Below are 57,671 nucleotides of genomic sequence, written 5' to 3'. Positions count from 1 at the left end.
TTCAGACAATCCACTCAACCCGATACTTTGTATCTGAGAGTTCAAGGGCTCGACATTGGGGAACAAATATACAGGGTTAATTCCGCCGGCTAATCCGAAACGTGCTACCCATCCGATTTCAGCATTTTCCTGAGCCGACAGAAGTGTATACGATACTATCAATAAAAATAAAATTCTCTTCATATTAATACTTTCCGAATTGTTTATGTCAAAATAAGAAATTATTAATCAAACTTAAAAACGAGGAATTGATAACCTGGAGATTACTCACAATTCCCTCATGAGATTTTTTATCAAGAATATTCTGTGTTGATAGGTAATCGAAAATTGCAAACTTCCCTCGTCGTAAATGAAAAATGGCTGCTTAAATATCCGAAGCTTGCTTTCTTTATTAATGATGTACCAATATCTTCATTTGCTAAAATTACTGAATAAGGAAGTAGATAATAAAAATTATAGCTTTATATCTAAACACCCGATAAATCGTACTTTTTTAATCAAACAGTTGTAGTAAAGAATTACTTCAGTAATTGGAAAGATTTTCCTGAATAGGATTAATAAGGCCGGACTGATTAATTGGATCACTCTCGTCACCACAACAAGGATAATCAAATCCGGCCATATTATTCTTTTTTAATCCATTATTTTTCTTAAGAACGAAGAGGAATCTTCGTCGTCATTATTTTTTCTTTCGTCGTAGTAATCCTTATTTTTTGTTTTGAATCCGGATTGAATTTCATCGATATCATTTTCTGGAAAGAGTTTCATATCGCCACGAACACGAGAAATTGTTGGAATATTAAGATCCTGTTCATTGATGTTAGCTTCGTTTAAAATGATTTTTTCTTTTGAAAATCCTCCGAAAGATGGAACGGACTTTTTGTCTTTTCCGGAGTTTTTACCATCCCTTCTAAAACTTCCTATTCCGTTCGTTTCGAGGTCGTCGCCAAATCCAGTAGCGATTACAGTATAAGAAATATAATCGTTCATATCTTCTTTATTGACGATGCCGAAAATAACATTTGCTTCTTCACCCGCTGCTTCAAAGATAATGTTATTTCCCGCTTCTACCTCCTGCATGGTCATATTTGACGAGCCTGAAACGTTCAGGAGAATGTTTTTAGCTCCTTTAATCGAAACTCCTTCGAGCAGAGGCGACGAAATAGCTTTTTGTGCAGCTTCGATTGCTCTGTTTTCACCGCTTGCAATTCCGCATCCCATTAATGCATGACCGCTATCGCGCATGACTGTTCTCACGTCTGCAAAGTCGACATTGATAATACCGGTCATTGTGATAATGTCTGCAATTCCACGTGTAGCTTCGTAGAGTATTTCATTAGGCTTATCGAATGCAGCTCTTGCTGCCGTGGCAGTGTCAATTATACTGAGGATTCGGCTGTTTGGAATTACAATAAGGCTGTCTACATATTGCTTAAGTTCCTTAATTCCATCTTCTGCATTTTTCATTCTCTTTTTGCCTTCCCAGTTGAAAGGCTTTGTAACGATACCTACTACCAGTGCGCCAAGACTCTTAGCAATCGAAGCAACAATTGGAGCTCCTCCTGTACCGGTTCCACCGCCCATTCCTGCCGTTACGAACACCATATCGCTGCCATCGAGAATGCGTGTAATTTTTTCTCGGTCTTCTTCGGCTGCTTTTTTACCTACGTTAGGGTCGGCTCCAGCACCGAGTCCACGCGTAACGTTTGTACCAATCTGGATTTTATGATGAGCCAGGCTGTTCTTAAGTACCTGGGCGTCTGTATTGATAGCCACGAATTCGACGCCGGTTAATCCGCGGTGAATCATGCTGTCGATTGCATTGCACCCACCACCGCCAATACCAACCACTTTCAGAACGGCAGACAAATTTTGTGAATCTTCCCTGTCGAGAGTTACAAATTTGAGTCGTTCTTTTTTTCCGTCAGTATAATCGGTCATAATTCCTCCTTGTTGTGGTATATTTATAAATTTTCAAAAAATTCCTGTATCTTTTTGAACAGATTTATTTTAATAGGATTCTTTTCTTTTCGTAGATCTCTGGAATCGGAGAATTCGGTAACCGACTTACCAGGCATACCTTTAATCAATCCAGCGGCAGTGGCAAATTCCGGACTTTCAATTTCGCCGGATAGGCCTGTGCCCAAATCAAGCGGCACACCAATTCTCGCAGGCAATCCAAAAACCTCTTCAGCCAGCTCTGTTGTTCCTCTGAGAAGTGAACCACCGCCTGTTAATACCACTCCAGCTTTAATTTTATTTTTCAATCCAGTCTGGCGTAATTCATTATCGATCAGCATGAATAGTTCACGCATTCTAACGCTGATAATTTGTGTCAGAAGAGTTAATGGAATTTTGATATTGCCACGCGCTCCGACACCTTTTATATAAATATCCTCATCTTTAATTATTGCACTTTCCAGAGCGTAGCCGTATTCTTTTTTCAATTTTTCGGCGTCTGCCGTTACAATACCGAGTGTTTCTCTTATATCATTTGTGACCTGATTTCCCGCCACGCCAATAACTTTAGTATGTTTAATAGCTTTGCGATGAAAAACAGCCAGGTCGGTTGTACCGCCACCAATATCGATTAACAAGACACCGAGATCTTTCTCGTTTTCTTCCAGCACCGATAAGCTTGAAGCAATCGGCTGTAGAATTAACTCTTTAATTTTATAACCGGCACGTTCTACTGACTTTTTAATATTTTGAATAGCCGGCACTGAAGCCAACACTACATGATTAACTGCCTCGAGCCTCGAGCCACACATTCCAATTGGGTCTTCGATTCCACCCTGATAATCGACAAAGAATTCTTCAGGAATAATGTGCAGTATTTGTCTGTCCGAAGGAATTCTTATTGTGTGTACATCGGATTTAAGACGATTCAAATCTTCTTCGGTAATTTCCCTCTCAGGATTGTTAATTGTCACATAGTTACGATGCCTTAAACTTGTTACGTGTTCGCCTGCAACTCCAACGTTAATCTCTTCAACGCTCAAGCCAGCCCTGTTAATGGCAATGTTCATCGCCTCGCTAATTGCTTCGGCGGTCTTAGAGATGTTTGCAACCAGCCCGCGATTCAATCCTTCTGATGGAGCAACACCGAATCCGAGTATGTTAATGTTATCTTCTGCATGCTCGGCAATAACTGCACATACTTTCGTAGTACCCAGATCGAGTCCAGCTATAATATTTCTTTTCATGTTTGATCTTCTCCCGATATTATACTATCTGCGGCAAAGCCGAAATAAATATGATTATGATATCTCAAATCGATGTATTCAATTAAATTATTTGCTTCATTCCCTTTCAGATAATTCCAGAGTGCGTTGAAATAAACTATCTTTCTCGCTTCGTCATCCCTGCCGAATATAACGGGATAATCGAACAACGAAAAAGTCATTACCACATCTCCCCCTTTTCTCATGTCGACAACCGATAGATTGCTATATAATTCGGGGTTGATGAGCTTTATCCCGCTCAATATTTTTGAAGCGGTCAGTACATCATAATTTCTTTTCAAATTAAGAAACGGCTTTATTTTACTTTCGAGATAAGGATTTGTAATAACAGGATAATCGACGCGTTCTGTACCTTCCAGCAAAGGTACCGCTTCAAGGTTATCCGTAATCAAATATTGCTTTTGATTTTCAATCAATATCGCATCGAAATTCTTTTCATGCAAAACTATATTAACTTTTCCGTTGCTTATAAAACTGACGTCCGCATATTTTACATAAGGATGTTTTTCAATCCGATCTTTAATTATTTGCAATGTAAGTTCTCTAAAATTCCTTCTGATCAGTAGATTCGCAAATTTCAAGTACATTTCTTTAGAAAGGTGATTGTTTCCTTCAATAGTAATCAAATCAATTTTGTAATTTTCTTTCCGGATAGTCACTGCGAAATATCCGATAATTGAAATTAGCAGCAATAAGAATACTAATCCCGCTATGTATTCTTTTGTTTTCATTTACTTTTTGATTTTAAGTATTCCACAAATTTTTCACCGTATTTCCAGATGTCGCCGGCACCGAGTGTAATAATTATGTCGCCTTTTTTATAAATCGATTTTAGAATTTCTGGTATCTTGTTTTTATCGGCTTCGTAAATCACATTTTTATGACCGAACTTTTTAGCAGCTTCGGCAATCAGAAGACCGGAAACTCCTTCGATCGGTTCTTCCCTGGCAGGATAAACATCGGTACAAATAAAAACATCGGAATTCAAAAAGGACCTGCCGAATTCCAGATAAAAATCTCGCGTTCTCGAATAAAGATGAGGCTGAAATACAGCAACCACTCTTCTTTTCCAGCCTTTACGAATACCGTCGAGAGTAACATTTATTTCAGTCGGATGATGCCCATAATCGTCAATAACCATAACATCATTGTCGTACTTTTTCTCGAAGCGGCGATAAACTCCCGTGAAATCACTTAAGGCTTTTTTAATTGTATCGAAAGGCACTCCAAGTTCTTTTGCAATTGTAATTGCCACAAGAGAATTCTTGATATTGTGAACGCCGGGGACATTTAATTTAACCCTGCCTAAGGTTTCCCCTTTGTAAACAACGGTGTATTCAGAGGAACTCTCTTTATGTGTAATATCTATCGCCTGTACATCGGCTTGAGGCGAAAGCCCGTAGGTAAATATTTTTTTCTTTATTAATGGTATTATATCTTGCAGGGCTGGTTCGTCAAGGCAGAGCACAACAAAGCCGAAGAACGGAACTTTATTGGCGAACTCGACAAATGCCGATTTAATGTCGTCCAGATCTTTGTATGTATCGAGATGTTCTTTTTCGAGCGTGGTGATTGCAGCTATAACAGGTGTCAACATCAAAAAAGTTCTATCAAATTCGTCGGCTTCAACTACAATGAATTCACCATTACCCAGTCGTGCATTTGTGCCTCCGAGACTGCTTAATTTCCCGCCGACAATAATTGTCGGGTCGATTCCGGCTTCCGTCAATGTAAGTCCGACCATCGATGTTGTTGTAGTCTTGCCGTGTGTACCGGCAATACCAATTCCATACTTCATTCTCATGCATTCGGCAAGCATTTCAGAGCGTTTTATAACTGGAATCTTCTTTTCAATAGCCGCACTTACTTCTGGATTATCTTTATTGACCGCCGAGGAATAGACTACTACATCAGCTCCTTCAATATTTGAGGGGTGATGGCCTTCATAAATTTTTATTCCCAGTGCTTCCAGCCTATCGGTAATTTCAGTCTTATTCAAATCCGAGCCAGTTATATTAAATCCCTGATTCAACAATATTTCTGCTATGCCACTCATTCCAATTCCGCCGATGCCTACAAAGTGTATGTTTTTTACTGTTTTCATCATCATAAAGTCTGCTCCTTAATTAATCTGTTCTGCCATACTGATTGCCTTTTGAGCTATCACTAAGGCAGCTTCGGGTTTTGAAAATGTTTTTATGGTGTCGGATAATTTTTCCAATTTTTTTTCGTCGTTGATTAATTCAATAATTTTATTTTTCAATTCTGCTAATAAATTTTTGTCCTCAATAAGAACTGCGGCATTTGATTCAGCCAACGTAAGAGCGTTAAAATACTGGTGATTGGCAGCCACATTGGGAGAGGGCACAAGAATAGCAGCTTTTCCTAATGCAGAAAGCTCAGCAATCGTGGTTGCACCCGCCCTTGTAATTACCAAATCGGAAGCCGAATAAGCTGCCTGCATATCATCAATAAATGGTAAAACTATTATTTGTTTTGTGTTATATTTTTTGTACTCGTCATAGTAAAGTTTTCCTGTCTGCCATATTACCTGCAGGTCATTTTTTTCAATTAAATCAGCAATCTGTGCAATTGAATCATTGATCGATTTTGCGCCCAGACTACCTCCGATTATCAACACTGTTTTTTTAGCAGGATTCAAACCAAATTTTTTTGCCGCTTCGTATTTATCAATTTCTTTCAAATCAATTCGTATGGGATTTCCCGTTACATAAATTTTCTCATTACGACGGAAATATTTTCTACTTTCCTCGAACGCCACATGAATTTCATCTGCCATTCTTTCGAGCAATCGATTCGTAATGCCCGGATAGCTATTTTGTTCGAGCAAAATAATTTTCGAACCAATTACAGAAGCTGCCCAGATAACAGGTCCAGATACATAAGCACCACATCCAATTGTAACGCGTGGTTTAAATTGCATCATAATCAGAAGAGATTGTAAAGACGAAATTGCAAGTTTTACAGGGAACATTAAATTTCTTAAATCAAATTTTCGATAAAATCCGCTTATCCAGATATCCCTGAATTCGAAACCGTATTGGGGAACGACTTTCGATTCTATTTTATTTTTGTTACCAAAGAAAAGGATTTCAGACTCTGGCAGGATTTTTTTTATATGCTGAGCAACGGCGATGGCTGGATAAAGATGCCCGCCTGTGCCGCCAGCTGCAAATGCAAAACGATATGGATTCGATTTCTTCATCCTACTTGAGCCAGTTTTAATTTTTCCGTTTGCATCGTTTGATATGCAATGTTAATTATGATTCCTATCGATATACCCATAAAAACCACAGAGGTGCCTCCAAAGCTAACGAAAGGAAGCGTAATGCCAGTAGTCGGAAACAATCCGGTAACAACCGCAGCATTAATAAAAGCGCTAATTAGAATATTGAATCCCAATCCGAACACGAGCAACTGCCCAAATTTATCCTGCGCTTTCTTGGCTATGACCAGACAGATGATAAAAAGTGTGAAGTATGTGAACAATATTAAAGCTGTCCCGATGAATCCTGTTTCCTCACCTATGATTGAAAAGATAAAATCGCCATAAGATTCAGGTAAAAAGAGGTCGCTCTGGCGACTGCGTCCGAATCCCAAACCCTTCAATCCACCGCTGCCAAGTGCAATCTTAGCTTGCATAACCTGAATATTTATATCGCTGCCTGTCATAAGACTATTCACATAATCAAAAAGGCGCTCGCGAGAATGTTTGTACAATATCACCGCCGAACCCACAAAGAAGATCCCTATCGACAAGATTCCCGCAATATGTCTGAAACTCGCACCACCTACATATAGCAACACGAAAGAAGTAAAGGCAATTATCAAACTAGTACTTACGTTTGGCTGAAGAATAATCAATCCGCATACAAGCCCAATCCAGATTAGAGCATAAACAAAACCTCTTCTGAAATTAGCAATCAATTCTCCTTTTCTTTCTATCAAGACCGATAAGTGAATTATCAACAAAATTTTTACTGCTTCCGAAGGCTGGAAACTAAAAAAGCCGAGGTCGAGCCATCTTGCTGCACCTTTGACTTTAGGAGCAAATATTAATGTGGCAATCAATAAAATAAGCCCGGACAACATCATTTGTTTGCTGTACTTACGATATAGATCATAGGGTATAAATGAAAATAAAACAATTGCAAAGAGAGCCAGTATTACCTTTATAATATGGGACTTGAACATCGAGTAATAATTGTTATACTTAGTCATGCTGTAGGTGTCGCTTGAAGTAAAAACCATAATTGCACCAAGCAATACCAGAGCTACGACAAGAATTATCAATATTCTTATGAGTGTTTTCATTTATTTTAAATTGTTTACTGCTTCTTTAAAAACTTTGCCTCTGTGTTCATAATTGTCGAACATATCGAAGCTTGCACACGCCGGCGATAAAAGGACGACTGAGCCTGGACTGGCTTCTTTTCGAGCAGAAAGAACACAACTTTCCAGCGATTGTTTATAATCAACGGGAACAGTTTCTTTAAAAAATTCATAAACTTTGTTCGCTGATGAACCGATTGCATATATTTTTTTAACTTTCCTTGCAACAAGCTCTTTTATTTTATTGTAGTCGTTACCTTTGTCTTTCCCTCCCAATATTAAATAGATTGGTTTATCGAAGCTGTTGAGCGCATACCAGACCGAATCAACGTTTGTTGCTTTTGAATCGTTGTAGTATTCCACGCCTTCAAATTCACGCACGAACTCGATACGATGTTCTACCCCCTGAAACGATGAAAATGCACTTTTGATCTTTTTGTTTTCAATACCAACTTTTTTTGCTACAGTCATGACCGCCAGCGCGTTTGATACATTGTGTGGACCTTTAATAAACAAGTCAGACACCGCGCATACCGTTTCTCTGATTTCATCAGAATAAATCATATTTCCTTCTTTTACATATGAACCCTTGAATAATTCTTTCTGGAGCGAGAAGCCGTATTTATTCACATCCGTAGCTGGCATAAAATTGATAGTATTTGGATCATCGGCATTGTAAATCAAAAAATCGTCTGAAGTTTGATTTCTGGTAATATTCATTTTCGAGCGTGCGTAGAGATTAAAATCATTATTATATCTGTCAAGATGATCGGGCGTAATATTTAATATCACAGAAAATTTTGGTCTAAAATATTTTATGTAATCAAGTTGAAAGCTGGATACTTCTACAACTACGAAATCATCTTCTCCAATCTCCGTAACGACATCCGAAAAAGGAACGCCAATATTGCCAACGCAATATGTCTTGAAGCCATTTTGACGTAAAGTGTATTCCATTAGCGACGTCGTAGTAGTTTTTCCGTTTGTACCGGTAATCGCAATTGTTTTGCCTTTATTGAACCAACTTGCGAATTCGAGTTCGCTAAATATTTCGATGCCTCTGCTTTTTGCCTCGGCTAAGATGCCCGAGTACGAAGGGACGCCTGGACTCGTTACGATAAAATCGCAATCGAAAATTCGTTCCGAATGTTTTTCAGTTTCGTAAGGAATATTTTCAGATTCCAAAACTGAAATCGACTTAAGAATGGATTGCTTGCTTGCTGAGTCGCTAACAAAGGGAAAAGCGCCCATTTTTTTTGCAAGCTTTGCCGCGGCTGTTCCGCTCCGTACTGCACCGATTATCGATATTTTTTTTCCCTTAATTTCCATTACCTGATCTTGAATGATGTTAAACTTATTATTGCCAGTATTATTGTTGCTATATAAAAGCGTACTACAATTTTTGGTTCAGCCCAGTTAAGTTGCTCAAAATGATGATGTATCGGAGCCATTTTGAAAACCCGTCTCCCTTCGCCGTACTTTCTTTTAGTGTATTTGAAATAGAGTCTTTGAATAATAACCGATATAGTCTCTATGAAATAGACACCACCGAGTATTGGAATCAAAAGGTCTTTCTTAATTATTATCATAAGTACGCCGAACGCACCTCCAAGTGCCAGTGAACCTGTATCGCCCATAAAAATGTCCGCGGGGTAAAAATTGTACCATAAGAATCCCAGCCCGGCTCCAATTAATGCTGCAATAAATACGGTCAACTCTCCACTACCGGGTAGATAGATAATATTGAGATAATCGGCATAAATTACATTACCTGTTACATATGTAATTATTGCCAGTGCAAGCATAACAATAGTCATAGTGCCGATAGCCAGCCCGTCGAGTCCGTCGGTTAAATTAACTGCGTTCGAAGTAGCTGTAATAATAAAGATAACCCATGGTATATACAGATAAGAAAAATCCCAATTTAGATTTTTAAAGAACGGCAAAGTAGTTTGAGTATTATACTGTGCAAATTCTGGCAGATAGTAAACCGTCACGCCTACAATCAAACCAACAAAAATTTGTCCCATTAGTTTGTATCGTGCTATCAATCCAGTCGGCAGTTTTCTCACCACTTTAAGATAGTCATCAAGAAATCCGATTAAGCCGAGAATAATAGTGGCAAATAGCGCGAGCAATATAAAGTGGCTTTTGATATCGCTCCATAATAAGACAGGTACAACAACAGAAAGCAGAATAATAATTCCGCCCATTGTAGGTGTTCCTGCTTTCTTTTTGTGCGTCTTCGGTCCATCGTCTCGTATCGGCTGGTCAATCTGACTTTCTTTCAGTTTCCTGATTATTTTCGGGGCAATCAAAAACGACATCAAAAGCGCCGTTATTGCCGACAAAGCCGACCTGAACGATAAGAACCGGAATACGTCGAATCCCGGTGGACTGAATATTTCGTTTATATAATCGAATAAGTAATAAAACATTATTCAAATCTCTCTTTTATTATTTTAACAAATTCTTCCATCTCCATACCCCGTGAACCTTTTACGAGAATCACGGAATTTTTGAGTTCTTCGTACTTCAAGTAAATCGACAATTCTTCTCGATTTTTGAAGTGGATGGTTTTTATTCCTCTTTTCTTTAACTCGTCGCTCATGTATTTCATATAATGACCGAGTGTAAGGACATAAAGATTTTTTTCTGGTTTAAATAACGCAGCAAGTTCTTTATGAATTTTTGCCGACTTTTCCCCGAGTTCATAAATGTCGCCAAGAACAAAAATCTTATTATTGTATCCCTTAATTTTCTTTACAAGTTTATAAGCAGCTTCAACAGAAGCAGGACTTGAGTTATAAGTGTCGTCTATTAAAAATAAGTCACGCATTTTTACGACGTTTAATCTGCCTTTTGCTGGTACGAGTTTTTGTGAAGCTATTTCAAGTTCTCTTTCACCAACGCCAACATTCAATGCAACTGTCGCAGCAGAAAGAAAATTGATAGCGTTTGCTTCACCGTACAAAGAAAGTTTAAACTCTTTTTCCATCTCTTTGTAATTAATTTTTAGATTAGTCCTGCCGTCTTTTTCATAACCATTAATTTTACCTTTAACAATCGGTCTATTCCGAAAACCGTAAGTAATCACATTCTTGAAATTTTTTTTATTCTTATTAAGTAAGGGGTCGTCATTATTAATAAAAACCAGACCACCATTTTTGTCAGCGATATACAGTAGAGCAGCTTTTTCTAGGTAAACCATGTCTCTGTTTTGTAAAAATTCGATATGAGAATCGCCAATATTTGTAATTAATGCAAAATTGGGTTCGGCAATTTTGGCGGTATATTCAATTTCACCGAAATGATTCGTGCCGTGCTCTAAGACGATAAAATCGGTTTTTTCATTGGCCGACAAAAGAGTAAGCGGCACACCGATATGGTTGTTGTTATTTGCTTCGGTTTTTACCGTAATAAATTTCTCAGAAAGAATCGATGCCAGAATATCTTTAGTAGTAGTTTTTCCATTGCTCCCGGTAATTGAAATTACTCGTGCACCAATTTTTTTTCGCCACTTATTGGCTATTTCACCCAGTGCTATTACTGTATCGGGTACTGAAACAATTGTGGTACGATATGTATCAAAAGTGTTCGATTCGAAAATCTTTTTAAGTTTTCTTTTATTAACAATGAGCGCACTGGCACCTTTTTTTACTGCTTCGCCTACAAAATCGTGTCCGTCAAATCGCTCGCCTTTAATTGCAACATAAACGCATTTGTTTTCTATTTTTCGGGTGTCAATCGAAACTGTGCTTACTGGTTTATAATAGTCCGGATTAAAAATTTCAGCGCCTTTAAGTTCGAACAGGTCTTCCAGCGATATTTTTATTTTACCACTCATAAATTCAAGTATTTAATTGCAGTTTCTTTATCTGAAAAATGTTTTCTTACTCCGTTTATTTCCTGATAATTCTCGTGTCCTTTGCCAGCGATCAGAATAACGGCATTTTTTTCGGATTGTTGTATTGCTTCTTTAATTGCCTCTTCTCGGTTTTCTATAACTGAATAATTACTCTTCGTTATGCCGTGTATAATTTCATTAATAATAGCAGAAGGGTTTTCGGTACGTGGATTATCCGAAGTAACAAAAACCTTAGTGCTCATTTCGGAAGCAATTCTGCCCATTATCGGTCGTTTGGAACGGTCGCGGTCGCCGCCGCATCCGAATACTGTATAGACCGGTCGACTGTAACCCACGATATTTCTTATAGCTTTTAATGCCTGCATCAAAGAATCAGCTGTATGAGCGTAATCGATGATCACCTTCTTTTCTCCTTCAGAAACCACTTCAAATCTTCCCGGAACTTGAGGAGAATTTTCGATTGCACTGACAACTTTTTCGATTTCGATCGATTCCAGAACTCCAACTGCAAAGGCTGCTGCAGCGTTGTAAGCGTTAAAATGGCCAATCAATTTTGTGTGTAATCTATGTTCTTTATTTTTATATACAATTACAAAATCAGTCCCATCCAGTGAATATCTTATATCCTTAATTCTGAAATCAGCTTTTTCGGATGTGCCATAACTAACTACTTTAGCTTTTGTATTTCGCACAATTTCATTTGCACTCGGATCGTCCGCATTTATAACAGCCGATGCTTTCTGTGGAAGCATATCAAACAAAATTTTTTTTGCTTTGAGATAGTTATCAAAAGTCAAATGATAATCCATATGGTCGGAAGTAATATTTGTAAAAATGGCGTAATCGAAATCGAGAAAATCTACACGGTGTAAGTCCAGTGCATGTGAAGAAACTTCCATCGAACAATATTTACAATCTGCTTTCACCATTCTATCGAGTAAATAATTAATTTCGTGAGATTGTGGAGTTGTTAGCATTGTTTTGAATTCTTCATCGCCTATATAATTCGCAATTGTTCCTATTAAGCCGGCATTATAACCAGCAAACTTAAAAAGTGATTTAAGATAAAATGCAGTCGTGGTCTTACCCTTAGTGCCTGTTACTCCGATTAATTTTATTTTTTTTGAAGGGCTATTGTAAAATCTGTCGGAGAATTCGGCCAGTGCTTTTCTGCTGTCTTCAACCAATATTCTAACTGCATTGCAGTGTTCGAAAATCATGTCGGGCACAACTTCGGGATCCTGCAATACAACCGCCTGTACACCTTTATTCAATGCATCTTGAATAAATTTATGTCCGTCGGTTTTAAAACCTTTGATTGCAAAGAAGAGCGTATATTTGTCCACATTCCGGGAATCGATAGAGAGATTATTAATTTCCTTCTCTTCGGCATTACCCGTTACCTGTTTAACGTGGACGTTATTTAAGAGCTCGCTTAGTTTCATTTCAATTTAGATTCAGAACTTTACTGTTGATATTTAGTTGACATTTAATATTGCATATTGAGCTGGAGGAAAGTTTTTCACCTGGCTCAATACTTTGCGAAACTACATATCCACTACCATTAATTTTATATTTTATTCCGAGTCTATTCAGTATCACTATGGCATCGCGCAAATTCATTTTTCTTAAATCGGGCATCACACCTTTTTGAATATTTTTTTTGATCGATTTATCAGGTAGCATCTTTTTTTCGTTAGTTGGATTAAAAAATTTATCATAATAACTTTCATTTGTATTTACATCTTCGGCAATCAACTGTTCAATTAATTTCTTTTTCCTTACAATTTTTTTTCTTATTGGTGCAAGTGATAAATCGTATTCAAGAAGACGATTGGCAACGTTTTTAAAAACCGGAGCAGCTACCAGACCGCCGTACTTTGCGATTTCAGGCGAATCGATCAAAATCAGGCAGACAATTTGAGGATTTTCGGCCGGCAAATAACCTATGAAAGACGAATTATACTTGCCTTTTACATATTTGCCGTCGACCAGCTTCTGCGAAGTGCCAGTCTTGCCGCCTACATAAACATAATCAAGTTGAGCGGCCGTAGCAGTGCCGTTTTCTACAACACCAATCATCATATCCCTAATTTTATGGGACACTTCTTCATCAATTACCCTTCTTATTTTTTTCGGTTCACTAATGCTGACGACTTCTCCATTTGAATTCGTAATTTTTTCAACCACATAAGGTTTATAGAGGACTCCACCGTTTATTAGAGCACTGAATGCTGTAATCATTTGCAAAGGAGTTACCGAGAATTCATAACCGAACGACATAAATGCTTTGGAGAGCTTTGAAAAGCTTTTTGGCTTTTTCAAATAGCCTTCAGCTTCGCCCGAAATTTCGATATACGTAGGATTACCAAAACCGAAATTTCGCAGATAGCGATAAAAAAGTTCGTCCGATATGCGAGTCGACAATTTTGCTACTCCAACATTACTCGATTGTTCAAGAACTTCTCTTACAGTAAGAATATCATGAGGATGAGTGTCCGTTATACTGGTTTTATAAAAAGTGATTTTTCCTCCTTCGACGTCAATTAATTCATTTTCTTTTGCAAGTTTTTCATTAAATAAAATTGAGAGAACAAAAGGTTTTATTGTCGAACCAGGCTCATACGTGTCGGTAAGGGCTCGGTTTCTTCTTTCTTCAGCTGAGAAAAGATTATAATTGGCTGGGTCGAAGTCAGGAACGTTTGCCAATGCAAGGATTGCACCGTTATTCGGATTCATTATTATACCGACGCCTGAATGGCCGTTATATTTTTTTATTCCTGCAATAAGTTCTTCCTGCAGTATTTTTTGATAAGTTTTATTAATTGTCAACACCACATTATTACCTGGGACTGGGGGAATGGAATGATTCTCATCAACTGAAATTATTTTACCCAGCACATCTCGTTCAAATAAATACCTGCCGTCTTTACCTGCAAGAAACTCGTCGTAAACTTTTTCGATGCCTTCAACGCCCTTCAATTCTCTATTAACGTATCCAATAATGTGAGCCGCTAAATTTCCATAAGGATAAACTCGCGTGAAATCTTCTTCATAAAAGAAACCATCTATAACAAGCTTTTTCAGATTGAGTGCTTTTGACATTGGTACTTTTCTTTCGATACAAACGTTGCGCTTCCCGTTACGAATAATTTTTTTGTAGTAAGAGACAGGCTTGCCGAACGTTTTCGAAAAAGCCTTAGATATAGTATCTATCTGAGATTCGTTAATCATTCTCGTATCGACAAAGAAAGAAACGTTGTCGCGCGTAAAGGATAGAACTTCGCCATTACAGTCCTTAATAGTACCTCTCTCGGCCCGAATAATTCTGGGTTTGTTCTGCTGGCGTTCGGCAACGAGGGTGTAGTATTCGTTTTTGAGTATCTGGATCGAAAAAAGTTTTGCCAGTAAAAGCAGAAAAAAGAGAAAAACAAATCCAGTAACAATCAAAGCTCTTGAATTAATCATATTTTTCTTGCAATATTTTTTCAAGCTGTTCTATCTGGTATTTATCCACATGTATTGTTTTAAGATTTTCAATTGGGCCTTGCATTCCAAGTGAATCTTTTGCGATTTTTATAATTTTTTCTTCGGAAGTTAACTTTTGAATTTCCACTGTGCTCATCTCGATGCTATTTAATTTTTCGTTGAGCAATTCAGTCTTGTTAATTTTTTCACGTTTCATATTTTTGATTTCGTTTACCGTGGCGACGTGGAGAAAAATCAAAAATGCTAAAGCAAATACAATAAAAAGGAAGCGTACTGTCGACGATTTGCTCATACTAAATTCTCTCGGCTGCTCTTAATTTTGCACTTCTTGCCCTGCGATTTTTTTTAATCTCCTCTTCGGAGGGTACGATCGGTTTGGTATTAATCAATTTTAACCGTGCTTCTTTATCACAAACACAAATTGGACTTTGAGGCGGACAGACACACTCGAGAGTTTCATATTTAAACTTTTCTTTTACAATTCTATCCTCGAGTGAATGAAAGCTAATTACGACAATTCTGCCTCCCTTCTTCATAAGATCAATCGATTTGTTGAGGAATATTTCGAGTTCTTCCAGCTCGTTATTGACATAAATACGTAGAGCCTGAAATACACGCGCAAGAGTTTTGTTCAAAAATCTTTGTGGGATGATATCAGCAATTATGTTTCTCAACTGGCTCGAAGATTCAAACTTATTTTTATTTCTGTACTCGACAATTTTTCTGGCAATTTGTCGCGATTTTCTTTCCTCGCCGTACTTAAAAATAATACTGGCTAATTCTTCTTCTGAAGCGGTATTCAGGAATTCAGCGGCTGTAATGCCTTCCGATTTATTCATCCTCAGATCAAGGGGTGAATCCTCTCTGAACGTAAAACCTTTGTCGGGATCGTCGAGTTGTAGAGAAGATACCCCCAGATCTAAAAAGATGCCGTCAAACATTTCAATGAACTCGATCTTTGCTATAATATCAATATTTGTAAACGATGTATTGTATACGATGTATCTTGACTCGTTTTCGAACAATTTTTTGCAATGGTTAAACGCATCAAAATCTTTGTCGGTGGCAACGAGTCTACCTTTTTCGCTCAATGAGCTCAAAATTTTTTCTGCATGTCCACTGTAGCCAGCCGTCCCTTCGAAATAAGCGCCGTCTCTGTTCCATACTAATAACTCCACGCTCTCCTTCAGGAGAACCGGTTCGTGTCGATTCATTTTTTCTTATTCGACATTACCTGTTTTGCAATTTCAGCAAACGATAATCTATTTTCTTTCTTATGCGCTTCGTAGATAGAAGGATTCCAGATTTCGATTTTTTTATTCTGTCCGAGTATGAGCACGTCCTTTTCGATTTCGGCGAACTCAATTAGTTTTTTTGGAATCAGCAGACGAGCCTGCGAATCGAGCTTGTCTTCCGATGCATACTCAAACAATAGTCTTTTGAAGACAGATTCTTCTGGATCGAAATCGTCGAGTTGATTTATACGCGGCAATACTTCTTCGCGCCAATAGTCGAGTGGATATAAATCGATACATTGCACAATTCCTCTTGTCATCACAAATGTATCATTGGCAGCTTCGTTTATATACTTCCGATACTTGGATGGTATACTTACCCTTCCCTTTGCATCCATCGAATATGTGAAGCTACCTATAAACATATTTCTCCACTTTTATACACTTTTTACCACTTGGGTGCAAAATAACTGTTTTTATATGGGATTGTCAAGACATTTTTCGAAAAAAAATAGATTATCCACTTTTGTGTGATTGCGGATAATCCAGATTAACTATTGGAAAAGCAGGGGTGTAGTTAAATAGAAAGATAAATGAGGGAATAAAGATTGGAGCCATCTGGGGGACTTGAACCCCCGACCCGCGCATTACGAATGCGCTGCTCTACCAGCTGAGCTAAGATGGCTTATAAAAAATACTATCTTAATTTCTTTTTGTGACGATTTTTACGTAGTCTTTTTTTACGTTTATGCGTCGCCATTTTATGACGTTTTCTTTTTCTACCGCAAGGCATTTATATATTCTCCTTTTTAATGTGAATTAATCAATTCCTGGGCTCTTTTACCGATATTATTATTTGGATCTATTTCGACAGCTTTTTTCCACCATTCAATTGCTTCGTCGTGCTTTCCAGTTGACAAACTGACGATACCAAGATTGAGATGTGCTATCTGGTGATCGGGTTGGTATTTAAGAGCTTCTTTCATCCATTTTTCAGCTTCTGTATAATTCTGCATCTCGTAATAACAAACTCCCATATCAACCAGCACATCGGCATCCGACGAATCGTATTTCAAATATTCTTGATACCAGTCGATTGCTTTTTGTTTAAATCCCGAATCATTGAGCATGTGTGCTAAGGTTAGAATTTTTTCCTTGTCGCCGGGATTTGCTTTAAGTTCATTTTCAAGAGCATTAATTTGTTGTAAATTCGATAAGTCAACACCATTATGAACATCTTCAAAATCTTGAGATGCACTCTCTTTAATCTCAGGTTCGTCGAATACTCCGGAAGAATAAAGTATTACTCCTCCAACAACAATCAGCAAAAGAACAAGATAGATTATTTTTTTAAAACTGAGTACTTTTTCATTAGACGAATTAATATCATTACTTATTACGTTTTTAGACTTTCCCGTTTTAGTCCCACAATAAGGGCAATAAACAAAATCCTTTTCCAGCTTTTTGCCGCACGATATACATTTCAAATCGTCATTCATTCGAATTAGCTTTTTGTTTTTCTTTCATGCCTCTGTCAACTGCTTCTTTAAAATCCTTCGAGAACTTGAATACCGGAACATAATGTTCGTCTACAAATACCTGTTCGCCTGTTCGGGGATTACGGGCGTAACGGGATTTTTTCTTTTTAACCTTGTAACTTCCGAATCCTCTGATTTCAATGCCGTTTCCTTCCTGAAGCGCCTGTATTACAGTATTAAGAAAACCTTCAATTATTGCTTCAGTCTCGAGTTTCGTCAATCCAGTACCGTTTGCAACCCGTTCTACAATGTCTGCTTTAGTCATCTCAACACCTTTAATGCTATTTTTTAGCACAGAAAAATATTAAATAATCCGATAAATTCCAATTCTAAAATGATTTACAGATATTACTTAACCCCATTTGTTTCATTGTGACACACAAGTCTTAAACTAAGTCTCAATTTCTACTGGAAATCAGTTTTTTTTACGCTTTTTTATATGGCACGGGAATTGTTCATTGAATTGCAAAACAAACAGAGAATGAAAGGAATTCGAAATGACCCTCTTACCGATTATTTATACAAGCTTGATCTTCTTTTTCAGTCTGATGTTACTGGTGCTACTGGTCTCTTATATCACATTTAAATTGAGAAAACAAGAAAATCCTGCTATCGTTGAGGAAAGGGATAGATTAATTCAAAAACAATACAATTTCCAGAACCCATCTATAGAAAAGCCGTACTATCAACAATACTATGAAAGGCCACGTACCGCAGTCCGTCTGGATGAGATAAAAAAGCCAGAAAAGAAAAGGAGCACTTTCCCCCCACGTCCTCGTGCTACTTCAACAAAAAAGCGTATTGAAATTATTAATGAAAAATTTATCGATAAGAGCGCTTCCTATAACAATGTTTTCTTTAACAACTACGCTGACTAAAAATAATCCGCTTTAATTTAAGAAGTAATTTGTATATTTTGGGTTATGGAATTAATACCTATTATATACAAATTACTTCTGGTAGTTTTATTTCTCTCCCTTTTAAGTATCGGGATATCATACCTAAAAAACAGACGTACAAAAACCGAAGAGCCTAAAGAAACAAAAACCTATACAGTAAAAAAGATTCTCCCTCACCCACCTCCGAATCCAGCGCCAAAGAGCGACCCAATCAAAAAAGAAGAAAAGTTTTATAAGCCGCTTGTAACCAATTCGGGTATAAAAGATAAGAATATGGAAAATCCCCGCATTGAGATTATTAAGGACCTTAAATCAAAAGGGAAAAAATAATTTAATTTTCCCACTTTCATTTACTATCTCGTTCCAAGAAAAAGAACAAAATTAATTAAAAAACTGTTAATGCATAAAAATGGAGAAAATAATGCAGAGCAAAGAATTCAAGATTGAAGGGATGAGCTGCCAGCATTGTGTAATGGCAGTAAAGAAAGAACTATCTTCGCTTAATCTGGAATCGGCGGAGGTAGAAATCGGCAAAGCAAAAGTAATTTTTGACGAGACAAAAGTAACTGAAGAACAAATTATTAATGCGATCGAAGAAGCTGGATATAAAGTAATTGAAAACTGAGATGAAAAACTATAAACTCCCCGTCGAGGGGATGACATGCGCAAGTTGCGTTACGCGTGTAGAGAAAATAATCGGAAAATTCGATGGCGTAAAAAATGTCAACGTTAATCTTGCAACCGAATCCGTTTCGTTTGAAACGGAAAAAGAAGTCGACCTAATTAAAATTGCTGAAGCAGTAAAAGAATATGGCTATCAATTACGAATTGATGCTCTGAAAAATGAAAACAATTCTGCAGAACAGGAAACGGATAGATACTATTTGGAACTAAAGAAGGAATTTTATTTTGCCCTTGCTTTTACAATCCCGATTTTCATAATTAGTATGATAATGGAGTACGACTTTTTTTATAAGTCATTCCCGTTGAACAAAACTCAAACCGAGAAGATTCTTTTTCTTTTGACCACTCCAGTTATTTTCATATCAGGGAAACGCTTTTATTACTCTTTCTGGAATAATCTCAAGCATTTTGCGTTCGATATGAATTCTTTAGTTGCTATTGGAACCGGCGCTGCTTACAGTTACAGTACAATCGCAATATTATTTCCCGAATTTTTCCATAGGCAACCACACGTCTATTTCGATACGTCGGTTGTAATCATTACGTTGATTTTAATGGGAAAATTACTCGAGCACAACTCTAAACGAAAAACTAATACGGCTATTCGTAAATTACTCGAGTTACAACCCAAGACCGCAAGAATTCTGATTGACGGAGAAGAAAAAGAAGTTAATATAACGGATTTGAAGTCGGGCGATATTGTCGTAATCCGCCCGGGCGAAAAAATTCCTGCCGACGGAATAATTATCACCGGCACTTCATCGGTTGACGAATCAATGATTACCGGCGAAAGCCTTCCAGTTGAAAAAACTGCAGGTTCTAAAGTTGTTGGAGGCACAATCAATAAATACGGAACGTTCAATTTCAAAGTCACTCAAACTGGAGAGAACAGCATACTGGGCAAAATTATACAAATGGTGGAAAGTGCCCAGGCAAGCAAACCGCCAATACAAAAGCTCGTCGATAAGATTGCGGCTGTTTTTGTGCCTGCAGTAATAATCGCCGCTGTATTGACTTTCTTGGGATGGTATATCTTCTCAAACGGCCATTCGATCAGTAGAGCTATGATTAACTTCGTCGCTGTACTGATTGTCGCCTGTCCCTGTGCTCTTGGCCTGGCAACTCCCACGGCAATCATTGTAAGTTTGGGAAAAGGTGCCTCGAATGGAATATTAATTAAAGACAGCGAAAGCATTGAACTGGCACATAAATTATCCGTAATTATTTTCGACAAAACCGGCACAATTACAGAGGGCAAACCTTCGGTCAAAGAAATTATTACTCTGAATAATTACGACAAAGAAGAACTTCTTCTTTATACAGCATCTCTCGAAAGGAAGTCAGAACACCCAATTGCAAAAGCAATTACAGAATACACGAATAATAAAAACCTCTATGAACCACAAACTTTCAAAAGTCTAACAGGTTTTGGAATTTCGGGCATAGTTAACGACAAACCAGTAATTGTTGGTAATCTTAAACTATTGAAAGAATTTTCCATAATTACAAACAATGACGAAAATATTTATAATGAACTTTCCCAAAAAGGGAATACAATTATATGTGCTGCAATTGATGGAAAACTTGCGGGTTTTATAATTATAGAAGACAAAATAAAACCCGAAGCTCCAGAAGTGATTGCGGCTCTAAAAAAAATGAATATTAAAACAGTTTTGTTAACCGGAGATAACAAAGCCACAGCCGAAAACATTGGCGGGATGATCGGATTTGATGCTATACATGCTGAAGTGTTACCCGATCAGAAAGTAGAAATTGTGAAGAAATATCAGAACAAAGGCGACAATAAAATCGTGGCTATGATAGGCGACGGCATTAACGACGCCCCAGCACTGGCTCGGGCAAATTTAAGTATTGCAATCGGTACAGGTACAGATATTGCAATCGAAACGGCTCAAATTACACTCACCGGAGGAAAACTAACGGGTGTCATCAAAGCAATTAACCTGTCGCGCGCTACGATTAAAACAATTAAACAAAATCTCTTCTGGGCATTTATTTATAACACTCTACTGATTCCGCTGGCAGCATTGGGTATGCTTAATCCGATGATTGCAGCTCTTGCAATGTCATTTAGTTCTGTCTCAGTCGTTACCAATTCACTCCGTTTGAAAAACAGTAAACTTGATTAACACCCCACGAAAAAATTTATACCTTACAGAATTGAGTTTCATAATTAGTTCAAATTCTATAAATTAGTTTTTCCCTTATAACCAAGTGAGGAATGTTGATGGAAAAGAATAGCAAAACAGTTACTGCTGGACAAAGCTGGAAATTTCCAAAAGAATTCTGGCTTGCTAATTTTATGGAATTATGTGAACGCGCAGCTTACTACGGTTTTTTTATTGTTCTAACACTTTACCTGACAGATATTGTCGGTTTTTCAGATACAGAAACTGGAATTGTGGCAGGTGTATTTTATGCATTGCTTTATTTCCTGCCTCCTTTCGCAGGTGCAATATCTGATAAAATTGGTTTTAAGAAAGGTTTAATTCTCGCTTTTGCCCTTCTTACAATTGGCTATTCCCTGTTGGGAGTTTATCATGAAAAAATTCCAGTACTTTTTTTTCTATTTATTGTTCTCGTTGGTGGTTCATTTATAAAACCTCTGATCACAGGTACTGTAGCAAAGACGACTTCCGAAGAAACCCGGGCACGTGGCTATGCCCTCTTTTATTGGATAGTTAATATAGGCGCATTTAGCGGAAAAACTTTTGTTCCGTATGTAAGACAGGGAATTGGTCTGGAATATGTCAATTTCTTTTCCGCAGGGATGTCGTTTCTTGCTATGCTCTTTGCTATTTTCTTTTATAATCAAAACGACGCATCCTACACTACGAAAACTATTAAAGACGTAATAAATTCGTTAAAAAAAATAATGACCTCACCGAGGTTATTATTATTGATACTCATTGTCAGCGGTTTCTGGACAATACAGCACCAGCTTTATGCAACCATGCCGAAGTATGTAATTCGTCTTTTAGGTGAAGATGCTCGTCCGGAATGGCTGGCAAATGTAAACCCAGCTGTTGTAGTTTTATTTGTTGTTCTGATAACAAATTTAATGAAAAAACAAAAGGCAGTTACATCGATGTTAGTCGGGATGCTTTTAATGCCTTTTTCGGCATTGGCAATGTCGGGCAGTCAATGGCTGGAAGGAATTACAGGACCTTCAGTTTCTATACTGGGTTTTTTGACAATGCATCCTCTAACTATCATGATGATAATTGGAATAGCAATTCAGGGACTGGCTGAATGTTTTATATCTCCCAGATTTTTAGAATACTTTTCTCTTCAAGCGCCAAAAGGAGAAGAAGGAGTTTATCTTGGATTCAGTCATTTGCATTCTTTTTTATCGGCACTGGCAGGATTTACAATGTCTGGCTTTTTACTGGACGCCTACTGCCCCGACCCAAAAACTTTACCAGCGGGCATAAGTGCTGCAGAAAAAGTAATTTATTACCAGAATGCACACGTCATCTGGTATTATTTTGTAGGCATCGGACTTGTAGCAGCAATTGCATTGTTCATCTTCAAGATTGTAACAGAAAGAATCGATAATCGCAATGCCACTATCAATCACTGAAAAAAAGATATTTCTGGTCGCTGCAATAGACAACAAATTTTTTATGATAAGGGAACGAATGTTTGCCTTTTTTATTAGCACAAATTATTCTAACGGGGATTTCTCCGCAAGGCTCTATTCGTTCCTTTATTTTTAAGACATTTTTCAACGTGTCATAGTCAAAACTCTTTTTCAATTTATTAATATAGACTTCGGTCTTTTCAAAGTCGATTCCATATTTATCGGACAATTTAAAAGATGCTTCGACTGTATCGTTTTCATAATTCAAACTCTCCGGCAAAAACGTTATTTGAGGAATGCTCGTCATAAAGTACTTCGCAAGTCCGCGGAATATACCCCATGCCTGTATCTTATTGAAAGTATCGTCGTTTAATCTAAGAATTTCAAGCCTGCTGGTATGAAAACCACATTCTACAAGTATGGCTGGAATTTTTGATTTGCGCAGAACATAAAAACCCTCGCCCGGATAAATTACATAGTCAGAATAAGTACCGTCAAACGAACCGAGTCCTCCTGGATTTCCCATTACATACGATAAATCCCGCTGGATATATTTTGCAAGGTCGTTGTTACATGGCTCATATTCATAATGACCTGGCGATGCATGATAAAACGTGGAAGTATAATTTGTATAATTATCGTCTGAATTTGAAGATGCATTGTGATGAATGCTTATGAATAATTCTGCCTGAGTTGAATCCGCCAGATCAATTCTTTTCTGCAGCGGGACAGTAATATCCGACGTTCTCGACATGTATACTTCCGCTCCTGCCATTTCAAGATATTGCTTGAGATAGAGTGCCACTCTAAGGTTGACATCCGCCTCAATAATTTTACCATCACGGCTTTTGTTTTTTCTATCCTCGCCGCCGTGTCCCGGATCGACAAATATTTTCCTGTTCTTCAGGAATTCAGAATATTTTTTTATAGTCTTTATCCTGACCGCCTCTTCTTTCCAGTCGGGGGGCATTTCGTAAAGCGGGAATTCAACGGCAGCACAGCCCGAAAGATAGATCACCGCTATTGCTATGAAAAGGACTTTATACATTTCCCACCTTTGAGCGCATAGTGGCATTTTCTGCAATGATTTAAATTAGGTGAGTAATCCGATTTATTAATTTTATCGATTGTACTTCTGATTACATTACCAAATTGTTCCACTTCCTTTCTCGTTAAGTCTTTTTTTACACTAATATCTGGATGCTTGATAAAAATGAGTCTCACTTCGTAACGATTTACTTCTGGATACACTTTACTTATAAGATAAGCATAAAACTTTAACTGCGGGAAATAATTTTCAGCTTTTGAATGAATCTCATTTTCATCAACATTATCAGTTTTGTAATCGACGATAATCAATTTATCATTTTCAAATATCAACTTGTCGATTATGCCGTAAAGATAATTTTTCCCATCCTGCGCATAAAACTCGGCCTCGTTAATGTAAGACTTATATTTCTGTAATTCGTCATAAGTACTCGATTCATAAAACTTTTTAAGGTCGTTGAGTATATTTTTTTTCATTTCTTCAATTGAGTGGTGTATCATTTCTCTTTGCAGTAAATCTGAAAGCTGTTTTTCGATCTCTTCATATTTAGTTTCTTTTTCAAGAATTGCATGAATTATTCTGCCCTTGACGTCGGAGTAGCTTTTAACTTCATCATCTTCATTGTCCTTGAAATCATAATTAAATTCTTTTTGCTTTACAATTTCAAAAGTGAGAGAATAGCCGAGCTCATAGATTAATTGATATTTAATCGGGCATTGATTAAAGATTGCAATTTTAGTTGCGGAAATTATTTCTTTTTCCGGTTCATCTTCAATCTCACCAATTAATGGCTTTTTCTCGATAGTATTATTTTTTGAACTTTCATAAATCGAATCTTGATACGATAAATTTCTATGCACAGGAATTTTGAGTTCCATTTTTTTACTGTATACATCAATTTCTTTAGAGTCGAGGTTCATAAATTCAACTTCATCATATAAATTTATTTCCTCAATGCCATCGATGTTTTCAATTTTCAAACCATTAGATAGTAAATCCATAAAGGAATTTTTTTTGATATCATTTCTTGAAGAAGTGATAAAAAGATAATTTTCTGCTCTTGTCAATGCAACATAAAACAATCTTTTCATTTCAGCTATCTCTTTCTTTTGAACAATATAGTTATAAAGTGTTTCAATCGAATTCGATTTTTTCTCACCCGTAAAATCATAGTCTGTATACACCTTTGAAATAATACCCAGTTGTTTATCAATACCAATTCCATCATATCCTCCGCTCGTTTCATTTGCACCGAAGACAAATACGGCTTTGTATTCAAGCCCTTTAGCCTGATGAATGGTCAGTAAATTAACGGCATTTTGATTTTTAGATACGGCTGCCTGACTTTCGTCTTCGAAATTTTCGATATAGTTTCTCAGTGCTTCTCTGAAATCATAGAGGTTCACAAAGTTTTTTATCGTGAAATTTCTTGCAATTGCGATAAGTTTATTGAGATTAGCCAGTTGTTGTTCGGCGTCTCTTTTTGACGATATTACAGCCCAGTAACCAGTATCGAGCAATATCCTTCTTATAAGTGCATACGGTTTTTCAAAAGTTGCCAGTCGAATATGCTCGGCTAATAAACTCGCTACCTGTTTATATTTTTCATCAGTCTTGGAAATGTTAATAAGTTTTTCATAAAACGAGTTTCCTTTCGTCATAGAAATTTCGAGCAATTCGGAATCTGAAATCGAATAAAAGGGCGAACGCAAAATACCGACCAAAGCTGCATCGTTTTCCCTGTTGATAATAAACGATAAATAATTAAAGACATCACCGACAACCTGCTGCTGATAGAAACCTCTGCCACCTACAATTGAATAAGGAATCTCTCTTTTAATAAATTCAGTTTCCAAACGATCGAAAAGTTTTCTTTTTCTGCAAAGTATTCCAATATCGCCGGGATTTAATTTTTCATAGTTCAGTAATTCGTATATTTTATCGGCTACCAGCATTTCTTCACTTATCTCTCCACCATTGGCAATGAGCAATTCAACTTTTCCCTTTTCGGTCTCGGGTCGGGCGCAAATTAATTTGTCGTACTTAACTTCGTTGAACAGGTTTCTGAGTTCTTCATTCTTAACCGAGAATAGATTCTCAAACAATTTATTTACAAATAGAACAATTGGCGGCGACAGTCTAAAGCTGTGAGGTAATGTAAGAACAGCCCCTCCTTCTCTCTTCGATTCGATGACATTTCTTGTCTTGTTAAAAACCTCGAGTTCAGCATTCCTGAACATGTAAATACTCTGCTTTTCGTCGCCCACAACGAACAAATTTCCGTGTTTCAAAAAATCGAGTATCGGCATGAAAATATTATATTGCAATTCGTTTGTATCTTGATACTCATCAATCATTATGTATTTATAACGCGTCCTGAGATATTCCCTTGCAGATTCCAGTTTCACAACTTTTTCTGTAAGCAGAAGGATATCTTCGAAATCAACGTAACCTCTTGCTTTTTTCTTATTGTTATATAATTCAATTACTTTTTCAACAACATGTATAAAGGCTTTCCCAAACTCTATTAATTTAATAATCACGTTATCTTCCCAGTCACAATCGATGATATTATTAAAATCTGAAAGGAAGTTTTCAATGGTCTGAATTTCTCTTTGTACTGTTTCTCGTTCTTTATTGAGATAACCTCTGTTGGACAATTTCCTGGTTGAACTTGTTAAAATAATACTCTTCAGTTCTCTCAAATTGGATAGAAGAGCAGGCAAATTTTCTTGTGTTAACTGTCTGCTTAAAATTATATCCACAGACGATATTAAACTTGAAGAAGGATTTACTTCTTTAACTTTTCTATTTACCGTTTCAACCGCATTTAAGAAGAGATGCAAATCATCGGCAAAAATTAATTTTAATACATGCTCATATATTTGCTTGAGTATCATGAGAATTTCATCAGTAGATTTTGCATAAAATTCATTGATGTTTTCGATAATTTTTCTTTTTGATATCGACTGTTTAATATTAGTTATAAGCTGGTACTTTCCGCCGAAGAATCTGATAAGAAATTTTAAGCGTTCCGATTCTTCAGGAACTTCAATCATATTTTTCAGTGCATCATCTATACAAATTTCGAGTAAATCGTCGGCTTCGGATTGTTCGATAGGAATAAAATTGGCGTCGAGATTTGCTTCGGGCGCAAATTCACGTAGTATGTTTAGACAAAAGGAGTGAATCGTTGAAATGTTTGCATTAACCAGCTGGCTCCGCAGAGATTCAATTACTTTTCTCTTGGTAAAATTAGTTTCGTTTTTAATCCTTTCTTCTATTTCGATAGCTATTCGTTTCTGCAATTCCCCAGCTGCCTTGTCGGTAAAAGTAATTGCAACAATATTTTCGATATCGACATTGCCGGAAAGATTCTCGTTAAGAAGGATATCAACATATCTTCTGGCAAAGACAAAGGTTTTTCCAGCTCCAGCATTTGCAGTCAATAAAATATTTTTATCGTATCGAAGTGCTTTATCCTGAAAGGGAGTTAATTTCTTCATGGCTTTGGTTTAATCAATTTTATTTTAAATATGGTACCTTCCTTCGAGGTTTTAGTCAATTCAATTGTGCCGCCAATGCTTTCAATGAATCGGCGAGAGAGCTTTAGCCCCAAGCCCATTCCTTGCTTTTTTGTAGTAAACTTTTCCTCGAAAATTTTATCGATAAATTCTTCTTCAATCCCTTCACCGTCGTCTTCAACCGTTATTTCATAAATATTATCAAATTCTTTGACGTCGACTATAATATTTTTTGCCTTAGCCTGAACGGAATTTCTGAACAGATTAACAAATGTTCTCGTAAAGTGTTGTTCATCACCTTCAACAATAATTTGTTCAGATGATTTAATAAAATTTATGTTAATCCTTTCCGATTGAAACAGATCGATTACCGATTCAATAATTTTGACCAGGTCTATTTTTGAAATATTTAGTCTTGGCATTCTTGCAAAGTTAGAAAACTCCGAAGCGATATTTGTAAGAAGCTCAATCTGGTTTATGACGGTATTGGTAACTTTATCGAAGATAGTATCGAATTTAGGCGATTTGTCTTTATAAGCAGCAATTAATTGTTGAACAGATAATTTAATAGGCGTCAAAGGATTTTTAATTTCGTGCGCCACCTGTCGTGCCATTTCTTTCCATGCAGATTCTCTTTCCATCATTGCCAGTTCTTCCTGATTTTCTTTCAGACGCTGGACCATCATATTGAATCCTCTGGTTAAATCGCCAATTTCCCCTGTATACTTTCCTTCTATTTTTATGCTGAGGTCGCCGCCCGACAACGACTTGGTTGCATTTGTCAATTTAATTATCGGTTGAGATATTTGATTTGCCAGCAGTGTACTCAATAAAATAAGCAAAATGGAACTTAAAGATAAAATACCAAACATGAATACGTCAAGTTCTATATCCGACAATGGTAATGAGATGTCGTTAAAGAAATCATTTATTTCAAGAATATATTCTTCGTTTTCATTTGTAATTTTTGTATAGAGTGAATTATACTGAATTCCTTCAAAGATACTCCTCAAAAATGTTATGTGTTTATTTCTCTTTTCGATTTCAGAATGTGCTTTATACTTAATCAAAGGAGGTATTAGACCTGACTTATAATAATAAGGCTGTGTCGAATAAAAATATTTTTCTTTTTCAAATACGGTAAACTCAATTGACAAATCGTGAGCAGCTTTTTCAAGTAGCGATTCACTTTTAATCCGTCCCGAATAATTATCCAGATAATTTTTTATCTGAATTGCATACTCTTCAAGTCTTTTCTTAATCAATTCATTGTTCTTCGTCTCGATAAGATTTTTAATATAAACACTCGTAATCAACAACGGGACAACGGAGACAAGCAGAAATCCCGCAATCAATCTCGCTTTATAGCTTTCGAAAAGGCGCAGAGTTTTTTTGTAATTCAGTATTGAGAGTACTAATACCATCATAAAGATAATAAACACGTGTATGAAAAAGACTTTGAAAAAGTCGGATATTTTCCACGATACATTTTTTTCTTCTTTACCTACTCCCACAATCATGCCGGACATTTTAGTAACATAAAAAAGGTATTCTTCCCCATCTATATTTGCGGAAATCCACTCTTCTGAATTTTTTAATTCAGAGATTTGCATGAGTCGATTTAAAAAATTGTTATCTGATTTTATTTTGTCGGTTGAGGATTTTAATATCCCTCCATCTAAATAGGCAACCACCAATCTATTCGGATCAATAACGTCCGAAATAAGTGAGCGTTTTTTAACTATAAATTCGGGCATTGCAGCAAAGCTTAGATTCACCCGGTTGTAGACAACTCCCACCTCGGCATAGCCTGCTTTGTAGTTATTTATGAACAGTGGTGCTACTCCGCGAATTATTTTAGAATCTCCAAAAATGCTCGGTGTTTGAATCAAGACTACGGAATCGGTTTGCTGCGGCTTTGTGGTAATTAACCGTTCAATATTATCATTAGTCAAATAACTACCAGCAGGTTTTCCGTCGACGTAAAAAAAACGGATGAACGATTGTACATTTTCGTTATAAAGAAGACTTTTGTTCCACGCAAGAAAGGCTCGGGCATTCATCCTGTTGCCAAACTCATCATCTAACTCTGTATTCAATTGATTCAGTGTTTGCATTACCATAAAGGAATAAATATTCTCGTCGTTACGTGTAAGTTCAAGTGAAGTTGTTTTGAGCGATTCTTTTTCGAGCTCTGAATTATAATGTATCAATAAACTCACGACCAACACCGAGGCAAGCAATGAGTATAAGACAAAACGCTTAAGCTGACGTGGATTGTTTTTTAAAACAACATAAGCCACAAGCACAAAAAGGGAAATGTATGTAATTCTGATTTGAGGCGTGCCTTGAGGATTTTTTTGAAAATAATCGAACAGAAATCCAGCAATCTGCAAAAACAAAAAGATGCCACCCAATAGTTTGTAGTAATTCTTTTCTCCCTTATATGGAAAAAAGCCATAGAGCGAAGAGAGCAACAGATACGAAAAAAGGATTGCTGAAAATCCAAGCATCAAGATATTAAGATTCATTACCAGAATGTGGGATTCCGGAATTAAATTGAACTCCCTGAAATATCTAATCGACGAATCAAAAACAACACTTCTAATCGACGCTCCAATTCCTCTTAACGTAAGAAGGAAAAATATAGTGAAAGCAAAGAGGGCTACAAAAAATAATATCCAATTTTTGTTTGTGCCCGGCTTTTCACGAGAATATTCTTCAAAGTAGTTATTACCGATTACTATCAATATCGTACCTGCAATTGCGGTTATAAGAAACTCTGCCGGCGATCTAACGAGTCCAAATGCAAAAGGCGAAGAAAAATTTGACGGATCAGTCAGTGCATTGTGATAATAAGTCGAAGGAATTCCGAGGAGATAAATTATGACCCTACCTCCTCCAATTGTCAATGTCCAGAATACAAATCTTATAATCCTGTTTGAACGCTTTACATATCCAAGCAAAATATGGACAGCAATAAAAAAACAAATCAAAATCAGGACAGACTGAATTGTGTAGATATTTTTTTTCAGGTTGTTAATTTCACTATCGAGCGTAGGATTTTCAATGATTACTTTGCAGAGTAAATTGCCAGTCCGCGATTTATATGCAAATGTTCGATACCTGCCATCCTGAATCTTTGTGCCGCTGTTATTATAATCAATCGTAATATTTGTGCCCGCTTCGATCGACAACGAATCGGTAAAAGAGATTCTACTCTCTTCACCATAGAGATTATATTTTTGTTCGAGTATTTCATACGTAAGAATGTAAAACTTGCTTTTTTTATCAACCAGTGTATCGATGTAAGTTAAATAAATTCGCAAGCCATCGTCGTAAAAAAAGGGCAGACCGGTCTTATGTCTTAATGTTGTTTCAATATCGGCTTCTTTATTCCAGTATATTAAACTGTCTTCTTCGTAAACAAAGACAAAATAATTTGTTGAAAGTGAATTTTCGCGCAGAAGCAGCGGTATTCTTTTTTTAACGTTATTATTAAATGAAATCAAGTTATCGACTTTTTTATCGAGAGCTCCCTCAACCAGTGTTTCCGCCTCTTTTAATTTTTCTTCTAAGCGGACTTTCCACATTTTCTTATCAATAAAATATGGAGCGGCAAAAGCAGAAATAAGCAATAGAAACAAAATAGTAATCAGAGAAATCCACTTAAGATTTGATTTTTCGAAAATGCCCTTCATAAAGGTCAATTAATAGTTATTTGTGAAATGCGCCACTGGTCGCCGTATTTCTGAAGCGATATAAACACCATTGCACTTTTCCTAATACCCCTGTAACTCATTCTCAGTGTGCCAGATGAAAACGGATTGATCGTGTCGGTTACCAGATTATCAATCTTAAATGAAACAGGGCGATATATACCAAAAAAGTCTTTCAGTACGTAATAAGCCTGGTTGGCACTGAAATATCCACTCTTACCGTTGAAGAGACTGATAAAAGTTTTGTCAGCGAAATAATTTGAAAAGCGATCAATTGAGCCTGTGGGCAATCCTTCCTCGATATTTGCGAAGATTCTGCTTATATCGGCATCTCTGTTTTGAGGAAATATTGCGATAGTCACAAAAAATAAAATTGCGGTATGGAACAGTAGTTTCAAGGGCCTTCCAAATTTTGTGAACAAGCAAATCACAATACAAAATATACCAAAAGAAAATAAAAAACACGGACGATAATTTCCCTTCAACTTTTTATGCCCTCTCAAAAAAGTACGGGAAATTAAAGTCCGCACAAAAACTACTGTCCTTTTCGATGTAGAGTAAGATTTTTCCGGTCGATTGATTTCCTGTGGATTTTTAATTGTCTGTTTCCTTCCACAATTTGATAAGCCCAATCGAAAATCATTCTATCACCTGTAATTGAACTAATTCTGACTTTTGCGTATCTGTTGTCCCATGTCCAGATAACATATGTATGACCGGCAATGGCTTCCACATATTTAATATTTTCGCCTTCGTTAATGGGCACCCAACCATCAATTGGAGCAAAGCTAACATCATAGATATCATTTGTTGGACCCATATCCTGAATATCTGTGTCTTCCCACACGTTCAAATAATAGACGCCTTCATATTTTTCAAAGAAAAAATCGGTTCCCTCGTCGTTGTATGGAACTACCGAGAAATTACTAAAATCGTATCCTGAATTTGAAGGCGATACATGTAAATCGAATAATGCCCTGCCGAATCCCTCCGGACGCGGAGTGTCGTAAACAACATCGTAGCTTAATTCACTTTCGTTATTGTTGTAATCGAACGCAGTAACAGCATAATAATAAGTAATACCATTGCGCGCGCCATAGTCCACAAAATAATTGTCGTAAGTTGTACCAATTAACTCATAAGTGCCGTCATATGAATAACTATAATAAACATTATATCCTGCAAGGTCTGGTTCTGTATTTCTCTCCCAGTAGATATCCACGCGGTTATCACCCGTAATTGTATTAATATTTCGGGGCGGCATCGGGGGAATATAATCATATTCCCAATCGTTTATGTTATTACATCCTGCAATCAAGATCATCGCCACTACAAATATCAACTTTTTCATTTTAACCTCTGATTTTGGGATTTTAGGTGCAATAAGAGTGCCAGAATAAAAAAAGGATTTCGCTTAATTCACGAAATCCTTTTTACAAAATTGTGTTCAAAAATGGACAGAGGTGAATAAATTAGAGGAACTCAGATATCAATAAACTTGTCTTCGTAATACATTTTACGTTTATTAATTACCGCCACAGCTTTACCGGTCAGTAGTTTTTTGTCGAACGGTGAATTTTTTGATTTTGATTTGAACCTTGCTACATCAACCGTCCAGATTAAATCTGGATCGATGATCGTAAGATTTGCTTTTTCACCTACTTTGAATTGTGGCACTGGCAGATTGAGAATTTTTCTGGGATTAATCGATAATTTCTCCACAAGCTGTTCCATTGTCATTCTTTTTTTGTGTACCAATTCGCTCAGCGCAAGTCCTAATTCAGTTTCGAGTCCGATAATCCCATTGGGGGCATAGATGAATTCCATCTCTTTTTCTTCAATCGAATGAGGTGCGTGGTCGCTGGCTATACAATCAATAGTTCCATCTTTTAATCCTTCTATTATTGCTTCTACATCTTCGGCAGTTCGAAGTGGAGGACTCATTTTGAAATTAGTGTCATAAGTCTTAAGCGATTCGTCTGTGAGAGTAAAATGGTGTGGAGTTACTTCTGCAGTTACTTTAATATTTCTTTCTTTTGCCCAGCGTACGAGCTCAACCGCTTTTTTTGTACTTATATGAGCTATATGAACTCTGCCGCCTGTATATTCAGCCATCAGGATATCTCTTATAACGATAATATCTTCTGAAACTGAAGGCAGTGGTGGTAGTCCGAGAATAGTAGAATTAATTCCTTCGTTCATTGCTCCGCTGGAAAGAGATTCATCTTCGCAATGTTCAATAATCGGAGCGTCGAACATTTTTGAATATTCTAATGCGTTTTTCAGTACAGCTGCAGTTTTAATTGCAACTCCATCATCCGAGAATCCCACGGCTCCGGCTTCATAGAGTTCAAACATCGGTGAAATTGCTTCGCCCTGTCTTTTCTTTGTGGCTGCAGCTATCGGATAGACTTCGACAAGATGCTCTTTCGATTTTTCTTTTATATAACGGACGATCTCTGCACTGTCGATATCCGGCGTTGTGTTCGGCATACAGGCAATTTCTGTAAATCCACCTGCAGCGGCTGCATTCGAACCGGTTTCAATTGTTTCTTCGTCTTCTCTACCCGGCTCTCTCAAATGGACGTGCATATCAAATAATCCAGGCACACAGTATTTTTTTGCAAAGTCATACACAGTCGACTTTTCATAATCTTCATCCGTTAATTCACCAATCTTTCGTATTATGCCGTCTTCAATAAGGAGATCCTTCTTTTCATTTAATTTTTGAGCTGGATTCAAAAGTGTAGCATCTTTTAGTATAATTTTCATTATTCACCTGAATTAATTCATTGTCCCGAGTAAATAGAGTACTGCCATTCGTATAGCAACTCCGTTAGTTACCTGGTCCAAAATGATTTGATAAGGACCGTCGGCAACTTCGGAAGTAAGTTCCACTCCACGATTAATCGGTCCAGGATGGAGTATCAATATATTCTTATTGTTTTTTTCAAGTCTTTCAGAAGTAATGCCGAAGAAATTATGGTATTCTCTGACGGAGGGTATGCGGCTGCCAGCGTCGCGTTCGAGTTGTATTCTCAATACATTGAGAACATCGTTGTTTTTAATCGCCTCGTCAATATTTTTGCATACTTTCACACCGAGTTCTTCAATTCCGACAGGAATCATTGTCGAAGGACCACATACCGATACATTTGCACCCATAGTTTTCAATCCAAAGATATTCGACATTGCCACGCGACTGTGAGCAACATCTCCAACTATGCAAACGTTCAAGCCTTTTAATGTACCGAACTTTTCTCTTATCGAATACATATCGAGCAAAGCTTGCGTTGGGTGCTCGTGAAGTCCATCGCCAGCATTGATAATATTTGCCTTCGATATTCTTGTCAGGAAATAAGGAATACCAGCCGATTGATGCCTTACAACAATCATATCGACTTTCATAGCTTCGATATTTCGTACAGTATCCTTGAAGCTTTCTCCTTTTTTGGTACTGCTTGTTGAAGTCGAAAAATTCACAGTATCGGCAGAAAGGCGTTTCTGGGCAAGTTCAAAGGAAATACGTGTTCTGGTTGAATTCTCATAAAAAAGATTAACTATTGTTTTGCCCTGGAGTGTGGGCACTTTTTTTATAGGGCGTTCCAGTACTTCCCTAAATGTAGTTGCTGTATCGAGTATTAGCTGTATATCTTCTTTTGGAACGCCATATAATCCAAGCAGGTGTCTGCTAGATAATGACATAAATTACTCACTCTTTGTTGTTAGGAGCATTAACTAAATAGATGGAATCTTCGCCATCGATTTCTTTTAGTTTAACTTTAATTTCTTCATTTATTGATGTTGGTATATTTTTCCCGACAAAATCGGCTTTGATTGGCATTTCGCGGTGTCCTCGATCGACAAGAACACAAAGCTGGATTGTGTTTGGTCTGCCGAGGTCCATAATTGCGTCGAGCGCAGCGCGGACTGTTCTGCCAGTATAAAGAACATCGTCGATGAGAATAATATCCTTTTCGTTTATGTCGAAAGTGATATTTGTAACTGACACTTCAGGCTGTTTCAGACGTGTGCGAAAGTCGTCCCTGTAAAGTGTAATGTCGAGAACGCCGAATGGAGGTTCATAATTATCAATCTCTTTTATTTTATTTTTGATTCTTTCGGCAATATATTCGCCACGGGTTCGCATCCCTATTAATACGATATTCTTCGAACCTTTGTTTTTTTCAATTATTTCATGCGCAAGTCGAGTAATTGTTCTGCGCAACCCTTCTTCGTCAACTATTTTTGCTTTTATGTCCATATAAAAAAAATCCTCGTTGACTTTCGTCGCCGAGGTCCTCTTTTTTGATTATTAAAGTATTTATTTGACTCATTCCTTTTTATCTCGCTGGATAAAATTAAAGGATTATTTTAGGAACAAACTTAATACAATTGAAACAAAAAGTAAACAAACCTAGGTGTGTTGTTCAATATTTTTCTGGTTCCGTTATGATTTCGAAAATATAGTTTTCTGATGCCATCAAATCTTTTATTGTCAGTCTTTCGGTCACCGTATCGATGGAATCCTGGATAACTTTCCAGAGTGAACGGAGGGAGCAATCGATCGAGTTGGTACAAAAGTCGGCAGCGCCCGCATGAGATCGGCAAAACGAATCGTCGTATAATCTACCGCCCAATGATACGAGTACTTCACTTACTTTAATTTCTTCCGGCGGACGTGCCAGTGTATATCCGCCGGTCTGTCCTCGTTCAGCCACAAGAAAACCTCCAAGCCTCAATAACCGCAGTATTTTTCCCACGTTGTGGTGTGAAATCTTTTCGGCGTTTGCAATTTCAGGTATGGTCAAAGATTTACCGACGTGGTAAAATTTAGCAATCCTGAGCAATAATCTAAGACCGTATTCTTCCTGTGCGCTGAATTTCAATTTACTACTCCTTAAGCCAGTGGTATTTTAGAACCGCACATTTTTGCAGTTACGAGTTTATCGTATTTTTCCTTCGGAATCGAAGGACCTTTGCTGGAACAGTGCTGTTCAAAAACTTTTGTCAATTCTTCAGCAATTTCTTCAGCATATCGACCTTCAATGCGATGGCGTGGCAAAAAATAAATCACTTTGCCATTCTTAACCAAAGCCATACAAGGGGATGAAGGAGGATAGTCCCCTAAAATATTTTCCCGTATAAAATCGACTGCATCTCTGTCCTGACCTGCAAATGCAGTAACATATTTATCGGGTATTACAGTATGCTGAAGGGCTAAGGTAGCAGCAGGCCGGGCGCTTCCCGCAGCGCAACCGCAAACGGAATTAATCACAAGAAAAATAGTTTTGTCTATATTTGCAGAAAAAATTTCGCGTGCTTTTTCTGGAGTTGGTATTTCTTCAAAGCCAACATAAGTAAGTTCGTCCCTCATTGGCTGTACAGCTTCAGGGTCGTAAAGTGGTGGCTTTTGATTTATATTAAACATGGTATTCCTTTCTTTTTGATTATAAAAATCCAAGTTCGAGTTTTGCTTCTTCGCTCATTTTATCCATACTCCACGGTGGCTCCCAGACTAAATCGATATAAACGTCTTTAACACCTTTAATTTTTTTTACTTTTTCTTTGACTTCAATGGGTAGACTTTCAGCCACCGGGCAATGAGGCGAAGTAAGAGTCATTTTAATGTATGTATTTCCTTCGTCGTCAATTCGTAATTCGTATATCAATCCCAATTCCCAGATATCAACAGGTATTTCGGGATCGTAACATGTTTTAAGAACTGCAATAACTTCCTGTTCCAGTTTTCCTTTTTCGATCATAATTTACTCGAATATTTTTTTAACTTTCAGTAAGCCTTCATAAAGTTTGTCGACTTCTTCTTTAGTATTGTAAAATGAAAACGAAGCTCGTGCAGTTGCTGGCACTCCAAAACGTTTCATTATTGGTTGAGTGCAGTGATGTCCGGTTCTAATTGCAATACCGTCCGTGTCGATAATTGTACCGATATCGTAGGGATGAATACCTTCGATGACAAATGAAATAACCGATGCTTTTTCGCGGGCAGTGCCAATAATTCTCAAGCCTTCTATCTCCGAAAGACGTTCGGTCGCATATTTTAAGAGCATGTCTTCGTAATTAGATAATTCTGCTCTATCAAATTGGTTTACATAGTCGATTGCAGCACCAAGTCCAATTCCGCCGGCAATATTCGGAGTTCCGGCTTCGAACTTTTTGGGAATATCCTCAAATGTGGTTTTTTCAAAAGTGACGGTTCTGATCATATCACCGCCTCCCTGATAAGGCGGCATCATTTCGAGAAATTCAGTTTTACCATAAAGTACACCGATACCGGTAGGTCCAAAAACTTTGTGACCTGAAAACGCATAAAAGTCTGCATCGAGTTCCTGTACATCCACTTTTAAATGCGACATAGCCTGCGCACCGTCTACCAGCACAGGGATATTTCTCGAATGAGCAATTTCTGTAATCTTTTTAATTGGATTGATTGTGCCGAGTGCATTCGAAATGTGAACTACCGAAACCAGGCGGGTTTTATCCGTTATCATATTTTCAAAAGCTTCGAGGTCAAGTTCGCCTGCGTCGTTAATCGGTATTACCTTCAAGTTTATTTTCTTACGGTCTCTAATTAACTGCCAGGGTACAATATTCGAGTGATGCTCCATGTTGGAGATAATAACTTCATCTCCTTCAGAAAAATACTTTGACCTACACAGACTCGAAGCGACTAAATTTATTGCCTCAGTTGTACCTCTTACGAAAATAATTTCCGATGCGCTGATTGCGTTAATAAACTCTTTTACTTTCAAGCGTGCATTTTCGTACTGTTCCGTTGCAAGTTCACTCAGGAAATAAAGACCTCTGTGTATATTGGCGTTGTCGTACGTATAATAATTTGTCAGAGCGTCGATAACTTTTTGAGGTTTTTGTGTTGTTGCAGCGTTATCCAGATAGACTAGCGGCTTGTCGTTAACTAAGCGTTTTAATATCGGGAAGTCGTTTCTGACTTCTTCGACGTTAAATTCTTTCTTTACGAGTTTTTCTACTCTTTGCACTGTATACCCGTTATATTATGTTAATAACTGACTTCCTGCCTATGTAATTCTTCAAAAATCAAATGATTAATTTGTTCTTTGAGTCCATCAATTTTAATTTCGTCACACACATCAGCAGCAAAGGCACGGATAAGAATAGATTTTGCCAGTTCCTCAGGAACTCCTCTCGAACGGATATAAAATTCAGCTTCCTCGTCGAGATGTCCTACAGTTGCTCCATGTGTACACTTAACATCGTCTGCAAATATTTCCAGTTGAGGTTTGCTATCGATACGTGCCTCGGAAGAAAGTAAGACAGTTTTGTTTTGCTGATATGCATTTGTTTTTTGTGCATCCCGTCGTACTATAATCTTTCCGTTGAATACACCACGAGAATTATCGTCCAGAATTCCTTTGTACAATTCATTGCTGATTGAATTTGGTTTTGCGTGATCTACAAAAGTATGATTGTCGATATGCTGATCTACTTTACCAAGATATAAACCGTAATAATGAGTTTCGATATTTTCGCCATCGAGTTTCGAATTGACGTCGTTACGTGTAAGCTTACCACCGAAATTAATATTATAATGATTTAGTACGCTTCGATCTTTTTGAATTGCCTGAAACTTTTCAATATGGTAAGACGACAGGCTCTCTCTCTGGATTTTATAAATGTCAACCAGACTATCTTCTTCGAGAAATAATTCGGTAACAGCGTCTGTAAAGTAAGACGTTTTCGTGTTGCCATAGTAATTGAATACAATCGCAGCTCGAGTGTTCCTGCCTGCAATAATTAAATTTCTCGGAGCAATCAAGAGATTTTCTTCGGAATCCCCGTTAAGATAAAGCACCTGCAAGGGTTTGCTAAATTCACTCTGATCCCTTAAAAATATTACAACTCCATCCTGCATGTAAATGCCGTTCAAAACATTGAAGAGATTATCGTCACTCGATATTTTTGCAAAATAATTTTCGACAATTTCTTTATGCGACTTGATAAACGAATTGAGATTTTTAATGATGATTTTATCGTCATCCGCAGATATGTCGGATAATTCAGCTGAGTATTTCCCATTTATGAATGTGATAAGATTGTAATCGAAATTGCCGAAGACGATTTTTCTTACATCTTCTTTTGTAAAAGAAGTTTTATAATCTGTCGGCACAGGATTAAATTTATTTTTTCTGGCAAACGATACGTCTGTGTATTTCCATTCCTCATTCTTCGTCGTTGGAAAATCGAGTTCTAAAAATTTTGACAGCGAATTCTTTCGTATATTCTTCAATAAATCATGATTACGGCCATTCATTTGCCTTTCAAACACTTCGAAGTTCTTCAGATACCAATCTTTTATACTTTCGTTTTTGGTTAATTCATTCATCAAAATTCAACTCCTTCGATTAATTGGATTCGAGTTCGACTTCTTCTGGTTTAATCCAGTCGTAGCCTTTTTCTTCGAGTAGCAGAGCAAGTTCTTTACCACCCGATTTTATTATTTTACCGTTATAAAGTACATGAACATAGTCGGGAACGATATAGTTAAGAAGTCTTTGATAGTGAGTAACCACAATAACTGCATTACGCTCGTTATGAAAAACGTTTACACCGTTTGAAACAATTTTAAGCGCATCGATATCGAGTCCCGAATCGGTTTCGTCGAGAATTGCAAGTTTAGGATCGAGCATCAAAAGTTGAAATATTTCGTTTCGCTTTTTTTCGCCGCCCGAAAATCCAACGTTAACTGAACGGCCGATCAAATTATCGTCCATGCCAAGAATTTTCGATTTTTCTTTCATTAAATCGAGGAATTCCTTTGGAGTTAGTTCCGGTAATCCGAGATGCTTCCTCTTTTCATTGAGGGCAGTTTTCAAAAATGTTGCGTTCGAAACACCAGGTATTTCAATTGGATATTGAAAAGCCAGGAAGACGCCCTCCTTTGCTCTTTCATCAGGTTCCATTTCTAGAAGGTTCTTGCCTTCGAAAATTATTTCACCCTCGGTTACTTCATAATTAGAATTACCGGCTAAGATATTGGCAAGTGTACTTTTACCTGAGCCATTCGGTCCCATTATCGCATGAACCTCGCCGGCTTTGATTTCGAGGTCAATTCCTTTTAGAATTTCTTTTCCTTCGACTGTAGCATGTAAGTTTTTAATTGTTAGCATTTTATATCCTTTATTTCCTGTTTACGTTAATAACTGATTTTATCCTACGCTACCTTCCAACGAGATGGCAAGCAATTTTTGAGCTTCGACGGCAAATTCCATCGGCAGCTCGTTAAAAACCTCTTTACAGAATCCGTTAACGATCATATTAATTGCGTCTTCGGTAGCAATTCCTCTTTGATTCAAATAAAAAATCTGATCTTCGCCCACTTTTGAAGTGGTGGCTTCATGTTCAACACGTGCCGTATCGTTTTCAACTTCAATGTAAGGGAATGTATGAGCGCCGCATTTATCGCCCATCAACATCGAATCGCACTGCGTAAAATTGCGGGCATTCAAAGCTTTTTTACCGACTTTCACCAGACCCCTGTAAGAATTGTTGCTTCGACCGGCAGATATACCCTTTGAAATAATTGTACTGCGAGTATTCTTTCCCAAGTGAATCATTTTGGTGCCGGTGTCAGCCTGCTGAAAATTATTAGTTACAGCGACTGAATAAAATTCGCCGACCGAATTGTCGCCCTGTAAAATACAGCTGGGGTATTTCCAGGTTATTGCAGAACCGGTTTCTACCTGCGTCCAGGAAATTTTCGAATTCACTCCACGACAGGCCCCACGCTTTGTAACAAAATTGTAGATGCCGCCTTTACCTTCTTTATCACCAGGATACCAGTTCTGAACAGTCGAATATTTAATTTCTGCATTGTCGAGTGCAATCAATTCGACAACGGCTGCATGCAATTGATTGTTATCCCTTATTGGTGCAGTACAACCTTCAAGATAGCTAACGTACGAACCTTCGTCGGCAATTATTAAAGTGCGCTCGAACTGGCCGGTTTCCTGAGCATTTATTCTAAAATAAGTTGATAACTCCATCGGGCAACGGACTCCTTTAGGAATGTAGACAAAAGAGCCGTCGCTGAAAACAGCCGAGTTTAAAGCCGCATAAAAATTGTCCGTGTATGGCACTACAGAGCCGAGATATTTTTTCACTAAATCGGGATGCTCTTTTATTGCCTCTGAAATCGAACAAAAAATAATTCCTTTTTCTTTCAAAGTTTCCTTAAATGTAGTTGCCACAGATACCGAATCAAAAACAGCATCGACTGCCACGCCAGCAAGGGCTTTCTGCTCTTCCAGAGGAATACCGAGCTTTTCGAATGTCTTGAGCAATTCAGGATCGACTTCGTCGAGACTATTATATTGCGGTTTTTTCTTTGGAGCGGCATAGTAACTTATATCCTGAAAATCGACGGGGTCGTACTTAACGTTTGGCCATTTGGGCTCTTCCATTTTAAGCCAATAACGATATGCTTTCAAGCGCCATTCGGTCATCCATTCGGGTTCGCCTTTTTTTTCAGAAATCAGCCTGATAATATCTTCGTTCAGGCCTTTGGGCACCACCTCCGATTCGATTTCGGAAACGAATCCCCATTTATATTCTTCATTTGTAAGGTTTTCAATTACTTTCATATCCTCAGATAATTCTTCAGCAGCACCTAAGTTCTTTTTTTCTTCATTACTCATAATTTTACCTTTATTATTAAATTGTTATGCAAAACATATTCAATCTTGATAAAATTGTCAAGATTCAGAAACAAAAACAGATTTTATTATTATAGAGTTCACTATTATTTTAACCGATGGGAAAAAATAAGATGAGGAAAATATGAAAACGAGAATCGAGATAGTTGAAGGTGACATCACAAAACTTAAAGTGGATGCTATCGTAAACGCAGCAAACAAAACATTGCTTGGCGGAGGCGGAGTCGACGGAGCAATTCATCGCGCAGCAGGTCCAGAACTACTGGAAGAATGCAGAAAACTCGGTGGATGTGAGACCGGCCAGGCCAAAATTACAAAAGGCTATAATTTACCGTCAAAGTTTGTTATTCATACAGTTGGACCTGTCTGGTCAGGGGGCAATCATAATGAAGATAAACTTTTGAGCGAATGCTATCTGAATTCACTGCAACTGGCTGCAGAAAATAAAATCAAATCAATTGCATTTCCATCGATCAGTACGGGAGCTTATCGATTCCCATTTGAACGGGCTACCAGAATTGCTCTTAAAACTACTCTCGATTTTTTGAATCGGAACCTATTGCCAGAAAAAGTGATATTCTGCTGTTTCGGCAAGGAGGCGTACGATAAATATCTAAAAATATTTAACGAATTATGCGAGAAATAAAAGAGCAACGCCCGCAACTGCTATAATTGCACCAATTACAGAGTAGAGAGGAATTTTCTCTTTATAAAAGTATCTAACCATCGGTAGCATTATAATAGGAGGCATTGCCATTAAAGTGGAAGCTATACCCACCTTTGTATTTGAGATAGCAATTAAACTAAATGTAATTCCAAAATATGGGCCGACAACCGAACCCGCCAGCATATAGAGGAAAGCCTTTTTGTTGTCAACAAATTTATAAAAAGGATTAGGATTACGATTAACTATAACAAAAACGGGATAGATAAAAATAATTGATGCGGCAATGCGTACCGATGTTGCCACAAAGCCATTTAAATCGGCTTCATTAAATGCAAGCTTGGCAAAAATCAACCCACCAGCCTGTCCCACAGCCCCCATAAAAGCATAAAAGATTCCTCTGTAGTCGGGTTTAAATTTATTATCTTTCCGCTGCAGTACAACAATTGCAATTCCTGTTATAGTAACAATCATACCTAAAACTTGCACAGGAAGAATTATTTCTCCCAGAAAAATATAAGCCATAATAGCAGAGAGTGCCGGTACAAGCGCCATTATAAGCATGCTGACCCGCGCTCCGATATACTGAAAAGCCTTGAATAAAAACGTATCCCCTATTACCAGACCAATAAATCCGCTCATGCCAAGATTAAAAATTTGATTTGTGCTCATTTTTATATCAAAACCAAGGACGACAATCGTAATGACGAGCAATAAAAAGGCGATGACGAGTCGTGAAATATTCACATGAAATGACCCAACTCGCACAGAAGCTTCAGTAAATGCAATTGAAGTTCCCGACCATAACAATGCAGTAATAATTGCTGCTAATTCACCCAGCATTCTGCCTCTCCTCAGTTATTTTTTCAAATCGTTTGCTCAAAAGCTCCCAAACATAATCCGTCTCTAAGGCTTCCATTGCACGCCTTTCGTCTTCGTCGGAATAACTATCGAGCACCAACGGCGATTTAATATTAAGATGGAGCTCGCCATAAGCTCCCCAATCAAGTGGGTCGGACGATGCCAGCAATGCAACTACCGGCGTACCTGCAGCCACAGCTACATTCATTGGTCCAGTGCAGTTCGAAAAAAAGAGTGTCGATTTTTTAATTACAGCTGCAAGTTTACCAATCGTATCCGTTGCTTTAGAAATGACAGCTCCGTTTCCAATTTTTTCCGCCACAAATTGAACAAGCTCTTCTTCCCCTTTTCCCCAGGTTAAAAGCACTTTGCCATTGTAATTTTTTATAAACCGCTTCCCGATTTCTGCAAATCGTTCTGGCAACCAGGCTCTTACGGGACGGCTCGCTCCGGGATGAATACAAAGTACTGGTTTTCCCTTTTCAAAAAAATCTTCGAAAATTCTGCTGGCAAATTCCTCTTCTTCTTTCGTTATTGCCACAACTGGTTTGTCGATAATTGTTTTGCATCCCGCAGCTTTGACAATATCCAGATTGCGATGAATTTCGTGATAGCGCCCTTTGGGATGAGGAATAAAATTGGTGTAGACATTTTTCATCCTTTCGGGACCGCTTCCCGCTCTTTTAATTGCACCGCTCAAATATGTAATCAATGCCGCTCGCTCGGATGTCCAGCGTAGATTCAATGCGAGATCATACTTCCTTCTTCTCAATTTCAATATGGTAGCAATTTGTCTTAGCAGCGAATCTTTTACTTTGTTTTTGTGAGTATTTACGATTATATGGTCGTCGATAATAAAACCCGCCGGTAAAATTTGTGTCATCAACTTATTTGTCAAAAGCGTAATCCTTGCGTCGGGGTAACTCTCTCTAACCGAACGAATTGCAGGAGTAGAAGCAATTAGATCGCCGAGTGCGCCCCATTTGATTATCAATATGTTCACAATTTTTCTCCGATCAATTCAACTATCCTATCGAAAACTGTTTTAAAATTAATGCCGCCAAGATAAGATTTTTCACCGTCATTAATTCTTTTACCGGCAATAAAATTGTGATTAACATCGTCATAAAAATTCCAGTAATCGAGATTATCTTCTGGAAGGAGTGCCAGCACTTTTGTACCGAGGGCAAATCCGAGATGCCGTGTTCCTGTATCGTTATCAAGTAATAGTGCAGATTTTTTAATAAGCGCTCCGCTTTTTGATATGCTCTCGGATCTGTAGACCACCAGCTTTTCATTATCAAACTTTTCCGAAATTTTATTACAATATTCCTCGTCCTGTGGACCGGCGAGAATTAGTATTTTCCGATTTAACTTTGTCAATAGCATTTCAATCAGTTTAATATAATTTTCAATGTGCCATACCTTACTTTTTTCGCTTGCACCGGGATGAATTGTGATAAACTCGCCATCCATAAGATTATTTTCATCGATGAATTTTTTAGCCCATATAACGTCTTCATCACGTATGAAAAATTCCGTTCTATTCGACTTGACTTTTTTATTGCCGTGCTCAACAATTCGATTATAGTATTCGATATATTTTACCGAATCCTCGTCGACGTCGATTTTTTTGTTAATTAGAAACGCAAAGTTTTGTTTCTTTGGTCCAATTCTTAAGGGGGCACCAGAAAAATAAGCCCACAATGCAATTCGATCGCCAGGATGGAGCATTATGAAAACATCAGGCTTTTCTTTTCTAAGTTTCTTGATGAAGTCAATTCCTTTTTTCAAATCGCGCAAACTTTTTTTATGCTTCAAACTGGCGTCGAATGGAATTATTTTATCGATATAAGGAAAATTTTCAAATGCCTCTTTGTATTCTTTTCTTGCAACGAGAATTAACTCCGAGTCTGGATATTCTTCTTTTAGGAATCTGATGGCTGGAGTGGATACGATTAAATCGCCGAGAAATTTTGTATTGACGACAATTATTTTCAAACGGCGATTCATCGGTGTAAAAGGTGGGACTGCTCCCTGCAAAAGAGAGCAGTCCGTAAAAATAAATTACTCTGCAGTATAATTAATTGCTGCGATACCGGGGAAAATTGCTGTGGTATCGAGTTCTTCTTCAATTCTGAGAAGTTGATTATATTTTGCAATTCTATCGGTTCTGCTTGCCGAGCCGGTTTTAATTTGTCCAGCGTTTGTAGCCACTGCAATATCAGCAATCGTAGTATCTTCGGTTTCGCCCGAGCGATGGCTAATTACTGCTGTATATCCAGCTTTCTTTGCCATTTCGATAGCTTCGAGAGTTTCTGTTAATGTACCAATTTGATTTACTTTAATTAGGATTGAATTTGCAACTCCCTTTTCAATTCCTTTTGCGAGGAATTCAGTATTAGTAACGAAAACGTCGTCTCCAACGAGCTGGATTTTATCGCCCAATTTATCCGTCATCAATTTCCAGCCATCCCAGTCGAATTCGCCCATGCCGTCTTCGATTGAAATAATTGGATATTTGCTTACCCAGTCAGCCCAATAGTCAACCATTTTTTCTGGAGAGATGTAAGATTTATCTGACTTAAAGAAATAATAAGCTTTTTTGTCGTTGTCCCACATTTCACTTGCTGCAGGGTCAAGAGCAATAAAGATATCCTTGCCAGCTTTGTATCCTGCTTTTTCAATTGCTTCGAGAATTACTTCGATAGCTTCTTCGTTCGATTTTAAATTGGGAGCGAAACCACCTTCGTCACCAACGGCAGTGTTATAACCTTTTGCTTTAAGAACTGATTTGAGGCTATGGAATGTTTCGGCGCCCATTCGAAGAGCTTCGGCAAATGTGGGAGCTCCAACGGGCATTACCATAAATTCCTGAAAATCGACGTTATTGTCGGCATGTTTTCCGCCGTTAAGAATGTTCATCATTGGAACGGGAAGAGTGCGAGCGTTAGTTCCACCGATGTAACGATAGAGAGGCAGTCCAAGAGCTTCGGCGGCTGCTTTGGCGCAAGCCAGCGAAACGCCTAAAATTGCATTTGCACCGAGTTCAGATTTTGTTGGAGTGCCGTCGAGTTCACACAAAAAATTGTCAATTGCAACCTGTTCAACTGCATCCCAGTCAATCAATTCGTCGGCAATTCTGTTGTTAATATTTTCGACAGCTTTTTTAACGCCCTTTCCTGAATAACGCGACTTGTCGCCATCACGCAGTTCAACAGCTTCATTTTCGCCTGTCGATGCACCACTTGGAACTGCAGCGCGCCCTACCACACCACATTCGAGCGCTACTTCTACTTCTACTGTGGGATTTCCTCTTGAATCAAGAATTTCACGTCCCCAAACATCAACTATGTTTGTCATCTTTTTCTCCTGATAAATTGATGGATAATATGGTTACAAAAATAATTAAAACAGACATCTAAATTCAATTTCTTTGAAAAAGCCAGGCAATAATTTTATATTTATTAGCAAAATTTTAACATACTTCTTAAAAAATGCGCCCGTAGCTCAATGGATAGAGCACGTGACTTCGGATCACGCGGTTGAGGGTTCGAATCCTTCCGGGCGTACAAAATTTTTAATCTTCAGTATTCTTAAAATCCAGAATTCACTTTACCTAAAAAGAGAGTAGAACAAAGTAAAGCTTTACCTCCAGAGGTTCAGAAAATACATAATAGAAAACAAGTGAGTTTTCAATCATCGTCCGGGAAATAATATTAGATGATTAATCGAAAATCTTTAATCAAATATCTGGTAAAAGATTATTTTATAAACTATTGCTGCGGAATGTAAAAAAATATAACTGATAAGCTTTAAGCACCAATCAATCTGATAACTTCTTTGACAGGAACATCTTTATTTGCGAGCAAAATTTCTAAAATATCTTTTGTAACTCAAAGTATTCTTCATCAATAATATTAGTGACATAACGGTGTTTTTTAAGTCGCTGTCCAACAGAGCAAGGCAGCTTTGAAAACCAGAACCAATAATTTATTAATTACTTTGTTTACTTAATTACATTCAAAAAACAATTAATTTTTACAACGCTATTTTATAATCTTACAAATGCCGAATAGTTTAAAGCGGTCGGCTTGTAAAACTTGTTATACTTACGTTATTCAAAACAGAAGGCAGAACCTTAATTATTCTGCCTTCATAAAACTATAGATCATTTCATCAACAATATCTTCTTATAGAGCTTCTGATTATTGAAGTTAATGCTGTAGAAATAAATTCCGCTTGATACATCTCTTGCATTCCATATTACACTGTGTTTGCCAGATGTATTATAGCCATCATATAATGTTGTTACCTCTCTCCCCAATATATCAATTATCTTTATGCTTACTTTGCCGTCCACTGGCAACGTATAGCTAATTGTCGTTGTCGGATTAAATGGATTCGGGTAATTACTTGTTGTCAAAACGAATTCTTCATGTTTTGTCGATTCATTATCATTTACCATTTTTTCATTTAGAGAAGCATCATACTGATTACCTAGAAGTATTTCACTATCGGTTAGCAACTCATCTTTAGGATATTTTTGTTTTAGTTCTTCGTAATAATTTGAAGCTGATTTTGTGTCACCAAGACAGTTAACATACAATGAAATAAGTCCATATAACGCACTCTTTTCAATCTCTGAATTTATTCTGAATTCATTTTTAATTTTCTTCATATTATCTGCTACTTTTTCGTATTCTCTGTATGTAAGTAATTCGCGGTTTATTAAATCGAGTGCCATCACTGAAATTTCATCTTTCTTTAAGCTTTTGTAAGAATCAGATATACCAGCTAAGTATTTATCAATTCCATTTCTGTTCAGCTTAAAGAAACAATCACCTAATCTTACAAAAGCATATCTGCCTTTTGCAGTATTTAATTCTTTCTTGAATACTTTCTCATAAATATCAAATGCAGATTGATATTCATGTTTGCTTTCATATTGCAATGCCGTCTTTATGTCTTCATCATCAAATAACGAATTGGAAGACAAATCGCTTGAAGTACTAGAAGTAGCCCCGCTTGCTATCTTCAATGCTATCGGCATTGCTGTTGAAGTATAAGGATTCGGCTCTCTTATTGATAAACTTGGAGGACTTGTTAAATACGGTGTATAATCAATACTGCTATTTGAAACAGCATTAAATTTATTAGAAGGAGGACTTGCTGTTCCCCACCAGTTATTTTCTGCCATAATATTTGTATACCAAGCCGCTTCTACATTGTATGTTGAAGCACTATCGATGTAGTTGTAGCCCCAAGGGTAACCGTTTTGCCCTACAAGGGGAGATGAGTAATACCACCCATAAATTGCCGTACTTGTTCTTACTATTTTATTATGACCTTCGCTAAAAGCGTTCTCCGAAAAATTCGGTGAACTATAACGGTAATTATTTATACCGGTAGTAAAATATCTTATGGTATTTTTCGCAATATATGGTGAGGAATATTCTTCGCATCTAATGCCGTTGTAACCGTAACTGCCTGAACTTCCTTGGATTGTATTGCGCAGCAGACTTGGGGAAGTATTATAAAGATAGATACCAATATTTGTAATATTGTTCAAGTTATTGTATTGAATAGTGGGAGAACTGCTGTTGCATTGGATACCTATCGTAGCGTTATTAATATTACAATACTGAACGTTACCACTTGAACCGGAATTGAATTGTATACCATCCCAGGTTCCAGACGCTCCTATTCGGTCAAACGTTATTCTGTTTGCTGAATTACCCACGGCACTTAACGTCCCGTTTATAATAAGTTTTGTGCCTGAAGCAAAATATAACTTTGAACCCGCTTCTATTGTTAATGTTGCCCCAGAATTTACTGTAACATTCTGATCAAAATAGTAATTACCTTTCTTGAGTGTAGCATTTTCAGTAACAATATTTGCATTAGCCCCTATGCTGAAATCAGCTTTTACCACTCCACTTTCAATTCGTAGGTTTGTCATCTTAAGATCTGAACCAACGGTGCGACTATAATTTTCACTACTGTTGTTCAAGACACCGTTGCTGTTGGGGTTTGTATAAAAAGCTAAGATTTTAGGATTAGCTGGATTGTAAAAACATGAAGCGCTTCCAATGCGGTAGTCTGCATATACAGGTTCGGCTGTCCACCAATGAATCGATGGTGTCCATCTGAATTTTATATATGAATAACGCACTTCTAAACTATCTAACCCTTTAATTGGATCGGGTATACCAGTATTTACTGCTTCTGTTAAAGAAATGTTTACACTATCTAATGTCGCATTAGATAAATCCCATTCCCATTTACCGTGTGCTGAAACTATATCTATCGGCATATGATATTTATTACTGTAGCTGCCGTTTGGTGAATTATGCCAAATCATTACTCCTCTTTTATTATCCTGAGCGTCTCTTGGTATAGGCCATGCGCCTTCCCAATAGTTATCCACTGATGGAGTATGATATGTTAAATAGAATTTCTGATTCGATGCTGCAGCGCTATACACCGGCAAATCATATTTATAAATCAAACCGGTGTTTTGGAGATCAGTAAACGTTTTTGTACCCGAAGTTAATGTTGTCGTAGTCAGCCACTGATTTTGTATCCTGAACTGTGGATTATAAGGTGAAGGTCGTCCGTTAAATCCTATTGCTTGCGACATAGCGCAGAAATGCCCCAAACTGTAATGGGCATAATATGTTCCTCCCGAATGATCCATATCGGGCAGAGAAAAAAGAGCATGACCGAGTTCGTGGACACTTACGGCTATTACCCTATTTGCATCAGCATTTGTATTTCTCTGGATTATCGCTTTGCTGCTTGAATACAAATATCCTCTGCCGTCAATTCTGATATTTCCCCCGCCGGAATATGGGTCGTTGGTTGTGTAATATGAATTGATGCTTAATCCTACCGTTCCGTTTGCATATCCTGATGCAAACTTAATTACAAAAAATGCAAGGAAGTCAACAATGCCGTCGTTGTTAGAATCGAAGTTGGCAAAGTTATAATCGGCATCGGCTTTTGCCAGCACATTTCTAACCATCCACGGCGGGGTAACAAAGTTTGTATCGGTCGGCGGCTTGGGTACAAGCATACCAGGTAGTTCATACGCGAATGCTTTGTTGTTTCCCGTATCAACACTGTCAACCAATACATCAATTACATTCACGTCGTAATTGCCGTTTGTTGTTTTGTCAAAAAAATCTGGTATTCTGTCCTTAAGTTGATTAACAAAATTAGTTAGTGATATTTCTCTATTCTGCCCTTGCTCAACACAAAGAAGAATAGCAAGATTTGTTGTACCGGTTGTTAGAGTAAGAACTGAGTTCGTTTTTTGAAGCTGAATTCCCTCGCTGCTTACATAGCAGTGGAATTCCTCATAACCGGACTGCCCGTAAAGGGCGAAAAGCGGGAGCAGTGATAACAGCAAAATACATCTTGAGAATCTCATAAAGCACCTCATAGTTTAATTTTTACTTTAGATAAGTTAGTTTTTTAACGGAGAAACCGGAGGATGTATTTAATACTACAAGATATATTCCGCTTGAAAGTCCGGATGCATTGAAAGTTGTTTTGTGTTTGCCGGCTTGTTTTATGCCGTTAAATAATTCCTTTACCTTTCTTCCCAGAGTATCATATATAGTTATACTTATTTTACTTTCTCTATTTAATTCATATTCTATTGTCGTTGTTGGATTAAACGGATTTGGATACGGGGGATACAGTTGGAAATTTGACGGAAGCGTAGACGATTCATTGTTCACAGAAACCGGGATACCGTTTTCATCAATGAGCATGTGAGAAACGTAAACTGTCTGCTGACCATGATATGTTGCAACAAAAAAAAGTGTTTTGCCATCAGCAGTTATTGTTGGGTATGCTTGTCCTCGTTTAGAATATTCTCTATTAAAATAAAGTGTGTCTGCCTGGTAACTGATATTGAGTACATATGGGCGAGTATAATCTGTTGAATTTGTCTTTTTATAGCAAACTACTAAATCCTCCTTCACATAGTATCTGCCGTCAAGTGTCGTATCGGGCTGTGTAGTTAAATAATATACTTTCGATAAATCCTGAGTGGTGGTAATACCATAAGCTGATACAAAATTTAATCCTTCCTCACCAGGAAACCCTTTTACATTATTATATTGTTTTGTCTCTTTATTGTAATAAGCAATATAAACAGGGTCAGGTCTGTTAAATATTATTGTTGTATCATCGGGTGCAGTAGCGCCTGATATTCCATAATAGGGAATATTTACTTCAGGCCCGCAGTTTATCGGTTCTCCCCAATCGTTTTTAACACTATCCCAATCGCTGTAATACATGTGCCATAACGAGCCCATCAACCACGTGTAAAACAATCTTTTACTGCTTGGTGTTATTGCGGGCGTTTGTACAAAGTAATCTATATTTATATGAGAGCCCAACTTATATGGTGTTGTCCATCCGGTATCACTCAGTTCTGTTACCGCTATTCCCGCAACTGAAATATATAATGTTTTTCCATCGGCGCTTACCGAAATACCGTCAACACTTCCCGCCCAATTGCTTATGGCTTTTATTTCTTCGGGCTTACTCCATATTTCCGCTGCATGGGGATACTTTTCTCGTGTCTGGGCTAAAAGCATTAAAGGAAGTACAAGTAATATTATTATTCGTTTCATAGCAATCTCTCTTTAAAAGTAATTGAAGAATAGTATAAAGAATTTTTTTCAAATTACATTTATTATGATAATAGAAAAATCCTAAGAAACAGTACAGAAATTTATAGCTGTGATTTGTATTAAGTAAGTATAACGGCGTGGCGGGTAACTTGCCGCCTCGCACTACAATGTTTATTTATTTGAAAATAATTATAATTACAAAACAACTACACTTATGGAACTACTATTAAAAGCAATGCATTCTAAATAGAACAAACTTTATAATAAAATAATGTTGTAATGAAAAAGCGGTCAATGTTGACCCGCTTGTTATACTTACGCCCTTAAAAACAAAAGACGGAAATAAAATAATTATGTCCTTATTTGATCATTAACATTTTACATGTTTGTCGAAATTTACCAGCAGTAAAAGTATAAAAATAAACTCCACTTGAAAGTTTAGAACCGTCAAAACTAACAGAATAATTCCCAGGTGATTTCATTCCATCAACAAGTGTAAATATTTCACAACCAAGCAAATCATATACTTTCAGAGAAATGTGCTCGGTAAGAGGAACGGAGTATTTTATTGTTGTTATTGGGTTGAATGGATTAGGGTAGTTTTGATAAAGTGTGTATTTATCGGGTAATGTTCCATAATCATTTATTCCGGTAGTAATATTGAAAATATAACATTTGTTTGTCGGCCAAGAATATGGCATTCCATCAGAAGAAATTTCAAATTCTTCCCCACCAATTAAGACAATACTTCCATCTCCACGTTGTAAAGAATTCTTAGTGTAGATTAGTTTTATTGGGAAAATACCTTTTGAGATCGGTTTCATACTAGTCAAGTCGTAGTATTCCCACGTATCTTCGTATGAGCTTTGCATTATGGCGCCGCCAAAGATTAAAAGTCTGTTGGAATCTGGTAGTAAATAAATCTGGTGTCCTCCACGGAAATCAAGCATATCGTCAACGTATGTCCATTTTTCAGTTGTAACATCATAAACTTCGCAACTTTTTTTCCAAGGAATGATATTAACTCCTATTGAATCACCGCCGCTAATAAAAACATTACCATTTGGTAATAAAATTGATGACAATGAAGATCTCGGTTCATTCATCGAAGCAGTAATTATCCAGGTATTCTCAATAGGATCATATATTTCACAGGAACGCATTTCTTCACTTACTCCACCCATAACTAAAACTCTGCCATCGTTTAATAATGCCGACGAATGCATCCATCGTGGAATATTTAAATTTGCAACGGAGCTCCATTTTTCAGTAACTGGATCATAAATGTCACATTCAGGAAGTATCTTCGTCACTAATATCGAATCTCCAATTGCTCCACTATTTCCACCGCTTACAAGTATTCTCCCGTCTTTCAATTCAGTTACAGTTTGCCCGAGTAACCGGTAATTTGGGACAGAATCAGTCATTACCCATGTTTCTGTATTTGGATCGAATAATTCACAACTTCTTTCCTTATAACCGCCAACAGCTAAAACTTTGCCGCTTTCTAACAAGATTAAATTGTGACTTACACGAGGCACATTCATAGAATGTGTGAATCTCCATTTACCTGTACTAACCTCATATACTTCGGCACTTGACTTTATGCTATTTTCATAGCCCCCTTCGCCGCCACTAACAAGTATATTTCCGTTAGACAAAACAACCATTGCATGACCTATTCTTGCTTCCTTTAACGAATTGATTTGTATAAAATTCTGGGCTAATGTTATACATGAAAAAAGATTAAATAATAGTAATAAATAATTAATTCTCATTTTTAATCTCCCGTTTTTTAGCTTAGCGTTAAAGAATGGGAAGACAGCGCGTTATGACTGTCTTCCCCGACAAAGCAATGTAACTTCATCAACAACATCTTACGGGAGACAATACCCATATTTGTACTTAACTGATAAATATACAAACCACTTGATAAATTATTTCCGTCAAAATTAAAGCTATAATTTCCTTCTGAAAGTAAGTCATTTACTAGTACTTTTACTTCTTTTCCCAAGATATCAAATACCTTTAAGGATGTAAAACTCTTTTGGGGAAGTGAAAAAGAAATGCTTGTGTTTGGATTAAACGGATTTGGATAATTCTGATCAAGGGCAAATACAAAATTTTCTATTGCCATTTTTTCTTTTTCATTTTTATCCGAAGCGACAATATTTGGGTCTGCCATAATCCCCGTGGTCTCAATCATATTACTATATACAGAATATTGTAAGGAACTATTCACTGCTTTTACTCTATACCTAACAGTTTTTGCCCAAATAGGTTTTGTATAATCAACCACATAATCGATAAACGTTGTTGTTGGATGACTTACGTAACCTGCAGAACTCCAAGTTCCGCTTTTATCATACTCGCGGTAAATTCTATAACCGCTTATATTTGATTCTGTGTTTGCGTCCCAACCGAGTGAAGGATGCTCAGAATTAGAATAAGTAAAATGAAGATTTTTAGGTTTCGCTGGGGCACCTGACGCAGCATTAACAGCATCTTCAGCATCAATCCTACCATAGCCGAGATAACGATTCCAACCATTTGTATCATATGAATACTGTCCAATTTTTTCTGAAGTTCTTTGTAATATATCATATATCTGATTAGGAGTTAATGAACTATTGACTGATAACATTAAACCTACTAAAGCACTGACAAAAGGAGCTGAGATAGATGTTCCAGCCCAAATATGGATATAGCCAGTTGAACTAACATCACTAAGTGCTCTATAATTTGAACCGGGTGCAGCAAAATCAATAAAAGCATTTGTTGGATCACTTATGGGGTTAGTGCCTGGGCTATAATTAAATCCAGTAATAAATTGCTCAACTCCACTTGTCAACTGTGTCCCACTAACGGCTATTACTTGTCCATCTGTTCCAAAATTATAAGCTGCAGGGTATCTTGTTCCAGGGATTGTCCATTCATCATTTCCAGCTGCCGCGACGCAAACGACTCCATTTTGTAAAGCATATTGAATGACGTTTGCAAGTTGAGAAGAATAACTCGATACCCAGCTAAAATTAATTACATCAGCTCCTCTATCATCTACTAACTCTTGTACCGACGCTACAGCGCTTGATGAACCCCAACGATAGTCGAGAAGTAAAGAGACATTCCAACCAAGACTTGCAATACCAAGATTATTATTTGTTGCAGCTCCGGCAACACCGGAAGTTACTATTCCATGACCTCCATAATTACTATTTAAATTGTTCCAAGCTACTTTACCAACCAAGTCTTCATGTACCGTACTTACACCTCCAAATTGATCATTCATACCAATTCTTATGTTTGAAGAACCGGTTGTCAAATTCCAAGCTTGTTCTGCTTTTATTGCATTGAATGACCATAAATAATCACCAGTATATTCTGGGTCATTTGGTGTTAATGTTAAATATGCAATTATAGGTCCCTCAGCATACTCAATATTGGAAAAAGATTTTATTAGTACGCAAACCGAATCTGTTGGTACAGGCTTATCAAATTGGATTTTATAAATTTGTGATAAATCAATTACTTTTATTCTTTGTTTTGTTCTTTTGTTAGTTTTTATACTATCACCCCATTCAGCATTAGGCACAACTTTAGTTATAGTAAATTCACCATATTTGCTTTCAAGATTATTTAACAATTCTTTGAAAGGAGTATTTGTTATATTTTCTTTTTTGAATGAAAATATACCCTTTGGTAGTTCTATAAGCTTATTCTTGTATTTAAATACAATCACACTAGCATACTGCTCACCTCGTGCGTTTTTGTAGATTGGCACCTCCGAATACATATTGGGGGAAGTAACCTGAGTTAATTGAGCAAAACTTAGACAACTGGCAAATAGTATGATTAATGACGTCTTAATAATAGATTTCATTTTTTACTCCATTTGTTTTCAATAAATAAAATGTCTTCATTTCGTTGGAAAAAGTTCGCTCACTTTATTTTCAAGTGGAAATACCCTCTAAGTTTTGAAAATTGGCTTATCAGCCGTTTAGACAGTCATAGGGGATTCTCCTTTTTTATAGTTTATTAATCAGTTTATTTTACACGGCATACTATGTTGAACGAGGCTTTTTCAACAAAGCATTCATCTCATTATTCAATTTGTTTAGGAATAATTTGTATGCACAATGCAATTAATATTCATAAGTATAGTTTATGAATAAATTTGAAATTGTTTCAAATCCCATTTACATGATAACTTAAATAAAAAAAGAACAAGGCATAAATTCAGCAACACCAATGAAATTTTTAAGTAAGTATAACGGCGTGGTTTTTAAGCCGCCGCCTATAACAGCAATGCAACTTTGAAAACCAATGCCAATAATTTATTAATTACTTCGTTTACTTAACTACATTCAAAAAGCAACTTACTTTTACAACGCAACTTTATAATTATACTAATGCCGCTAACTTTAAAGCGGTCGGCTTGGAAAACTGGTTATATGGCATTATAAGATCATTTCTACTTTAATAATAATTAAAAGATTATCCCTATGATTAAATTATGCGTGTTAATTATCTTAGTATCATATTTATAGAAATATCTAATATCCAATCCTAATTTTGAAGAAATATTTAATTCAGTACCTAATCCAACAAGTATTCCAAACGAATTAGAGGGATTATCTTCAATATTTTTTATTTTATATTCATTTGGTATATCCTCCAATGATGGATAGGATATTGACACTGTAGGAGATTTAAAATATTTAGTATCAATGATAAAATTGTAACCAAGATTAAACAAAAAATATGGTGACAATGTGTTTTGCTTAAAAATATATTGTACTCCCAAATAAAGAGGAATTATATCATAGCTCTTTTCATTAACATTATATTGATGTGCATAATAGAATTGAATACCGTTAATCGTATTTATTGAATAAGATTTTACAGAATAGGAGTCACCGGCAAATGATTTTGAATATCCTAGCGCTAAATTCATATTAAAATTGTGTGTTAATTCTGGCTTAAGATCTAAAATAAAGGTGCCTCCAGTTTTAGAATCATTGCTAATATTAATTCCACCATAAATACCTACGGCCACATTTGAGAATAAAGAGGAGGAATTATTTCCTTGTGCTAAATAAATATTCATAGAAAAAACTACTAAAAAAAAGATTAATGTTTTCATGGACTATCACCTTTTGTTATTTAGAAACAACAAAAATGGATCCTGCATTTTATAACCATTATTTTTAATAATTGATTTGGAATTTTCCATTTCGACATACTTTCCAACTTCTTTTCCATTGATACGCATGTAATTAACGAGTAAAAAGGAACTACTATCACCTATCACAGAATAACCAATATGACCATAATATTTTGCATAATAAATTTCTGAAACCTCGGTGCCAGATGTACCTCTTGAAGATACAAGAGAAAATACGTCCTTAAATTTGCTAGCTGGTGTGTTCAAATCGACTAAATATTTTGCAGTCAAATAATCCATTGACGAATCTGGATTTAGAAATCCAACCGTTTGCATCCAAACATCTCCATCGTTCGGGGAAATTTTAGCTAATCGTTGTTCAGAATATGGATTCCCTTGGTAGGTTGATGTTT

Annotated in this window: 48 protein-coding genes and 2 tRNA genes (1 of these 50 running past the window's edge); 7 read left to right on the top strand and 43 right to left on the bottom strand. The window is 37.0% G+C overall.

Annotation, left to right across the window (positions count from 1 at the left end; genetic code table 11):
* The 18 genes from ACSSV9_RS11500 to ACSSV9_RS11415 all read right to left on the bottom strand — a co-directional run.
* Positions 1 to 183 carry the start of a hypothetical protein gene (locus ACSSV9_RS11500; RefSeq protein WP_437347403.1) on the bottom strand. The gene continues 540 nt to the left of window position 1, outside the view, so the window shows 183 of its 723 coding nt (coding positions 1-183); its start codon is at positions 181 to 183; the stop codon falls past the left edge of the window.
* A 450-nt stretch (positions 184 to 633) separates the two neighbouring features.
* Positions 634 to 1,941 carry a cell division protein FtsZ gene (gene ftsZ / locus ACSSV9_RS11495; protein WP_437347402.1) on the bottom strand — a complete coding sequence of 436 codons (1,308 nt, stop codon included), beginning with the start codon at positions 1,939 to 1,941 and terminating at the stop codon, positions 634 to 636.
* A 23-nt stretch (positions 1,942 to 1,964) separates the two neighbouring features.
* Positions 1,965 to 3,206: a cell division protein FtsA gene (gene ftsA, locus ACSSV9_RS11490; RefSeq protein ID WP_437347401.1), complete on the bottom strand. Its 1,242-nt coding sequence runs from the start codon at positions 3,204 to 3,206 to the stop codon at positions 1,965 to 1,967.
* Complete coding sequence (locus tag ACSSV9_RS11485) at positions 3,203 to 3,976, bottom strand: cell division protein FtsQ/DivIB (protein WP_437347400.1); 774 nt, start codon at positions 3,974 to 3,976, stop codon at positions 3,203 to 3,205. The genes ftsA and ACSSV9_RS11485 overlap by 4 nt, the downstream gene beginning before the upstream one ends.
* On the bottom strand, positions 3,973 to 5,352 hold the full coding sequence (gene murC / locus ACSSV9_RS11480; RefSeq protein WP_437347581.1) for a UDP-N-acetylmuramate--L-alanine ligase: 1,380 nt from the start codon (positions 5,350 to 5,352) through the stop codon (positions 3,973 to 3,975). The genes ACSSV9_RS11485 and murC overlap by 4 nt, the downstream gene beginning before the upstream one ends.
* A 15-nt stretch (positions 5,353 to 5,367) precedes the next feature.
* Entirely contained in the window at positions 5,368 to 6,471 is a 1,104-nt protein-coding gene (gene murG / locus ACSSV9_RS11475; protein WP_437347399.1) for an undecaprenyldiphospho-muramoylpentapeptide beta-N-acetylglucosaminyltransferase, read from the bottom strand.
* A complete protein-coding gene (locus tag ACSSV9_RS11470) occupies positions 6,468 to 7,580 on the bottom strand; it encodes an FtsW/RodA/SpoVE family cell cycle protein (RefSeq protein WP_437347398.1) in 1,113 nt (370 codons plus the stop codon). The genes murG and ACSSV9_RS11470 overlap by 4 nt, the downstream gene beginning before the upstream one ends.
* Complete coding sequence (murD, locus tag ACSSV9_RS11465) at positions 7,581 to 8,927, bottom strand: UDP-N-acetylmuramoyl-L-alanine--D-glutamate ligase (RefSeq protein ID WP_437347397.1); 1,347 nt, start codon at positions 8,925 to 8,927, stop codon at positions 7,581 to 7,583.
* Complete coding sequence (gene mraY / locus ACSSV9_RS11460; RefSeq protein ID WP_437347396.1) at positions 8,927 to 10,036, bottom strand: phospho-N-acetylmuramoyl-pentapeptide-transferase; 1,110 nt, start codon at positions 10,034 to 10,036, stop codon at positions 8,927 to 8,929. The genes murD and mraY overlap by 1 nt, the downstream gene beginning before the upstream one ends.
* Entirely contained in the window at positions 10,036 to 11,445 is a 1,410-nt protein-coding gene (locus ACSSV9_RS11455; protein ID WP_437347395.1) for a UDP-N-acetylmuramoyl-tripeptide--D-alanyl-D-alanine ligase, read from the bottom strand. Before ACSSV9_RS11455 ends, mraY begins: the two co-directional genes overlap by 1 nt.
* Entirely contained in the window at positions 11,442 to 12,911 is a 1,470-nt protein-coding gene (locus ACSSV9_RS11450) for a UDP-N-acetylmuramoyl-L-alanyl-D-glutamate--2,6-diaminopimelate ligase (RefSeq protein WP_437347394.1), read from the bottom strand. Before ACSSV9_RS11450 ends, ACSSV9_RS11455 begins: the two co-directional genes overlap by 4 nt.
* 1 nt (position 12,912) lies before the next feature.
* Positions 12,913 to 14,934, bottom strand: coding sequence for a PASTA domain-containing penicillin-binding protein (locus tag ACSSV9_RS11445; RefSeq protein WP_437347393.1), 2,022 nt, complete (start codon positions 14,932 to 14,934; stop codon positions 12,913 to 12,915).
* Positions 14,927 to 15,247 carry a hypothetical protein gene (locus ACSSV9_RS11440; RefSeq protein WP_437347392.1) on the bottom strand — a complete coding sequence of 107 codons (321 nt, stop codon included), beginning with the start codon at positions 15,245 to 15,247 and terminating at the stop codon, positions 14,927 to 14,929. Before ACSSV9_RS11440 ends, ACSSV9_RS11445 begins: the two co-directional genes overlap by 8 nt.
* Before the next feature lies 1 nt (position 15,248).
* Positions 15,249 to 16,169 carry a 16S rRNA (cytosine(1402)-N(4))-methyltransferase RsmH gene (rsmH, locus tag ACSSV9_RS11435; RefSeq protein ID WP_437347391.1) on the bottom strand — a complete coding sequence of 307 codons (921 nt, stop codon included), beginning with the start codon at positions 16,167 to 16,169 and terminating at the stop codon, positions 15,249 to 15,251.
* Positions 16,166 to 16,615 carry a division/cell wall cluster transcriptional repressor MraZ gene (gene mraZ, locus ACSSV9_RS11430; protein WP_437347390.1) on the bottom strand — a complete coding sequence of 150 codons (450 nt, stop codon included), beginning with the start codon at positions 16,613 to 16,615 and terminating at the stop codon, positions 16,166 to 16,168. Before mraZ ends, rsmH begins: the two co-directional genes overlap by 4 nt.
* A gap of 184 nt (positions 16,616 to 16,799) precedes the next feature.
* A tRNA-Thr gene (locus ACSSV9_RS11425) sits at positions 16,800 to 16,875 on the bottom strand.
* A gap of 124 nt (positions 16,876 to 16,999) precedes the next feature.
* Positions 17,000 to 17,689 carry a tetratricopeptide repeat protein gene (locus ACSSV9_RS11420; protein WP_437347389.1) on the bottom strand — a complete coding sequence of 230 codons (690 nt, stop codon included), beginning with the start codon at positions 17,687 to 17,689 and terminating at the stop codon, positions 17,000 to 17,002.
* Positions 17,682 to 17,993, bottom strand: a complete 312-nt coding sequence (locus ACSSV9_RS11415; protein ID WP_437347388.1) for an HU family DNA-binding protein — start codon at positions 17,991 to 17,993, stop codon at positions 17,682 to 17,684. The genes ACSSV9_RS11420 and ACSSV9_RS11415 overlap by 8 nt, the downstream gene beginning before the upstream one ends.
* A 232-nt stretch (positions 17,994 to 18,225) precedes the next feature.
* Between ACSSV9_RS11415 and ACSSV9_RS11410 the strand changes: the two genes are divergently transcribed.
* The 5 genes from ACSSV9_RS11410 to ACSSV9_RS11390 all read left to right on the top strand — a co-directional run bounded on the left by ACSSV9_RS11410 (position 18,226) and on the right by ACSSV9_RS11390 (position 22,915).
* A complete protein-coding gene (locus ACSSV9_RS11410) occupies positions 18,226 to 18,606 on the top strand; it encodes a hypothetical protein (protein ID WP_437347387.1) in 381 nt (126 codons plus the stop codon).
* Between the two features lie 45 nt (positions 18,607 to 18,651).
* Positions 18,652 to 18,957 (top strand): hypothetical protein, encoded by a 306-nt coding sequence (locus ACSSV9_RS11405; protein ID WP_437347386.1) that lies wholly within the window; start codon positions 18,652 to 18,654, stop codon positions 18,955 to 18,957.
* Between the two features lie 91 nt (positions 18,958 to 19,048).
* Positions 19,049 to 19,252: a heavy-metal-associated domain-containing protein gene (locus ACSSV9_RS11400; protein WP_437347385.1), complete on the top strand. Its 204-nt coding sequence runs from the start codon at positions 19,049 to 19,051 to the stop codon at positions 19,250 to 19,252.
* A gap of 1 nt (position 19,253) precedes the next feature.
* On the top strand, positions 19,254 to 21,461 hold the full coding sequence (locus ACSSV9_RS11395; protein WP_437347384.1) for a heavy metal translocating P-type ATPase: 2,208 nt from the start codon (positions 19,254 to 19,256) through the stop codon (positions 21,459 to 21,461).
* Between the two features lie 98 nt (positions 21,462 to 21,559).
* Positions 21,560 to 22,915: an MFS transporter gene (locus ACSSV9_RS11390; protein ID WP_437347383.1), complete on the top strand. Its 1,356-nt coding sequence runs from the start codon at positions 21,560 to 21,562 to the stop codon at positions 22,913 to 22,915.
* On the opposite strand, the gene ACSSV9_RS11385 is transcribed toward ACSSV9_RS11390, so the two are convergent.
* From ACSSV9_RS11385 to sufB, 15 genes are all read right to left on the bottom strand, one after another.
* Positions 22,905 to 23,963 (bottom strand): N-acetylmuramoyl-L-alanine amidase family protein, encoded by a 1,059-nt coding sequence (locus ACSSV9_RS11385; RefSeq protein ID WP_437347382.1) that lies wholly within the window; start codon positions 23,961 to 23,963, stop codon positions 22,905 to 22,907. The two genes, ACSSV9_RS11390 and ACSSV9_RS11385, sit on opposite strands and share 11 nt — an antisense overlap.
* Positions 23,942 to 27,469, bottom strand: a complete 3,528-nt coding sequence (locus ACSSV9_RS11380; RefSeq protein WP_437347381.1) for a UvrD-helicase domain-containing protein — start codon at positions 27,467 to 27,469, stop codon at positions 23,942 to 23,944. Before ACSSV9_RS11380 ends, ACSSV9_RS11385 begins: the two co-directional genes overlap by 22 nt.
* A complete protein-coding gene (locus ACSSV9_RS11375) occupies positions 27,466 to 31,188 on the bottom strand; it encodes a sensor histidine kinase (protein ID WP_437347380.1) in 3,723 nt (1,240 codons plus the stop codon). Before ACSSV9_RS11375 ends, ACSSV9_RS11380 begins: the two co-directional genes overlap by 4 nt.
* Before the next feature lie 5 nt (positions 31,189 to 31,193).
* Positions 31,194 to 31,604, bottom strand: coding sequence for a DUF4783 domain-containing protein (locus ACSSV9_RS11370; protein WP_437347379.1), 411 nt, complete (start codon positions 31,602 to 31,604; stop codon positions 31,194 to 31,196).
* 137 nt (positions 31,605 to 31,741) lie between these two features.
* A complete protein-coding gene (locus tag ACSSV9_RS11365; RefSeq protein ID WP_437347378.1) occupies positions 31,742 to 32,557 on the bottom strand; it encodes a hypothetical protein in 816 nt (271 codons plus the stop codon).
* A gap of 131 nt (positions 32,558 to 32,688) precedes the next feature.
* Positions 32,689 to 33,978, bottom strand: a complete 1,290-nt coding sequence (locus tag ACSSV9_RS11360; RefSeq protein ID WP_437347377.1) for a dihydroorotase — start codon at positions 33,976 to 33,978, stop codon at positions 32,689 to 32,691.
* A 12-nt stretch (positions 33,979 to 33,990) separates the two neighbouring features.
* A complete protein-coding gene (locus ACSSV9_RS11355) occupies positions 33,991 to 34,911 on the bottom strand; it encodes an aspartate carbamoyltransferase catalytic subunit (RefSeq protein ID WP_437347376.1) in 921 nt (306 codons plus the stop codon).
* 7 nt (positions 34,912 to 34,918) lie between these two features.
* Entirely contained in the window at positions 34,919 to 35,470 is a 552-nt protein-coding gene (gene pyrR / locus ACSSV9_RS11350; RefSeq protein ID WP_437347375.1) for a bifunctional pyr operon transcriptional regulator/uracil phosphoribosyltransferase PyrR, read from the bottom strand.
* A gap of 166 nt (positions 35,471 to 35,636) precedes the next feature.
* Positions 35,637 to 36,095, bottom strand: coding sequence for an Rrf2 family transcriptional regulator (locus tag ACSSV9_RS11345; protein ID WP_437347374.1), 459 nt, complete (start codon positions 36,093 to 36,095; stop codon positions 35,637 to 35,639).
* A gap of 11 nt (positions 36,096 to 36,106) precedes the next feature.
* Positions 36,107 to 36,637 (bottom strand): BrxA/BrxB family bacilliredoxin, encoded by a 531-nt coding sequence (locus tag ACSSV9_RS11340; RefSeq protein ID WP_437347373.1) that lies wholly within the window; start codon positions 36,635 to 36,637, stop codon positions 36,107 to 36,109.
* A 19-nt stretch (positions 36,638 to 36,656) separates the two neighbouring features.
* Positions 36,657 to 36,971: an SUF system Fe-S cluster assembly protein gene (locus tag ACSSV9_RS11335; RefSeq protein WP_437347372.1), complete on the bottom strand. Its 315-nt coding sequence runs from the start codon at positions 36,969 to 36,971 to the stop codon at positions 36,657 to 36,659.
* Positions 36,972 to 36,974: 3 nt separating this feature from the next.
* Positions 36,975 to 38,225, bottom strand: coding sequence for an aminotransferase class V-fold PLP-dependent enzyme (locus ACSSV9_RS11330; protein ID WP_437347371.1), 1,251 nt, complete (start codon positions 38,223 to 38,225; stop codon positions 36,975 to 36,977).
* Between the two features lie 20 nt (positions 38,226 to 38,245).
* A complete protein-coding gene (sufD, locus tag ACSSV9_RS11325; RefSeq protein WP_437347370.1) occupies positions 38,246 to 39,589 on the bottom strand; it encodes a Fe-S cluster assembly protein SufD in 1,344 nt (447 codons plus the stop codon).
* Between the two features lie 19 nt (positions 39,590 to 39,608).
* Positions 39,609 to 40,373 (bottom strand): Fe-S cluster assembly ATPase SufC, encoded by a 765-nt coding sequence (sufC, locus tag ACSSV9_RS11320; RefSeq protein WP_437347369.1) that lies wholly within the window; start codon positions 40,371 to 40,373, stop codon positions 39,609 to 39,611.
* Between the two features lie 39 nt (positions 40,374 to 40,412).
* Complete coding sequence (sufB, locus tag ACSSV9_RS11315) at positions 40,413 to 41,846, bottom strand: Fe-S cluster assembly protein SufB (protein WP_437347580.1); 1,434 nt, start codon at positions 41,844 to 41,846, stop codon at positions 40,413 to 40,415.
* 196 nt (positions 41,847 to 42,042) lie between these two features.
* On the opposite strand from sufB, the gene ACSSV9_RS11310 reads away from it, so the two are divergent.
* Positions 42,043 to 42,564 (top strand): O-acetyl-ADP-ribose deacetylase, encoded by a 522-nt coding sequence (locus tag ACSSV9_RS11310; protein ID WP_437347368.1) that lies wholly within the window; start codon positions 42,043 to 42,045, stop codon positions 42,562 to 42,564.
* Here ACSSV9_RS11310 and ACSSV9_RS11305 read toward each other — a convergent pair.
* From ACSSV9_RS11305 to eno, 4 genes are read right to left on the bottom strand one after another with little or no spacing between them, the layout of a single operon-like run.
* On the bottom strand, positions 42,550 to 43,425 hold the full coding sequence (locus tag ACSSV9_RS11305) for a DMT family transporter (protein ID WP_437347367.1): 876 nt from the start codon (positions 43,423 to 43,425) through the stop codon (positions 42,550 to 42,552). The genes ACSSV9_RS11310 and ACSSV9_RS11305 overlap by 15 nt on opposite strands.
* Positions 43,415 to 44,446, bottom strand: coding sequence for a glycosyltransferase family 9 protein (locus ACSSV9_RS11300; RefSeq protein WP_437347366.1), 1,032 nt, complete (start codon positions 44,444 to 44,446; stop codon positions 43,415 to 43,417). The genes ACSSV9_RS11305 and ACSSV9_RS11300 overlap by 11 nt, the downstream gene beginning before the upstream one ends.
* Complete coding sequence (locus ACSSV9_RS11295) at positions 44,443 to 45,486, bottom strand: glycosyltransferase family 9 protein (protein ID WP_437347365.1); 1,044 nt, start codon at positions 45,484 to 45,486, stop codon at positions 44,443 to 44,445. Before ACSSV9_RS11295 ends, ACSSV9_RS11300 begins: the two co-directional genes overlap by 4 nt.
* Positions 45,487 to 45,510: 24 nt before the next feature.
* Positions 45,511 to 46,806, bottom strand: a complete 1,296-nt coding sequence (gene eno, locus ACSSV9_RS11290) for a phosphopyruvate hydratase (RefSeq protein ID WP_437347364.1) — start codon at positions 46,804 to 46,806, stop codon at positions 45,511 to 45,513.
* Positions 46,807 to 46,942: 136 nt separating this feature from the next.
* On the opposite strand from eno, the gene ACSSV9_RS11285 reads away from it, so the two are divergent.
* Positions 46,943 to 47,015: transfer RNA gene (locus ACSSV9_RS11285), tRNA-Arg, on the top strand.
* Between the two features lie 599 nt (positions 47,016 to 47,614).
* Here the strand turns inward: ACSSV9_RS11285 and ACSSV9_RS11280 are convergent.
* From ACSSV9_RS11280 to ACSSV9_RS11255, 6 genes are all read right to left on the bottom strand, one after another.
* Entirely contained in the window at positions 47,615 to 50,878 is a 3,264-nt protein-coding gene (locus ACSSV9_RS11280; RefSeq protein WP_437347363.1) for a T9SS type A sorting domain-containing protein, read from the bottom strand.
* 22 nt (positions 50,879 to 50,900) lie between these two features.
* Positions 50,901 to 52,094, bottom strand: a complete 1,194-nt coding sequence (locus ACSSV9_RS11275) for a T9SS type A sorting domain-containing protein (protein ID WP_437347362.1) — start codon at positions 52,092 to 52,094, stop codon at positions 50,901 to 50,903.
* Positions 52,095 to 52,453: 359 nt separating this feature from the next.
* The gene (locus ACSSV9_RS11270) at positions 52,454 to 53,872 is read right to left on the bottom strand and encodes a Kelch repeat-containing protein (RefSeq protein WP_437347361.1); all 1,419 of its coding nucleotides are present in this window, start codon (positions 53,870 to 53,872) and stop codon (positions 52,454 to 52,456) included.
* Between the two features lie 17 nt (positions 53,873 to 53,889).
* On the bottom strand, positions 53,890 to 55,974 hold the full coding sequence (locus ACSSV9_RS11265) for a S8 family serine peptidase (protein WP_437347360.1): 2,085 nt from the start codon (positions 55,972 to 55,974) through the stop codon (positions 53,890 to 53,892).
* A gap of 606 nt (positions 55,975 to 56,580) precedes the next feature.
* The gene (locus ACSSV9_RS11260; RefSeq protein WP_437347359.1) at positions 56,581 to 57,237 is read right to left on the bottom strand and encodes an outer membrane beta-barrel protein; all 657 of its coding nucleotides are present in this window, start codon (positions 57,235 to 57,237) and stop codon (positions 56,581 to 56,583) included.
* Positions 57,238 to 57,243: 6 nt separating this feature from the next.
* Positions 57,244 to 57,671: hypothetical protein (locus ACSSV9_RS11255; RefSeq protein WP_437347358.1), on the bottom strand; the 428-nt coding region annotated here is incomplete at its 5' end.

The organism is Melioribacter sulfuriphilus (assembly GCF_051488685.1).
In the GTDB taxonomy this organism is placed as follows: Bacteria; Bacteroidota; Ignavibacteria; order Ignavibacteriales; family Melioribacteraceae; genus Melioribacter.
The sequence above is the reverse complement of the archived record's forward strand: the minus strand, read 5'-3'. Positions and strand labels throughout refer to the sequence as shown.

Excerpts from the sequence above, each read along its gene's own strand:
- sufC (WP_437347369.1), bottom strand. The coding sequence starts at position 40,373 with ATGCTAACAATTAAAAACTTACATGCTACAGTCGAAGGAAAAGAAATT.
- ACSSV9_RS11280 (WP_437347363.1), bottom strand. The coding sequence starts at position 50,878 with ATGAGATTCTCAAGATGTATTTTGCTGTTATCACTGCTCCCGCTTTTC.
- ACSSV9_RS11270 (WP_437347361.1), bottom strand. The coding sequence starts at position 53,872 with ATGAGAATTAATTATTTATTACTATTATTTAATCTTTTTTCATGTATA.
- ACSSV9_RS11265 (WP_437347360.1), bottom strand. The coding sequence starts at position 55,974 with ATGAAATCTATTATTAAGACGTCATTAATCATACTATTTGCCAGTTGT.
- ACSSV9_RS11405 (WP_437347386.1), top strand. The coding sequence starts at position 18,652 with ATGGAATTAATACCTATTATATACAAATTACTTCTGGTAGTTTTATTT.
- ACSSV9_RS11470 (WP_437347398.1), bottom strand. The coding sequence starts at position 7,580 with ATGAAAACACTCATAAGAATATTGATAATTCTTGTCGTAGCTCTGGTA.
- ACSSV9_RS11310 (WP_437347368.1), top strand. The coding sequence starts at position 42,043 with ATGAAAACGAGAATCGAGATAGTTGAAGGTGACATCACAAAACTTAAA.
- ACSSV9_RS11485 (WP_437347400.1), bottom strand. The coding sequence starts at position 3,976 with ATGAAAACAAAAGAATACATAGCGGGATTAGTATTCTTATTGCTGCTA.
- rsmH (WP_437347391.1), bottom strand. The coding sequence starts at position 16,169 with ATGAATCGACACGAACCGGTTCTCCTGAAGGAGAGCGTGGAGTTATTA.
- ACSSV9_RS11365 (WP_437347378.1), bottom strand. The coding sequence starts at position 32,557 with ATGAAAAAGTTGATATTTGTAGTGGCGATGATCTTGATTGCAGGATGT.
- ACSSV9_RS11260 (WP_437347359.1), bottom strand. The coding sequence starts at position 57,237 with ATGAAAACATTAATCTTTTTTTTAGTAGTTTTTTCTATGAATATTTAT.
- ACSSV9_RS11360 (WP_437347377.1), bottom strand. The coding sequence starts at position 33,978 with ATGAAAATTATACTAAAAGATGCTACACTTTTGAATCCAGCTCAAAAA.
- ACSSV9_RS11420 (WP_437347389.1), bottom strand. The coding sequence starts at position 17,689 with ATGAATGACGATTTGAAATGTATATCGTGCGGCAAAAAGCTGGAAAAG.
- ftsA (WP_437347401.1), bottom strand. The coding sequence starts at position 3,206 with ATGAAAAGAAATATTATAGCTGGACTCGATCTGGGTACTACGAAAGTA.
- mraY (WP_437347396.1), bottom strand. The coding sequence starts at position 10,036 with ATGTTTTATTACTTATTCGATTATATAAACGAAATATTCAGTCCACCG.
- mraZ (WP_437347390.1), bottom strand. The coding sequence starts at position 16,615 with ATGTTTATAGGTAGCTTCACATATTCGATGGATGCAAAGGGAAGGGTA.
- ACSSV9_RS11305 (WP_437347367.1), bottom strand. The coding sequence starts at position 43,425 with ATGCTGGGTGAATTAGCAGCAATTATTACTGCATTGTTATGGTCGGGA.
- eno (WP_437347364.1), bottom strand. The coding sequence starts at position 46,806 with ATGACAAACATAGTTGATGTTTGGGGACGTGAAATTCTTGATTCAAGA.
- ACSSV9_RS11450 (WP_437347394.1), bottom strand. The coding sequence starts at position 12,911 with ATGAAACTAAGCGAGCTCTTAAATAACGTCCACGTTAAACAGGTAACG.
- sufD (WP_437347370.1), bottom strand. The coding sequence starts at position 39,589 with ATGAATGAATTAACCAAAAACGAAAGTATAAAAGATTGGTATCTGAAG.
- ACSSV9_RS11340 (WP_437347373.1), bottom strand. The coding sequence starts at position 36,637 with ATGTTTAATATAAATCAAAAGCCACCACTTTACGACCCTGAAGCTGTA.
- ACSSV9_RS11385 (WP_437347382.1), bottom strand. The coding sequence starts at position 23,963 with ATGTATAAAGTCCTTTTCATAGCAATAGCGGTGATCTATCTTTCGGGC.
- ACSSV9_RS11445 (WP_437347393.1), bottom strand. The coding sequence starts at position 14,934 with ATGATTAATTCAAGAGCTTTGATTGTTACTGGATTTGTTTTTCTCTTT.
- murD (WP_437347397.1), bottom strand. The coding sequence starts at position 8,927 with ATGGAAATTAAGGGAAAAAAAATATCGATAATCGGTGCAGTACGGAGC.
- pyrR (WP_437347375.1), bottom strand. The coding sequence starts at position 35,470 with ATGGACATAAAAGCAAAAATAGTTGACGAAGAAGGGTTGCGCAGAACA.
- ftsZ (WP_437347402.1), bottom strand. The coding sequence starts at position 1,941 with ATGACCGATTATACTGACGGAAAAAAAGAACGACTCAAATTTGTAACT.
- sufB (WP_437347580.1), bottom strand. The coding sequence starts at position 41,846 with ATGAAAGTAATTGAAAACCTTACAAATGAAGAATATAAATGGGGATTC.
- ACSSV9_RS11380 (WP_437347381.1), bottom strand. The coding sequence starts at position 27,469 with ATGAAGAAATTAACTCCCTTTCAGGATAAAGCACTTCGATACGATAAA.
- murC (WP_437347581.1), bottom strand. The coding sequence starts at position 5,352 with ATGATGAAAACAGTAAAAAACATACACTTTGTAGGCATCGGCGGAATT.
- ACSSV9_RS11275 (WP_437347362.1), bottom strand. The coding sequence starts at position 52,094 with ATGAAACGAATAATAATATTACTTGTACTTCCTTTAATGCTTTTAGCC.
- ACSSV9_RS11410 (WP_437347387.1), top strand. The coding sequence starts at position 18,226 with ATGACCCTCTTACCGATTATTTATACAAGCTTGATCTTCTTTTTCAGT.
- ACSSV9_RS11390 (WP_437347383.1), top strand. The coding sequence starts at position 21,560 with ATGGAAAAGAATAGCAAAACAGTTACTGCTGGACAAAGCTGGAAATTT.
- ACSSV9_RS11455 (WP_437347395.1), bottom strand. The coding sequence starts at position 11,445 with ATGAGTGGTAAAATAAAAATATCGCTGGAAGACCTGTTCGAACTTAAA.
- ACSSV9_RS11415 (WP_437347388.1), bottom strand. The coding sequence starts at position 17,993 with ATGACTAAAGCAGACATTGTAGAACGGGTTGCAAACGGTACTGGATTG.
- murG (WP_437347399.1), bottom strand. The coding sequence starts at position 6,471 with ATGAAGAAATCGAATCCATATCGTTTTGCATTTGCAGCTGGCGGCACA.
- ACSSV9_RS11335 (WP_437347372.1), bottom strand. The coding sequence starts at position 36,971 with ATGATCGAAAAAGGAAAACTGGAACAGGAAGTTATTGCAGTTCTTAAA.
- ACSSV9_RS11395 (WP_437347384.1), top strand. The coding sequence starts at position 19,254 with ATGAAAAACTATAAACTCCCCGTCGAGGGGATGACATGCGCAAGTTGC.
- ACSSV9_RS11375 (WP_437347380.1), bottom strand. The coding sequence starts at position 31,188 with ATGAAGGGCATTTTCGAAAAATCAAATCTTAAGTGGATTTCTCTGATT.
- ACSSV9_RS11355 (WP_437347376.1), bottom strand. The coding sequence starts at position 34,911 with ATGTCATTATCTAGCAGACACCTGCTTGGATTATATGGCGTTCCAAAA.
- ACSSV9_RS11400 (WP_437347385.1), top strand. The coding sequence starts at position 19,049 with ATGCAGAGCAAAGAATTCAAGATTGAAGGGATGAGCTGCCAGCATTGT.
- ACSSV9_RS11440 (WP_437347392.1), bottom strand. The coding sequence starts at position 15,247 with ATGAGCAAATCGTCGACAGTACGCTTCCTTTTTATTGTATTTGCTTTA.